The following is a 54,100-nucleotide window of genomic DNA, read 5'->3' on the forward strand; positions in this document are numbered from 1 at the left end:
TGATTACAATCGCACTCGCATCCATTCGTCAATTGGTTACCTCACCCCGCATTTATGCGAAAAAAGGTACTACGAGCAACAGCAGATCGCTTAAATTGTGTGTCTACTTTCTTGACAAAGGTACAGGGGGAGCCGATGGTGGTGCCGGAGTCAGGTGGGATCTGGTTGGATGGGGATTGATGTCTGAACCAGAGCAAAGCTGGACGGGGATGCCGAAATTGATGCCGAATCCAGGCGAGGTTGCTGAAGTTAGTGCCGGAGCCGGGTAGGAAGAGGTGAGCCGGATTACCGAAGTTGATGCGGGGCCGGGCAGGATGAGGCGGTCGAAGGATTGTCGAAGTTGATATTGAAGCCGGGCGGGACGTGGCTAGGCAAGGATTGCCAATGTTGATGTTTGGGCCGGTGGGACGAGGCAAAGTTACCGAAGTTAATACCGGAGCCGAGCGGACCGGGGCGGGTTACCGAAGTTGATGTTAACGTCGGGGCCGAGTGGGACGTACTCTTGGCAGAATCGTGTCTCCTGAGCGCTTCATCGCCCCGCAGCGGCCGGCCGGAGATAAAATAGGCCATAAAAAATGGCCTATTTGCCCCATTTCGCCGGTCTCGTCGGAAATAGCCAGCGAAAACACTGGTTATTTTCGCCAAATGGCTCCATTCCGGGCAAATGGAAGCAAATAGCCAGTGAAATCACTGGCTATTTCGTGGCGACTGCCCATTAATGGCGAAATAGGCCATAAAACATGGCCTATTTCCGCTGCGCTTATTCTCCTTGCAGCTGTGCGGCCGACAGCTCGTTCAGCAGCGGCTGGCCCTGCAGGTGGCGCTCCACATTGCCGACGAACACGTCCCACACCCGCGTGAGGAAAAAGGGGCTGAGCGACGAGCCCGAAATATGCGGCGTCATGATGACGTTCGGGAACCGCCACAGCGGATGATCGGCCGGCATCGGGTAATGGTAATGCGTATCGAGCGCCGCTCCGGCGATGCGCTGTTCCCGCAACGCCGCAAGCAGCGCTTCCTCGCGGATCAGCGGACCGCGCGCCGGGTTGAGCACGTACGCGTGCGGCTTCAGCGCCGCCAGCTCGCGCTCGCCGACGATGCCTTGCGTGCGCGGCGTAATCGGCAGCGCCATGATGAGAAAATCGAGCCCGCCGAGAAACTCCGGCTCCTCGCCGGCAGTGAAAACCCGATCCGGCAGCGTGCCGTCCGGATCGCCGGCGCCCGGCACGACATACTGCGCGTCGCGCCGCTTGACCGACTCGCGCACGAGCACGTGCACGCAAATGCCCATCAGCTTGAGCAGCCGCGCCGTTTCGCGCCCGATGCCGCCGTAGCCCCAGATGCCGGCGACGGAGCCGCGGATTTCCCGCTGGAAGCGGGCCGAACGATCCCAGATGCCGGCTTCCTGGTGGCGGATCATGCCGCGCATGTCGCGCGCCAAATTGATCATCATCGCCACGTTCCACTCGGCAATGGCGGTGTCGAACACGCCAAGCGCATTGCAGGCGCGAACGCCGCGCGCCGGCAAGCCGAGCGGCAGCAGCTGCGAATAGCCCGCCGAGCCGATCTGGATCCACTGCAGCGAACGCATCGCGGACAGATTGGTAGGCGCAAACGTGCAGAACAGGATATGTGTATCCGCCGCCAGTTCCTCCGGCAGTTCGTAAGCGTCCTGGCGTTCCGGGATCACCGTCACGTTTGCTCCCGGCAGCGCGCGCAGCCGCTCAAGCTGCTGCGGCTCCACCGCCATATTAACAACGATATTCAGCTTCATCGTGTATTTCCACCCCGCTTCCTTATGGCGTGTCTGACTTACCCCCGGTAAGCCTGCACAAAACTTCCTTGCATGGAACGAAAATTCGGCCCAATCTGCTTTCCCCGGAGTGTTCAGTCACGCCCTAGTCGACCAGAATTTTCCCCGGTACGCTGTTGAATTCCCCGCTGCCTGGAACGAACGGGTATTTGTTTTTGATCTCGTCCGTCAAAATAACGCCGAACCCCGGCTTGTCGCACGGATGCACGAAACCGTCCTTCAGGATGAACGAGTCGGTGACAATATCGCTGTGCAGCCCGGCATAGTCCGGCGGAATTTCGAGAATGCGCGTGTTGCCGGAAGCGAAGCCGCAGTGGATGTTCTGCATCAGGCAGCCGCCGGCTCCCCAAGCATGCGTCGCAAGCTGCCGCCCGTTCTGCTCCAGCATGGCGGCGACGCGCATGAACTCGCCGATGCCGCCGATGAACGCCGCGTCCGGCTGGCCGATATCGAAGCAGTTGCGGTCCAGGAACGTCTGCCATTCGCACACTCCCGCCAAACATTCGCCCGCCGCGACCGGTATGCTGGTCCGCTGACACAACGCCTCGTAGCCGGCAATGTCCGTGTAATGAAGCGGCTCCTCGAAGAAAATTAAATCGTACGGCTCCAGCGCCTTCAACACCGTTGCCGCCGTCTCCAGATCCCACGTTTTGGTTGGGCTGTTGCCCATATGGCCGTCCATCATGATGCCGACATCCCGGCCGACGTGCCCGCGGAGAAACGCCAGCTTGTCGGCTTCGAAGGCGGCGATTTCCTGCGGGTCGTCAGGCATGTGCCAACGGCCCAAGGTTGCATCAAGGCAACCGGCGCCGATCTTGAGCGCGCGGAAGCCGAGCGACAAGTAGTGGTCCGCTTTGGCGGCGAGCCGGTCCTTCGGGTAGTTGCTCGGGCCGCCGGTTGCGTAGCAAGCCAGCTTGTCGTGCTTGAGCCCGCCGAGCAGCTGATACACCGGCAATCCGACCGCCTTGCCGGCCAAATCCCACAGGGCGGCTTCGATGCCGCCGAGCACGGACAAGCCGAGACCGACGCGACACCAGAAATTGCCGCATTGGTACATACGGCGCCAGAGGACGTCGATATTGTCCGGCTCCACCGTCTGCCCGATCAGAATCGGCTTGAAGAAGTCGACGATCGTCGGCACCGATTCGGGAAAAAAGTAGCCGATATACGTTTCGCCGAGCCCGATCAGCTCCGTATCGGTATGGATTTCAATGAATGCCGCGCTGCGGCGTTTGCGCGCTTCCGACAGAAACGGGTCGTTCGTGCACGGTCCGGTCATCAGCACTGTTTTGACATCGGTAATTTTCACGTTTTCTCCTCCATGGGGCGATTTACCCCCATTATAGGATGGGAACCTCCGCGAACCTAGAGGAAAAAATCGCGGTTTCTAGCACTTTTGCACGGGGAGACAACTTGCAGGGAGCGGCCTGGATCGGGTACATACTGGCAACCTGATAGCTGATAGCCTTCGTAAGAAAGCACGTTGCCATTCCCGCGGTGATCGGCTATACTTTATTTATAGACTGGTCAGTCGGTTTATTAACGGAAAAGGAGTGAGATCGATGGCCAGACCTGCCGGACAAGGCGAGCATACCAAGAAACGGATCGCGCTGCGGGCGAAGGCGCTCTTCGAGCAGAAAGGCTATTCCGCCGCCACCATGGACGAGATCCGCGAGGCTGCCGGCGCCAGCAAAGGCAGCATCTATTACCATTTTAAAAGCAAAGACGAGCTCTTCCTGTACATCCTGGAGCTGACGATGCTGGAGTGGGTGAACAAGTGGGCCGCGATTGCCGCTCCCCTGCTCACGGCGACCGACAAACTGTACGCGCTAGCCGAACACTTCGCCTCCGACTTCCAGAACCCGCTCATCAAAGCGGCAGAGGAGTTCAGCGGCAGCGAAGCTGCCGATCCGGCCGTACTCGCCCGTTTGTTGGAAATTACCCGCATCCACTATCCGATCTTCCGGCAGCTGCTCGAGGACGGAATGGAAAGCGGCGAGTTCGCGCGCATGGACGTAGACGAATTGATGTACATCGTGCTCGGACTGATGGGCGGCCTCGGCGTCGCTTATTACGAGCTCGGAGCCGAGCGGATTGCCCCCCTGTATCGCAAGTCGATCGATGTTTTGCTTCGCGGCATTGGCACTTCCGGCGCAGGCAGCTAAGATAGGGTTTCCGGCGATCTCCGGTGCGACGACTGGGGAGCCGACCGCTCTTTGACAGGCATGGAGCCCGCGGAGCGGAGTTCGTCGGATTTTCGGAATGCGGGGCGGTTATTTTTTTGCCCGATTATCTGACCGACCAGTCGGATTATTAATAAGGAGGCGAGGGAGCCATGAAGGAATTATGGAAAAACAAAGTGTTTGTACTGGTGGCTTCGGCTGATCTGTTGCAGCAGATCGGCATCTGGGTGCGGAACATGGCCTTGCTGTTCTACATAGTCGAGCAGACGGGCAACGACCCCGTGGCGGTATCGCTGCTGACCGTGTTCGAATATGCGCCGATCTTCGTTTTTTCGATTGTCGGGGGTACGCTCGCCGACCGCTGGAATCCGAAACGGACGATGATCACCGGCGACGCGCTCAGCGCCGTCTCCATCGCGGTCATCCTTTCGTTCGTCGTGGCCGGCTGGTGGCAAGTCGTCTTTGCGGCGACGGCCGTGTCGGCTATCGTCAGCCAATTCTCCCAGCCCTCGTCCGCCGTCATGTTCAAGCGCCATGTGCCCGAAGATCTGATCCCGGCGGCGACCGGCGTCACGCAAAGCCTGATGGCCCTCTTCACCATCATCGGCCCGGTGCTCGGTACCGTCATTTATTCGTGGGCCGGCGTCAAGAGTTCCCTCGCCCTGCTGATCGCCCTGTTCACCTTGTCCGCGCTGATGCAACTGGCACTGCCGACTTACAAGAGAGCCTCCCGGCTCGCCGGAGGCTCCGTCTGGAAAGAGATGAAAGCCGGGTGGGCCTACATGCGCGGCCAGCGAAACCTGATGCTGATCACGCTCTCCTTCGCCCTGATTGGACTCGGAGCCGGCCTCATCCAACCGCTTGACGTCTTCCTCATCACGGAACGGCTTCACCTGGATAAAGAGGATCTGCAATGGTTTTACTCGCTGGCAGGCATCGGGATGCTGATCGGCGGGGCGGCAGCAGCGACGCTCGGCCGCAAAGCGAACCCGCGTCTCGTCGTCGCGGCCGGCTTCGCTTTCCTGGCGCTGTCGGTCGCAGTCGAAGCGCTGTCGGTCTGGACCGGATTGACCGCCTCCATGCGGTTTCTGGTCGGCGCGGCGATGGCCTTCCTGCAAGTCGTCCTTGGCGCGACGCTCATCTCGATGGTCGAAGAAGCTTACATCGGCCGCGTCAACGGCACCGCGACGCCCGTTATGATGGCCGCCATGCTAATCGGTACCGCCGCATCCGGCTTCCTGATGAAATCGATCTCGCTCGTGCCCACCTACCTGATCGCCGCGGCGATCATCCTCCTGTCGGTGCCGATTGCCCTGCGGCTTCGTTTTTCCGCTCGGGCGGAGGTGGAGGTGGGCTCCGGCGGCTGATAAATAGCTAACAGTACCGGATGGGGGAATTTTTTCTCTCGTTGGATCAACGATACGATCAGTTTCTGTCTTAGTGAGGGACAAACAAATGGTTGTTTGTCGCGAGAGAAGCCGCGATCATTAAAGAGTACAACAGTGGCGGATAGCCCAATACCGGCCAGGCTCTCTTTTCGAGCCTGGAGTGGCTGATTGCCTCGGCGACTCTAGGCGAGCCAGATTCCCTCGATTGCGATTTCAGTCCACTCCTCCGCGGAGGATGCGACAAACAGCACCTGAGCGTACAACTCTGTTGAGAATAACCGTTAGGGAAGATCACCCTGACGGTCCTTTGGGTTTGGCGTCTGAAAGGGCTGCTTTTTTGCCCCGCGGCCATCGGGGCAAGCGCAATGCCGCGTGGGCAATCTGGCTTGGCCGGCAACTGCCAAGCCTCCAGTGGAGCCGGGCCGATACAAGGGAAGGCAGGCCTTGTGATGGAGGATCGTCTATCATCGAGCAGACACTTTGCTTCATGCGCACCATTCCCCCATCCGCCAACTAGCACCTTGCCAAATAGGCCATTTTTTCTTGCCTATTTCGCCAAAAACGGGCAGCCTCTTCAAAATAACCAGCGAAATCACTGGCTATTTCGCTTGAAGTGTCGATATGAAGGCGATCTGGGGCAAATAACCAGTGTTTTCACTGGCTATTTCCGTCGAGCCGGGCAATAGGAGGCAAATAGGCCATTTTTAATGGGCTATTTTGGTTGCCAGCAATAATCGGGCCACTCAGGGGCCCTTTGTTTTCGGATGGTTACCTTGGCCCCATGGATTCCCGGCATCCGAAAACAACTAGCGATCGGAAGAGCGGCCTTCCACGCAGCGGCTGGCTGCAGCGTGAAGCTGGGTTACGCTTCCTAGCGCCAGCACGCCTGCAACATCCTACCCCCACCCCGAAACTTATGAATTCTTATATATGAACAAATGATTTCAATCCACTCATCCGTGAAAGATGTGGCGCGATCCGGTGCAGCTGCGCAGGCGGAATTGGGGCATTTCAATCCACACATCCGTGAAGGATGCGACAGCGAATTTCACCCAAAAACATACTACAAAACCCATTTTCGTGGTAAAATCCACACTTGCAAAAGAATATCAACACAAATAAGCTCCAATTGACGTCCACTTTCTAGTAAAATATGAAAATTATACAATGCGAGTCCTTCAGGAAAATCATGTTCGCTCCACATTCGCACCATCAATCCACATTTGTCGAAAAACCGTGCATTCATGATCCAATATAAACTAAATTAGGAACATATCATCAATCTTGCACAACCTTTTTCACAAGCGTCCGACCAGCGGTCATATCATCTTTTTCAACAAAATGATGCTTTCCGTCCCAATCATTGTCCGGGTAACTCAAATTACGGAAAGAAATAACCTACCAACGCCGCATACCGATCTTGGGCAGACAGGCAAGTGTCCGTTAAAAACCCTTTTTCAGAACGGTATTCCTTCAGGCCGCGATAGTAAAACAACTTGTGCTCATGGTCGATGATGAAGGGCATAATATCGTGATTCAAACATTCCTTGAACATAATGATCCTGCCCACCCGCCCATTGCCATCCTGAAAAGGATGGATACTTTCGAATTCATAATGAAATTCGACGATATCCTCCAGTGACACAGTTGCCTTGCGACCATACGCGGCCAGCAGTTTGGCCATGGCTTCTGCTACTTTGGCGGGGGCGGTCGTTTCCATATCACCTACCATATTAGGCCTGGCTTTGTAATCCCCAACCCGGAACCACTCTTTCCTCTCATCGGTAGTATTTCTTTTCAAAATGCGGTGATATTCCTTTATGATTTCTTCCGAAAGGTTGCTCCGCGCGTGTTTCAGCATATAGTCAAAGCAAGCAAAGTGATTGACGGCCTCTATAATATCGTCAACATTTGCCGGTTCTCCGGGATCCGTATGAAGCGTATTGGTTTCAAAAATATAGCGGGTCTGCTCCTCAGACAACCTGCTGCCTTCAATCCGATTCGAGTTGTAGGCAAGCTTAATTTGGGTCTGATGGTACAGTCCCCCTCTCAACCCCATCTTCATTTCTTCCTGCAAAAGTTGCCATAAAGTGGGTCGCGTCATTCCCTTTCTCCTCGCTCATAAAAAGATTCGTTCCCCTTGCTTCTGCTTGCTGTTACCATTATAGCATTTTAAAGGACATGATATGCAGCCGCCCGCCGCTCCCCATATTGATAGGAAGGGAGACCAGTGGATTCACTTCTTGCGTGCAACCTCCCATTACGTCGCGGGTGGCACTCACACAATGAATACTTGTTTTCGAAGTCGCGCTCCTGCTCCACGCATCCGTGAGGGAGGCGACGACCGTATCCAACCAGTTTGCGCTCTGCTGCTGGCTATTTCAATCCAAGCATCCGCGAGGGATGCGACGTTGGCGTAGGTTCACCGTCAAACTCAATGCTCATTTCAATCCACGCATCCGCTAGGGATGCGACTGGAACTTATTACTTTAACCAGCTTCGCCGTATCATTTCAATCCACGCAGCCCTTGCGGGATGCGACATGTAAATGCCCAATTCATGGTATATTGTGAATACATTTCAATTCACGCATCCCTTACGGGATGCGACGTGCTATCCTCGAGCGGTATGTTACGCAACTGGAATTTCAATCCACGCACCCCTTGCGGGATGCGACTCACGACGACGATCGCTGACGATCTTGTTGGTGCTATTTCAATCCACGCACCCCTTGCGGGATGCGACCCCCGAGATAATTCAAACAAAGGGTTTGATGTGATTTCAATCCACGCACCCCTTGCGGGATGCGACGACGGCTACGATAAATTCAATCGGGAACATAGGGATTTCAATCCACGCACCCCTTGCGGGATGCGACATGCAGGTGAGTGCGACCCACTCCCCTTTACCACATTTCAATCCACGCACCCCTTGCGGGATGCGACGCGGCAGCTTTTCATCGGGAGTGGTTACGTTTGATTTCAATCCACGCACCCCTTGCGGGATGCGACGAAAGCCGTCCTTCTCGCCCATTTGATCCAAATTATTTCAATCCACGCACCCCTTGCGGGATGCGACCAAGGCGAGCAGGGCATACAGGGCGAGCAAGGTCCATTTCAATCCACGCACCCCTTGCGGGATGCGACAAAGGTTCGAAAAACCTTGTACCGCTCCCCCTCATTTCAATCCACGCACCCCTTGCGGGATGCGACGAAGGCGTTACCCTGACGACGGCCGACAAAGCCATTTCAATCCACGCACCCCTTGCGGGATGCGACTTCCTCGATGAGATGATCGCCGAGCACATGATGGAGATTTCAATCCACGCACCCCTTGCGGGATGCGACAAGAGCAGATTCGCCGTTACCATTTCGCGAAATTATTTCAATCCACGCACCCCTTGCGGGATGCGACGTGGTAATACATATCGCATCCGAAAGGGAGTAGGATTTCAATCCACGCACCCCTTGCGGGATGCGACGCCTTGAATTGATCCTGAATTTCGAAAGTGCATAAGGTCAATGCAAAATGCTAAAGCAACGGTGATTTGAGATGTAAAAATGTAGGAGTTCCCCAGGACAAGTGAGAACGGGAGCTAGTAGCGGATGGTCTTTCCCCCTCCCCACAGAAGAGGCCTCCACTATTTCCATGTAAAATTATTGCTTCCATCATTCTAACTGTACCACTCGAGCCTCGATCCGTTTCCAGGCATAACGGCTGGCGAAGTCTTTTATAAGCTTCAATACGACAGAGCGGCTATGCCGGATGAGCGTCGCAGCACAATGAAAGAATTCTAGGCGGAACCTTGCAATCGTGTAACCCTGATGCACCGGTTCACAGCAGTCACGTTTGAAGCGCTCGAACAGATTGTAGGCAAGGAGCTTGATCAGCAAGTCCAGTTCATTGGCTTGAAAATCGCCTGTTGCAATACGGTCGATAGAGAAGCCGTTCTTGGCTTCTTTAATATAGTTCTCGATGCAGCAGCGCTGGTTGTAGAAACGCCATAAATCGATCGGCTCCCATGCCAGATTGGTCACGATCGCCTCATATTGCCAGTCGGTATCAAACACGATCCGGCCTTGACCATCGTCGAACACTTGCGCCTTGCGGATGATGGCCACCCGGCGCGCTTTGTTCCAAGAGGTTGCTTTATAAATCAAGGAAATGCCTTCGATGATCCAGTCTTCGTCGACGAAGCGGTTCCAAAAGCGGCAAGCCTGCACCTCCTTGGCCAGTCGCTGGGTCCATTTCAGCTTGCCGACATAGCCGATGTTTTTCTGCTCCCACAAGCTGTAGAAATCTTCGCCGCCGAAACCTTTGTCGAATCGGGCGTACTTCACTTTGCGTTCTCCGATCAGGTGAAACGTTTGTTTCAAAAAGTCGGCGGCATCGGTGGAAGAATGCGTATTACCCGGTCGAAGCACCGTGTTCAAGTGAAACCGGGACTGCCCTTCAAAAGCGAGCAGCGGATGATAGCTTTTACGCCCGGGCTTGTGCGGATTGGTGCCCTTGGCCGCGCCGGACTGGTCGCCGTACACCGTCTCCACCGTGGAATCCAGATCGAGAATCAGCTCAGACGGTAAGCAGGGCCGGATAATCTCCTGATTCAGCATTCGCAGTTCGTTCACCAGATTGGGGCAAGAACGACCGAGCCTGATCAATTCCTTGTACAGCAGGCTGTGGTGCGGACAGCGGCCGCCGAGAAAGCGCCTCAGCAGCGCATCGCCTTGCAACCGACGAAAATGGAAAATTCGTTCACAGCCGAGCATCCAACCGACGATGAGATAGAGCAGGATACGGTGAACGGGAAAGAGTGAGTTGCGCGCTTTGCCTCATGAGAAGCTGCGCATGGCGTCGGCCAACTTGATTTTTTCTAGAAAGACCAGAAAGATTTTGACGCCACCATAACTGGTTGCGTTTTGCAGGGAAAATTCAGACTTGATTTTGCCAATGGCTGTGGTAGACTTCACCTAATAGGTGCTCCTCTCTTTGGGTGATGTTGTTCTGGACAAACACCATTCTACCAAAGATTAGAGCCCTTTTTTTATTTTCTCAGAGAGCGGTACTTTCGAAATTCAGGTTGATATTTTGTCCCATCAGTAAATTATTTCAATCCACGCACCCCTTGCGGGATGCGACCATCGCACGTTTCAAGCGTGGCAACGTTTGTCGAATTTCAATCCACGCACCCCTTGCGGGATGCGACCAACTTCCATATCCGCAGCATGGGAAGTAGTGGAATTTCAATCCACGCACCCCTTGCGGGATGCGACAATGCTCCCGGGTTGCGTATACCGGGACAGGATGTATTTCAATCCACGCACCCCTTGCGGGATGCGACAAATCTGGGGAGACGGATACTTCGACGATATCGCTAATTTCAATCCACGCACCCCTTGCGGGATGCGACCTGTAATGCGCTCGACATCAAAATCGAAATCTCTTGTATTTCAATCCACGCACCCCTTGCGGGATGCGACACTTGCCGGTTTACGGTATCCTGCAATTTAAGCTATTTCAATCCACGCACCCCTTGCGGGATGCGACGCAAATCAAACGGCGAAAGGGAGTAGCGAAAATATTTCAATCCACGCACCCCTTGCGGGATGCGACTGATACCGACGCGGCCGAATTTGGTTTTATCGGGATTTCAATCCACGCACCCCTTGAGGGATGCGACGTTGTTACGATTTCCGTATCCATTGCTTTGTTGGGATTTCAATCCACGCACCCCTTGCGGGATGCGACGATAACATTCTACATCAGATTTACAATTAATTCGAGATTTCAATCCACGCACCCCTTGCGGGATGCGACAGCATCGGGGTCAGCAGGAAATGGCTTGGTTGACGATTTCAATCCACGCACCCTTGCGGGATGCGACGCAATTGACCGCGGAAGAGTTGATCGCGCTCATAATTTCAATCCACGCACCCCTTGCGGGATGCGACTGATGCGAGGTGGAGGATCTTGTCAAGCAATACAAATTTCAATCCACGCACCCCTTGCGGGATGCGACAAGAAAACTTGGAGCAAGGTTGGCGGACAGATGCAATTTCAATCCACGCACCCCTTGCGGGATGCGACGTACCGTACGAGCCACATATAGCGTTTTGGAAAGAATTTCAATCCACGCACCCCTTGCGGGATGCGACAAATTTGAGGTTCTGATGGGGAGGTTTTCTGGGTATTTCAATCCACGCACCCCTTGCGGGATGCGACAACTGTCGCAATGGCTGTCTGAGGAGCTGGAGGAAATTTCAATCCACGCACCCCTTGCGGGATGCGACGCCGGGCATACCATTGCACTCCGGGAACCGGCGTGATATTTCAATCCACGCACCCCTTGCGGGATGCGACAGATCAAAATCATATCGATAATACTCACCAGTTTATTTCAATCCACGCACCCCTTGCGGGATGCGACCCTCCCCGCGAGTGCGATAATCTTGTCGCTGTTGACATTTCAATCCACGCACCCCTTGCGGGATGCGACTAGCGCTTAAACGATTTTTCCTTGAATCGTGCCGTATTTCAATCCACGCACCCCTTGCGGGATGCGACATCGCGTTCTTCGCGAGCTGGATGACCTGGAGACGATTTCAATCCACGCACCCCTTGCGGGATGCGACATGCTTACCTTCGATGTAGCGGTTACGGTTGTTCTATTTCAATCCACGCACCCCTTGCGGGATGCGACGACAATGAGTCGGAAATGTACTACTATCGTAACATTTCAATCCACGCACCCCTTGCGGGATGCGACCATAGCGAGCGAATACGTGATGTCCTCGTTCTGCTATTTCAATCCACGCACCCCTTGCGGGATGCGACCAGATACGCGTCGGCCGGGTTGGCCGTGTCTGGTGCATTTCAATCCACGCACCCCTTGCGGGATGCGACAAATAGCGCCGTATACACGCGTGATTTTCGCATATTTCAATCCACGCACCCCTTGCGGGATGCGACGGTCGTCGGATTTACATTATCGATGTTGACGATGACATTTCAATCCACGCACCCCTTGCGGGATGCGACTGTGAGTGGTTCAGTGATTCGCTGCGGACGTTCGAATTTCAATCCACGCACCCCTTGCGGGATGCGACGGCGAATTCTACCCATAAACATCCTAATATATCCACGTAAGTGGTAGAATCCACAAGAACACAATCACTTCATAATGTTCAATATCCATTCAAAATCCATATACCGGATATTTGTGTAAATTCCCTGGTGCGAATCCCCCCGGAAAATCATGTTCGCTTCTCATTCGCACCACAGATTCGCACCGTCTTCCCGCCGACCGATCCCTTACCAAATGAGCGTCCCTTCCATATCCAGCGAAGTCTTCACACCCACATGCTCCACTTTGTTCTTGTAGTTATTGCCCAGTTGATAGAACCGCAAGCTGTCCTTCTCTTCATCGATCAAGTCAATCAGCTTCAACTTTAAAGCAGCCAACTGCGCCGCGTCCACGACGCATTCAAAAACAGAATGTTGCACCCGCTGCCCATAATTCTGGCACACTTTGGCAACTTGCCGCAACCGCTTTTGGCCCGCGCTGCTGACCGTGCTTACATCATACGTAATCAACACGAGCAGAGGAATCACCTACTTCCACAGAAATGGAGGGTACTCATCAAGATCATCGCGCAGATGGCGCGCCAGCAGCAACGCTTGCGCATGCGGCACAAGCCCCCAAGAGAGGCTCTCGCCAAGATAAGGATGCGTAATCTTCTCCTGCTTCTTCTCCTGCCACGCAGTCAAAAACTTCTTCCGCGCCTCATCCCGCAAAAGGACCGCCCCATTCTCTTTCTGAACAAAATCGTCCCCGCTCACCACCTTCTTGTTGATCAGCGACAACACAAACCGATCCGCATATACGCCGCGCAGTTCCTCCATCACATCAAGTGCAAGCGAAACCCGCCCCGGCCGGTCGCGATGCAGGAATCCAACATACGCATCCAGCCCAACTCCTTCCAACGCGGCAGCGACATCGTTAGCCAACAGCGAGTAAGCGAATGAAAGCATCGCATTGACGTTATCCCGCGGCGGACGACGCGAACGGGCACGAAAATAAAAGTGCTCCTTCTGCTGCAAAATCATCGCATCCACCAACTGGTTGTACCCCAGTGCCGCTTGCCCTTCCAACCCGCGCAGCCTCTCCAAATCCTCGCACTCACGAATGTCCGCCATCAGAGCAGACAGTTGTTGCGACACTGCTTTGAAACGGGCAACGTCCACACGAAGCGGATAATCTCTTGTCATTCGTTCGATCATCCACTTGTGATTGTACAACTTGCCAATGAGGAAATTCCGCGCAATCCGCGCCGATGCCGCTTCATCATCCGATACGCGGTATTGCTTTTTGCGCAGCGTCACGTTGCCGCGACTCTCGCCGATCACCCGCGCCAAGTAACGCCCGGTCATCGTAAAAAACACGATGGAAATATCCCGCTCCGCACAATACCCCATCAGCGCCGGACTCGCCCCCGTATACCCGAACGCTACTATCGATTCCAAATTGTGCATGGGCAGTCGCCCCAGCTTCTCCTGCTCCTTCAGCAGCACCAGATTGTCGCCGTCGAGCGAAAGGTACACATCCGGCTGGGTCACGTATACGGTATTGAGCAGCTTCCTCATTCCCGGATGCCCCCTTCCACATAGCTTCTTACACTTCGCTTGCTCATTAACTCCGGCATACACACATGCTGCAGCGAACAACTGCGACAATGAGCGCCCGTCTTTACCTTGGGGGTGTGCAAACGGCCGTAATAATCTTGCATTTCCGCCGCAATACGCCGTGCTTCCCGCTTCAACTCCGCCGTCAGCGGCACTTCGACCCGATGCTTGATTTCGTTATAAAACAAGTATCCGGTATCAACCTCGCACAGCAGCATCTCTTCCAAACAAATTGCTTGCGCGGTCAATTGCGCCACATCCTCGTCGCCTCGTTTCGGCCGGCCGCGTTTGTATTCCACCGGGTATGCGAGGTAGGTGCCTTCGGCGCCATGGATGGAGACGCCGCGATCGTCGCGGACGAACTCTACCACGTCGCACACCCCGGACAACCGCAGCGATGCCGACTGGACCGGCATAGCGCGAACGATCAGCTTGTCTCCCCGCTTCTCCCTGGTAAACGGCTGATCGGCGCGCTTATGAAGATGTTCGCCCTCTATCGTACGCACATTCTCTTCCCACTGCTGCTCCATATGAATCAATGCCCACTGCCGTTTGCAAAATTGAAAATGCTGGATCCCCGACAGCATCAAATAATCGTCTTCGTCCTTACCGGCCATCCAAAATCTCGACCTTCAATCCTTCCAAGGGCAGCGGAACGAATTCGTAATCGGAAAAGGTTTTCGGTTCCTCCGCCCGCTTCTCTACCTGCAGCGAACGATGCACCTTGGCCGTAGAATATTGCCCCAGCTTGGACGTGTGCGCCCACCAGTATACGCGATGCACCTCCATGCTTCCTTCCGGTCTGGCAGAAGAAGCGTCATTCTCGAACAAGGTCACCAACGCTTGCTTCAGCTTCTCTGCGTCCTCGTTGGTAAAGCCGGTTTTCTCCGCCAATTGTGTATTGATGCTGCCGTAGAACAGATACACGCCCGAATCGACACGGTGCTTCATGCCCATCGTGTCCGAACCGCGGGACGCACCCGGCTCGGAGTTGACGCTTTTCGTAATTTGCGTGCTTGTAATGTCAACCGGATCGAGGCTCGTCGCAGCGTGAATCGACACCGGGCCCCGTACGCCTACCGAAACGCCTCCGCCTTTGGTATCCGATTTGAAAGCAAACACCTGACCGAAGCCGCGTACGTCAAACCACTTCCGACAAGCCACGTTCGCAAATTCTTCGCCCGACCCCGTCTTTGACTTCAAAATTTTATCCAATTCGTCCACGGACTCGGCCCGCTCCCGCATGCTGTTGAACGAATCCGTCTTGCGATCGCTGGACTGCACGAAAATCGCTTCCCCCATATCCTGCAAACGGTTGCGGATTTTGCGCTTGATCGCCACATCCGACACTTCGCCCGATCCGTCGTAATTTTGCCGGGGCCGGTTGCCGTTAAGCGGATCGCCGTTGGGGTTTGCCTTGGTAACGGAAAACACTACCGCAAAATCAATTTTATGATCCAATGTAGACATATCGATCGCTCCTTAGTTCGATGCTTCTTCGGCATCGTTGGATTCTTTTTTCGGGATCAGTTCGTGCCGCTGGCTGTAGAAACCAAGTAAATACAAACCGGACAACGGTCGGTTGTTAAACTGGTCGGCCGGAATTTGTGATCCAATCTCATCAATGAGCTGGTTCAATTTGTTTGCATATGTCCCGAGCCTGGCCTGATGCGGTACCAATGCGGCTTGAATGGTAAGCCAAGTTCGTTCCGGATGTCTCGAGAACGCATTCATGTAACGAATGGCGTTACTTGCCCGTTTCTCTTCAAAACCCAACGAGCGCCGCTCCAATACATCCGCTACCGCCAGCAACCGGCCGAACAAATAATCGCGATGATCGTTCGATTCATCCAACGCCACTTCAAGTTCCTCCCTTTTGTTTATTAATGCACAGGCAATGCTGAGCGTCTTCTCCCAGTCCCAGCGTTCCATCGATTCGGGGCTGGACGCGCGGCGAAAGGCGCTGTTGACGATATCGAGCGGAATCGGCTTGCCGTCCACGATGCAGGGCAGCATGCGCTCCATCAAGCCTTTCACCACTTTGTCGCTCGCCCGCGGACCGTACGCGGCGAAAGCAATATCTTTCGTCGCAGGCGCCCCGTAAAACGCTATGAATTCGCCGTTGTCGTTCTTGCGATAGCGGTGCAGCCACATGCAAGTGGTATGCCATTCAACCAGCTTGTCCAAGTACAAATGCTTGTCCAGATTGCGGTAATACAGCACAGCCATACGCCCTGTGGTCGCGGAATCGAGCACCATGATATTGACGTTATACTCGCGATCGACGTACTTCGGATCTGCCAGCTGATTGCGGTAACCGCCCAATGCTTTGTTCACTTCGGCCGCAAATTCATGTTTGGTAAACACCTGGCTCGTATTAGCCGACTCTTGCGACGACTCCAACGCAAGGGTGAAAAAATCGTCCATTACCCCGGGAATATCGGGTTGCTTGTTCCCCCATACGAGAAACACGCGCTGGTCGATGATTTTGCCTTGCCTGTTGATCAGCCATTTGAGCGCATTGTGCGCTTTCTGTGACACCTCGTAACTGATGCTCGCCGCATCGCGGCTATCCCTGAACCTCCCGCGAAATGTAAAGCCGCTCGTATCGTTGGCGGAGATGAGCTTGGCCTTGTCGGCGGCGTTGCGGATTTTGTTCGCGTGCTTGTCGGTTGCCGGCATCTTGTCGCCCGTAACATAGCACCAATCCTCATCGCCCAGTTGCCCGCTGTAATACCTTACGAACGACTCGTACATCTCCGGGTCCTTCCATACTTTTGGCGTAACCGTTTCCTGGCTGACATTGAATCTGACGAAAGCGCTTTCCTGATCCCCGGCGACAACGGAGAAAATGGAAGGTCGGATCGTCGTCCCATGAAACGTCTCTGCTTTTTTGTCCCATTTGTCCAGCAAATGGTTGTTTTCATCCAGGTAGAGGATTTTCCAAGCCACCAGATCCTGAATCAGCCTGCCCTTGCGCAAATAGTGGTAAATGCTCTTTACCTTGGCCGTCGCATGCGGCGAATTCGCCCAACCGGCCAGTTGTTTGATGTATGCGTCGAAAGGCACTTCTTTTTTGATTTCGCCGCCATAAGCCACATAGTCCCCGGCCACATAACTGAGCTTGTCGTGCAGCGGATAGGGAGCGACCTTAGCGCCTGCACGGCTCGCAGAATCTTCGGTGCATGGGATAAGCGTGCTCGCATCGCCTTCGATTACAGATGCCGTCAGAAATTCGCCATCCTCGGTAATCTCGACCTCGATGTGCGCATTTTGCGTCGTATGCGAGACGGGCAACAGCGTAAATTCTTGCTCGTTCTGTTTTCGTTCGATTGTACCCACATGCCCCTCATGGGCTTTGTACGTTTCAAACAAGTTGAGCAACCAGCTCATGAAAACCTCCCCTCCTCCAGTCGCGCGAACAGTTCGTCCGCCGATTCGATGTTGTTCGCGTCGAACCGTTTCGGCTCCATTTCGCCAATCGTCCGCACCGACGGACATTCTTCGGGACGGATGAATGAAATGACGCCGTCTTTCATCACCGCTTGCCACAGACGGACTTCCAGCTGATTCCGCCCAGTTTCATCAGGATAGTTGATGCCATGGACCATGCTGCCCAAGTGGATTTCGCCATATTTATCGTAAAAGCCCTCGCCTTCGCCAAATTCGCACGGCTCCACGTATGCCTGGCACTCTCGTGTGCCAAGGAAAATATCTCTTCTGCCGCCTGCCTGCAGCGATCGTTTCATGATGTTATGATGCTTGTGCTCGTTGCGGTCATGCTCCAGGTCGGGACGATGGGGGTTGAACTCGAAGTGCGCCCTCACCTGGTAATGCACGTCTCGCAGATAAGTGTAGTTGGCCAGCGTATTGCCACCGCCATATTCCAATGGTCGTACGCCTTTCGATTCCATTCGGATTGGCTTCATTACGCGCACCTTATCAATGTAGATAATGATCGTCGGCTTCCAGTAAATACTTTCAGCTATACCTTTCAGCGCCTGGTACGTTGGCACTTGATAAGTCAGCTTCTCGCCGCCCAATTTCGTCAGCGGATCGGTAAAGAGCGCATACGGTCCGTACAGAGAAAATTCGATGGCATTCCTCATAAGAATCACCTCCTTTCCGGAATGGCATTTATTTCTATATGTAATTATAGAACACTAAAAAATATTAATCAACGATTCATATAATTTAATATATGAAAGTTAATAATCCATTTATATTACTATATGAATGTTAATTTTTTTTTTGCATGATATAATGAGTAGTCTCTGTTTCGGCGTAAGCAGATTCAGAGTGGATTGAAAAATATAGTAAATGAAATGGATCCTGTTCAGTAATTGAACAGGTTTCTTTTCATCCTCAATACATGCTGAGATCAAACTGACTGTCGTTGGCGAGATCAAGCCCGTATTTTTCGTTGTAAGCCGATTCCTTCAACGCCCATATCTTCCCGTCAAGCAAGCTGACGAGACCGCCGTTTCGCTCCAGCAGCGCCCGCTCATGGTAAAACAGGTTCACCGAAAATTGCTGCGCCCGCCGCAACAGCCGCGACAACTCTTCGATCGTTTCGTCGCCGGTGAGTCTGGCTATCAAATCCTTGCCTTCGCCGTAAGGAACGAGAACCGCCGTCGTCTTATCGCTAATCGCCTCGAAATACTCCGCTGCGGTACGATAGCTGTTGACGAGGAACAGCGGGAGGTCTTGTTTTTTTGTTTCGATGTAGGCAACGTAAAAGATATTCTGCTTCCGCTCGGCCAACAACAGTTTGGTCATCGTCATATCCGTGCTCAATTCGGGAAGCGGATAGTCCAGCTTGGACTTCATCTCCGTATAGAACGACTGGAAATATCGTTTCATCGCCTGAACGGATAAGGGGCTGCCGCCAAAAAGCCTATTATCCCGTTTCATCAAAGCGAGAATATTGCGCGCTTCCGTTTTGCCGACGCGTATCTCATGCAGATGCTTCAAGTTCTCCTCTTCATGATCGATCACGTACACCCGGCGGATGGCATCCTCGCCATGCCGGTTGCATCTGCCCGCCGCTTGCGCAATCGAATCCAATCCCGCCAGCGAACGAATGACGCATTCGAAGCTGACGTCCACCCCTGCTTCAATCAGCTGCGTGCTGACGCAAACGACAGGCTCGCGGCGGTCGAGATGCCCGCGCACCTTCTCCAGAATCGTGTTCCGATGCGCGGCGCACATTGAGGTACTCAAATGGTAAAGAGGAATGTCCTGGTCGGACAACCGCTCGTACAGGCGTTTTACCACCGCTTTCGTATTCAGCACGACAAGCACGCTGCGCACCTCGCACAGCCGCTCCTTAACGAAGGCGGTCAGCTTTTCGCTATCGAACGTTTCGCCTGTTGCTCTGTCAATGATGTCGACACGTTTGAATGCTTCGACTACCCTGTCCAGGTCGGCAATCATTTCGCCATCGGGAGTGACGCGCAGCTTCTGCTCGACATGATCGAGCGCCGGCTGGGTAGCTGTACACATCACGATGCTGGAATTCCCGTCATCTTTGAGAAAATTGACCGCCTGATTGAACAGCGAGACACAGGAGACAGGCACCTTCTGCACCTCGTCGAAAACGATTACGGCATCGCACAAATTATGAAGCCTCCGAATATTGCGCGTCCCCTTGGCGTAGAACACGTTCAGAAACTGCACCATCGTGGTAAAAATAATGGGCGCCTCCCAGTTGTCCTTGGCCAGCTTCAACTTTTGGCGCTTGTTCACGAGGCCGTCTTCGAACTCATCTTCGTCGTCGGCATCGTCCACCACATTCGAATGATGCTCAAGAATATGCTCGTCGTCCATCAGGATGCGACGCACTTCCGCAGCGTTTTGTTCAATTATAGTCGTGAACGGCACCACATAAATGATGCGCGACTTGTTGTGCTGTATCGCGTGGCTGAGCGCGTAGCGCAAACTGGCCAACGTTTTGCCGCCGCCGGTCGGGATCGACAGCATATAAATCCCCGACGGCCTGGCGGCAAACCGTTCGCATTGCGTTGACATTTCCTTGCGCAAGGCATTGATGGAGACGGCGTGGGGAGCGTTCGGAAATGCGTTGATCCGGACCATCAGCCGTTCGTAAAAGCGTGCAAACAAGGCCCGTTTGTCCGAGTATGAATCCGCAGGTTCTTCCCGGTTCTCTTCGAAAAGTCGCGTATTGGTACGGTCGGCATCAATCAAAGCGCTGAAGATGAATTTGTTCAAAAACAGCAGCTTGGCAGGCAATCTCGCCGCATCCGTTTGCCCCATGTAAGCCTTCATTTCATCAGCCGCGCACGCCACGTAACGTCTGAGTTCGGCTTCACTGATGACTCGTTCCAACAGTTCGGACCTGGATCGATTGAATTCCGGCGGTTCATCTTCCGGTCTCCGAACTCGATTCAGGAAAGGGGATTCCTGCGCCGCATTCAAGTAATCGTGCAAATACGAATGGTGCGAAATGATGGCATTGCCGACCACTTCCGCCACTAGAAAGAGAGTGGGAGAGGAGGTGGCTTTATCCGTATGGAACCAGTCATATAGCAGCTTCCCGCCAGCGGTAGAATGGTCGACGCTGCCTCTTCGCGGCGGAGCATCCGGGTTGGCCACAGCCGCCATAATATAATCGCGGAAACCGTGGGTGAATTTGCCCATATCGTGCAACAACCCGGCCAACCCGGCGATATGCTTCACGCCGAGCTTTTCCCCGTAGCGCTCTGCAAGCGCTTGTACGCCAAGCAGATGTTCCTCGACACTCTGGTGTTTGCCGTCGCTTTCCCGTATGTGGGCGATGTAGCTCATCGTGCTCTCCTTTCGGAACGAAATCGTATACCTGCAGGATACAAAAACACCCCGACAATGGATTGTCAGCGAATACACGTTTGGACTAGGAAAATATACCCAGATTATCATTTCGCCGCTATTCTCCATATTCCTCCCAGAGTCGACAATTAACATTGGAAATGGAAATCGAATGTGGACTATCGGCTGGAGAATGTCGAAAAGCGGTTTCTTTTCCATATGGTCATCTGATAGACGTAGACGATGATCTGGCCGAAGAACGCTTCTCGAACGCGGCGTAACACATCGCCAAGCGTCAGATCGGGTCTTGCCCCAGCCACTCCTGCCACTGAGACTCCAGAAAGTTTTGCGTCAGGAGCTGAATCACCCAAAAACGTTGGATGCCCGTAGTCGAAAGCAACTGGTAGTGGCCGAAGCCCAGCAGTTCCTTGAAGTAGCGATACCCCGTCTCGATGTTCCAGCGCACCTGATAATAGCGCCCAATCGTAACGAGATCCAGCGACACATCCGTACACAGGAGATAAACCTGCATCCGCCGGCGTTGCAAGCGATTGACGCACCAAGGCGCATGATTCAGGAAATACGTGGTGCTGCTCAGGTGGCGGGTACTCTTTGCGGCTTGCTGGATCGGGGGATATTTTTTCGCCCGGCACAGAGATTGATACCTTGGACGAGCGTAAACAGCTGGTTAATGTCGATTGATGCGATGAAGGAACTGGTCGGCAGGAGAAGAAGCAGGAGAAAGTGATGCTCCCTGTCTTGGCGAGAGCATTTTGGGCCAATTGTGCAACGAATTGGATGAATAGCTGCCATTCCCGTGAAAATAGAAGCCACGTCGGCCAAAAGCGGTTGCAGCAAGTTGCCAAGTGTGCCAAAATTATGGGTAATGGGTGCTTTTTGAGTGTGCGGTGGACGCGGCGTAACTGGTTTCGTTGAAATTGGAGCTGATTGACCTGATCGAAGAGAAAAAGGACAGCTTGCGATTCTGTCAGATGGAATAACTACAAGAACAAAGTGGAGCATGTGGGCGTAAAGACAGCGCTGGGTATGGAAGGAGTGCTTATTGGGTAAGGGGAGGGCGGTGAAACGCAGTGCGAATCTACGGTGCGAGTGGGAAGCGAACATGAATCCCCCGGGGGATTCGCACCACGAATTTTACATCAATCCCCTATTTAATGGAATACAATTGGATTTTGTCATTATGAAGTGGCTGCTTCTTCTGCGAGTTATACCATTTAAATGGATATTTTAGTAGATTTATGGATATAACTCGCTGTCGCATCCCGTACGGGGTGCGTGGATTGAAATTTGAATATTGCGCCCCAAAGACTGGTTCCACACGGTCGCATCCCGTACGGGGTGCGTGGATTGAAATTATACGCAATACTCACAAAAAGAACCGTCGTAAGTCGCATCCCGTACGGGGTGCGTGGATTGAAATCACACTCGCAGCGGACCGAGTCCCGGTGTTGGTCGCGTCGCATCCCGTACGGGGTGCGTGGATTGAAATCCGTTAGTATCGTTTTTGGCGGTCAGCTTGATATAGTCGCATCCCGTACGGGGTGCGTGGATTGAAATCTGCCACTCCCGCAGCGCCTGCCGCACCCGCCACGTCGCATCCCGTACGGGGTGCGTGGATTGAAATTTACCGTGCGGTTGAACGCGCCGTACCAACGACAAGTCGCATCCCGTACGGGGTGCGTGGATTGAAATCCAAGATTCGTTTCCACGATCTTCGACATTCGCAGTCGCATCCCGTACGGGGTGCGTGGATTGAAATAGGAAAGGTTTAATCTGACCAAGACGCAGGCAACAGTCGCATCCCGTACGGGGTGCGTGGATTGAAATCATTTTGACAGTTTTCAATCCAAAAAGCATTGAGTCGCATCCCGTACGGGGTGCGTGGATTGAAATCTCGGAGGAAAAGAAGCTACGGATCGGACGTCCGTGTCGCATCCCGTACGGGGTGCGTGGATTGAAATTCAGGTCGACCGAGGAAAAAGTCTCAACGTCGATCCGAGTCGCATCCCGTACGGGGTGCGTGGATTGAAATTCCCCTTGGTGGACAAATACCAGGTCACTGATGGCGTCGCATCCCGTACGGGGTGCGTGGATTGAAATTGCCATGCAAAAACCCCACCACCACTCGTTCCTGGTCGCATCCCGTACGGGGTGCGTGGATTGAAATACCAAACCTTTTGCAGTATCGGCACCAATAAAGTGTCGCATCCCGTACGGGGTGCGTGGATTGAAATCTTTCTGGATAGGCGCTTATAATTTGCTTTCCCTTGTCGCATCCCGTACGGGGTGCGTGGATTGAAATCCGACTTGGTGCGCCTTCGTTGCAGATGACCATTGCGTCGCATCCCGTACGGGGTGCGTGGATTGAAATGCCTACGATAATGTTGGTGTAATACTCGATTTTCTTGTCGCATCCCGTACGGGGTGCGTGGATTGAAATTTGTTTCGGGCCGACCACGGTTTGATATGGTTTCGTGTCGCATCCCGTACGGGGTGCGTGGATTGAAATTCATGCGGGCGCTTGAGTATTCGCCAGCCGGTTTCGTCGCATCCCGTACGGGGTGCGTGGATTGAAATCGTCATTCCACGGCAGTAGAGGACTGGCGCGGAGTCGCATCCCGTACGGGGTGCGTGGATTGAAATCAAGGACGGCCAGCGGTCCTACTACCCGGCCAGCCGTCGCATCCCGTACGGGGTGCGTGGATTGAAATACTTTGTTCGACGCGACGCCCAATTTGTCCATGGTCGCATCCCGTACGGGGTGCGTGGATTGAAATATCAAAAAACGTACGCTTGTACCGCGGCAAACTGGGTCGCATCCCGTACGGGGTGCGTGGATTGAAATAAACACTTCAAGTCCCCGTTTGACTGTCTGATGTGCTGTCGCATCCCGTACGGGGTGCGTGGATTGAAATGCCGGTTGCTTTAATCCGAACTCCTTCTCCATCTTCGTCGCATCCCGTACGGGGTGCGTGGATTGAAATTCCGAAAATTACCTTGACGCATCGCTGGCTGTGTCGCATCCCGTACGGGGTGCGTGGATTGAAATTCTAACTCGCTCTCGAATGCAAATGCGCCCGGGCGCGTCGCATCCCGTACGGGGTGCGTGGATTGAAATATATATGGAAACGGCCCATTTGTTGCTCGGTTTATGGTCGCATCCCGTACGGGGTGCGTGGATTGAAATTCAAAATAAGAAAACTGAACAACCCACCGTTTATGTCGCATCCCGTACGGGGTGCGTGGATTGAAATCGCCGCTAACATTTCCTCGCCCTTTGCGATCCGGTCGCATCCCGTACGGGGTGCGTGGATTGAAATGATAGGCGTAGATCGTGCCGAAAATTGCGGCTTTTGTCGCATCCCGTACGGGGTGCGTGGATTGAAATAGCATGGTGTCGCCGGTGTTTTTCATGGTCACGTGTCGCATCCCGTACGGGGTGCGTGGATTGAAATATGGTCGCCTATTACGGCAGCAGCGTCGGGCAAGACGTCGCATCCCGTACGGGGTGCGTGGATTGAAATGACAAGACGACGTTCGAGTGCACCGGCTGATGTAGTCGCATCCCGTACGGGGTGCGTGGATTGAAATATGGTCACGTACATTGATCCAGTGACCAATGCGCGTCGCATCCCGTACGGGGTGCGTGGATTGAAATCCCGTCGGATAACGTAACGTGGGGATCGTCGAGGTCGCATCCCGTACGGGGTGCGTGGATTGAAATCAACTGCTCAACTGGCAGCACGATGTGCTTTGGGAGTCGCATCCCGTACGGGGTGCGTGGATTGAAATATGCTCTCACCTCTTGCGCAATATGAGTCCACTGTCGCATCCCGTACGGGGTGCGTGGATTGAAATTCCAAATCATGCTCCAGCCGCGTTACGTAACGCGCAAGTCGCATCCCGTACGGGGTGCGTGGATTGAAATCCTCGAAGCGGATATCCGCGACGCCATCTCGGCGTGTCGCATCCCGTACGGGGTGCGTGGATTGAAATCTCACCAACGGGGACAAGACGGTTACGATCATCGAGTCGCATCCCGTACGGGGTGCGTGGATTGAAATGACCAGTCCAACCTATGAGAAGGTACGCACCGCAGGGTCGCATCCCGTACGGGGTGCGTGGATTGAAATGTTAATATCTCAATGATCGAGTCGACAAAAGCCTTCGTCGCATCCCGTACGGGGTGCGTGGATTGAAATCGCAAGCGCGGCAGGAAGCTTCGCAGCCGGCAGCACCGTCGCATCCCGTACGGGGTGCGTGGATTGAAATACCCACGACGGCCGCGTAACGTTTGTTGACGTTCGTCGCATCCCGTACGGGGTGCGTGGATTCAAATTCGACGTATTGGTGCATCTGCGACAGGCGATCAGTCGCATCCCGTACGGGGTGCGTGGATTGAAATGCTACATTGTTGGACCGGTTAATTTTATGCTTTTGTCGCATCCCGTACGGGGTGCGTGGATTGAAATGGAAGCGACGCGCATGAAGTTGTTTGCCGTCGATTGTCGCATCCCGTACGGGGTGCGTGGATTGAAATAATCCATGGACTTGGGTTATCCTCCCGCCTTTAAGTCGCATCCCGTACGGGGTGCGTGGATTGAAATTCCAGGATCGCCTTTATCTCCTTTGTCTCCTTTGGGTCGCATCCCGTACGGGGTGCGTGGATTGAAATATGACCCGATATGCCTCATCGTGTAATCGCGCGCGCCGGGTCGCATCCCGTACGGGGTGCGTGGATTGAAATAGGACGCCAACGGACGCGGCGCGGTGCATTTCCACGTCGCATCCCGTACGGGGTGAGTGGATTGAAATTTCCGGCGCGACTGGTGCAACAGGGCCGGCAGGGTCGCATCCCGTACGGGGTGCGTGGATTGAAATGCCGTCTGCTACTCCGACGCCCTATAAGATTCCACCGTCGCATCCCGTACGGGGTGCGTGGATTGAAATAAAGACGAGCCTTACACAGCGGCGCGTTGCTTCACGTCGCATCCCGTACGGGGTGCGTGGATTGAAATGACGCCGGACTGTGATATTTGCGCCTGCTTCGATGTCGCATCCCGTACGGGGGGCGTGGATTGAAATTTCGTGCGCCGCTTCGGATTGCCGAAGTAGATGCCGTCGCATCCCGTACGGGGTGCGTGGATTGAAATGATATAACCACGCCATTCCGTCTGCACATGCTTGGTCGCATCCCGTACGGGGTGCGTGGATTGAAATGATTCGACCGAATCTGCCCGGGCCGATGCGGGTTATTGTCGCATCCCGTACGGGGTGCGTGGATTGAAATATCAATTCGGCGAGGCGATCGGTTACGTTACGGAGTCGCATCCCGTACGGGGTGCGTGGATTGAAATCTGAATTAAGGACGGATTTCGAAGCACACCGTCGTCGCATCCCGTACGGGGTGCGTGGATTGAAATCCAAAACCTTAGAAACCAACAGCCCCATGATCTTGTCGCATCCCGTACGGGGTGCGTGGATTGAAATTCGATCGCTAGGGGCGTGAGCGGCTCGCGCACGTAGTCGCATCCCGTACGGGGTGCGTGGATTGAAATGCCATCGATCTGCGCCGACTTGACGCATACGGGGTCGCATCCCGTACGGGGTGCGTGGATTGAAATGCCGTACCCCGTCTGAACCATCGTCGCTGCTCCGTGTCGCATCCCGTACGGGGTGCGTGGATTGAAATAAAAACGCCTGTGCCCGTCCAGTTACGCCACGGGGGTCGCATCCCGTACGGGGTGCGTGGATTGAAATGAAAATATTGGCGCAGATTTAGCGCTGCGCCGCCGGTCGCATCCCGTACGGGGTGCGTGGATTGAAATAGCACAACAACCTCATATGTCACCGGCGATTTAGTCGCATCCCGTACGGGGTGCGTGGATTGAAATATTTACAGGAGGACGCCTATCCGGTCATGCAGGCTGTCGCATCCCGTACGGGGTGCGTGGATTGAAATAATGAGCTGCACATGAGCGAGCGCAAGTACTACCGCGTCGCATCTCGTACGGGGTGCGTGGATTGAAATCTGATGTTTCTTGTAGGCGATCACGCCGGCTGTCGTCGCATCCCGTACGGGGTGCGTGGATTGAAATAATTGTTGCGCGTAGTTCCGCTGTCGTGTCTGGCGTCGCATCCCGTACGGGGTGCGTGGATTGAAATGAAATGATCAATACCACTTATGCTGCATCCGCAGTCGCATCCCGTACGGGTGCGTGGATTGAAATCCTTCGGGGGCCGTGCCCTCAACCCCACAAGTCCGTCGCATCCCGTACGGGGTGCGTGGATTGAAATGAAAGAGGGTAGTCCGCTTTGCTCGGAATGTCTTGTCGCATCCCGTACAGGGTGCGTGGATTGAAATTGCTCGATCAGCGCCATTTGCTTGGCGTCGATGGTCGCACCCGTACGGGGTGCGTGGATTGAAATGATGGATTGAAACTGACGAACAAAGGTGCCGTGCGTCGCATCTCGTACGGGGTGATGGATTGAAATAAATGGGCCAAGGACAAGGGGATGACGCCGGAACGTCGCATCCCGTACGAAGTGCGTGGATTGAAATGTGGATATGCCGCCTGTGCAGCCAGGACAAATGATGTCGCATCCCGTATGGGGTGCGTGGATTGAAATTTGACCATGTTGAGTCCGTCGATAGTATCGTCAGGGAGGATCACCCTGATGGTTCTTTGGGTTTGGCATCTAAAAGGGGCTGCTTTTTGCCCCGCGGCCATCGGGGCAAGAACAATGCCGCGTTGGCAATCTGGCTTGGCTGGCAACTGCCAAGCCTCCATCAGAGCTGGACCGATGCAAGGGAAGGCTAGCCTTGTGATGGAGGATCGCCTATCATCGAGCAGACACTTTGCTTCATGCGCACCATTCCCCCATCCGCCAACTAGCACCTTGCCAAATAGGCCATGTTTTCTTGCCTATTTACCCAAAAACGGGCAGCCTCTTCAAAATAGCCAGCGAAATCACTGGCTATTTCGCTTGAAGTGTGGATTTGAAGGCGATCTGGGGCAAATAACCAGTGTTTTCACTGGCTATTTCGGGCGAGCCGGGCGATACGGGGCAAATAGGCCATTTTTCATGGGCTATTTGGGTTGCCGAGCAAGAAATCAGGCTACTCAAGAGCGGCTGGCTAGGATCTGCTTCCTGCAGCGGCGCGGGAGTGGCTCCATGGATTCCCGGCATCCGAAAACAACAAGCGATCGGAGGAGCAGCCCTTCCGCGCAGCGGCTGCAGCGTGAAGCTTGGTTGCGCTTCATTGCGCCAACACGCCCGCCCCCCCCCCTGTCCCCCCGCCCCGAAACTTATCCATTCTTTCCAGCCAAACAGCCCCGCAGAGCGGGGCTGTTTGCCTCTAAGCTTATTCAGCCACAAACGCGCTGCTCTCCAAAACCCCGCGCGCGCCGCCTAACCGCCGCCCTCCAACACAACCCCATCCGGCAGCTGCAGCCGGCTGTCGACAACCCCGTCAGCCCCCAGCGCCCACTCCGCGGCAATCGGCCCGAACGGCGTGACTACACGGCCGGAGCAAGCCGTCATGCCGCCAACCGGCTGCGGACGGAAGCGCACCGTCCGGTAACCCGGAGACGCCGGCTCGACGCCCAGCACGAAGCGGCTCAGCCATTGCACCGGCGTGCTCGACCACGCGTGACACAGGCTGGTACGGTAAGAACCGTAGCTGGTGTAAGTCGTCAGACTGTCGTGCACGTCCTCCCCAGCCGGTTCAAGCGTGACCGACTCCCAGAACGTCGTCGCGCCGCGCGCAAGCATGCCGCCCCATACGCGGGAGACGACCTCCCACGCCTTGTCCGGCAAGCCGTTCAACGAGCAGCACTCGGCCAGCCAGTAAGCCGAGATGGTCGTCAGCGGGTCGGCGACCGGCACCTCCCGCAGGAAGCGGCGCGCCTCCTCCGCGCCGACGCAGCCCGCCGCAATGCCGAGCAGCGGCGTAATCAGCGCTTGGCCGCGCAGCAGCTCGCCGCCGTCCGGAGCCGACGCCGGCCAGCCCGGCGGCAGCTCCAGCTGCGGCAATGCGGCCGCCAGCTTCTCCAGCGCGCGCCGCGCCAGGACGAGCGCCGCATGAAGCGCCAGCCGCGACTCGGCGGCGTCGATCGGCACCCACTCGATGAACGCGGCACGCTCCCCGTCCAAACGCAGCCGACCGTCAGCCGGGTCCACATTGTCGGCAATCCAGCGCACGTGCTTGCGAATATCCTCGCGGATCTCGTACAGGAAGGCCGCGTCTCCCGTGAACCAGTAGTATTCCCACAGACCAACCACCCACCAGAGCGTGTACGACTCGATCGAGTTCATCCAGCAGCCGTAAGGCGTTCCGGCGCCAAGCTCGCGAATCGAGCGGCGCAGTACGGTCAGGTCGTCCCACAGAACAAAATCCGCCTTGCCGGCCAGATAGAAGTCATACGCCCAGTTCAACCGGTCGCGCTTCACGCCGTCCCACAGCCCAAGCTGGTGGCAGATGCGGTTCGTATGCACGGATACGTCGTAAATCCGGTTGGCCAGCGCGTTGTCGCTGTCGAACCGCCCGGCCTGAACGAGCGGTACGCCGGCCGACTCGAACGCCAAGTCGAGCGCAACCGGCTCGCCGCGAGCCGCCACCAGATACAGGTCGACGTAACGCATGCCCTGCGGCAGCGTCACGAAGGTCTCCCCCGGCCCGACGCGGAACGACTCGGTGATGCAGGCGTCATAACGCGCCAGCTCCTCCGGCGACTCCGCCCCCTGCCAGACAACGGTCAACGGAACGGCACTGCCGCTGACCGCCCGAATGCGCGCATTGTATTCGCGCCCCAGATCGAAACGCGCGCGCCGCAGAAGCGCCGGGTCCGCCGCAGCCAGCAGCGCCCGCGCTTCCTTCCACTCCTGCTGTTTCCGCAAGTGGTAGAACTGGTGCAGCTCGCCGCTCTCCGGCAGCGCAAACGCCAGCGATCCTGCGCCGGTCCCCGCCAGACGAACGCCGCCGTCTCCGTTCGGCGTCACGCGCCAGTCGGAAGCGTAGGCTTCCGTCACGACCAGCGGCTCCACCGCAATGTCGCCGAAGCCGCCGCGAACGAACCAGTCCGGCGCCCCGTCCAGATCGCCGTACGGCTCCTCCCCGTACAAACAAACGACTGCCGCGGGTTCGTCGTCCGCCAGCCAATGTTCGTCCGACGCCAGCCAGAAGCCGTCGCCGACCGCATACACCGCGCAGCCGACCGTGCGCTGCCACAGATGAATGCTCACCGGCGACACCGGCATCGGTTCGGCGCACGCGATGCGCAGCCGGATCGTATGCTCGCCTTGCGGCAGCACGTCCGGCAAGCCTTCCACTGCCCGGAACGCCGTGACGTTGCGCGGGTGCTCGGGCAGTTCGGCGACAAGCCGGCCATTCCATTCCACCTGCATGCCCCCGGTCAAGGCAACAAACAGCCGGAACCCGGCAATATCCCGCGAAACCGCAAATGTGCGCGACAATACCGTAGCCAAACGGGCCTCCCGCCCGGCATGCCACAGCCAAACGGGCAAATGTTCTTCGGTTCTCCCAGTCATAATGCGGTCTCCTTCGCATGTCGTTTGCGCCGCAGGCTACGCTTTCACCGCTCCCGCAACCATACCGTCGATGTAATATTTCATGCCGAGCAGGATCACCGCAACGGTCGGCACGCTGCCGATCACATAACCGGCGAACGACAGCCCGATGTCCTGCCGCCCGGCCGTGTTCAGGCTGACCGCGGCCATAGTGAACGTACGGTGCTGCTCTTTCAGCACAATGGCCGGCCACAAATAATCGTTGTAGACGCTCAGGAACGTCACGATGCCGACCGTCACCAGGATCGGAACGGACAGCTGCACGGCGATGCGCGAATACAGATACAGTTCGCCGCCGCCGTCGATGCGCGCCGCTTCGAACAGCTCCTCCGGAAGCGACTCGAAGAACGTCCGGCACAGCAGAATGCCAAGCAGCTGCGTCCCCGATATGTAGGGCAGGATCAAGCCCCAATACGAATCGGTCAATCCCGCCTTGACGATGATCGAGTACAGCGGCACGATCGTCAGCAGCGACGGAATGGCCAGCACGCCGATCAGCAGCAGGAACAGCGTATTTTTGAGCGGAAAACGATGGCGGGCGAACGCATAGCCGGACAACGAGCCGAGCAGGACGGCGCCGATAACAGTCACGAAGCAGACGAAAAGCGAATGGAAAATACTCGTTCGCACCACTTCGAACGCCCGGCGGTAATTGGCCCATAACGGATCGATCGGCAGCTCCCAGAAATCGACGATGATGGACAAGTGGCTGCGCAGCGAAAACACGATCAACAGCGCGAACGGCGCCAGAGTGGCGACAAGCAGTGCGAACAGCGCCGCCCCCGCCGCCAAACGCGGCAATCTTGCGTTCATGAAGCTTCTCCTCCTCCCGTGCCGAGCCGAAGTTAATCGTCCGATCGCAGCACCCGCAAATTTACGATCGTGAGCAGGATGATCACGAGGCATAACGCGGTGCCGATCGCGGAACCGTAACCGTACTGGGAAGCCCCGAAAGCCGCATTATACATTACAAAAGCCGGATTCACCGTCGCATCGCCCGGCCCTCCGGACGTCATGACGACAATTTTGACAAAATCCTGCAAGCTTCCGATAATCGTCAAAATCAACACAACCCGGAACTGCGGCTTCAGCATCGGCAGATGCAGCCTGCGGAACACCTGCCAGCCGCTCGCTCCGTCGATCCGCGCCGCCTCCAGCTGCTCGCGGTTGAAGTTGCCGATCGCCGCATAGAAGATCAGGAACGGCAGCCCGGCAATAAACGGGAAGCCCATCATCACCAGCGCGCCGATGGCGCTTCGTTTGCCGCCGAGCCACGGCGTCGCCCACGAATCCAAGCCGATCGCACGAAGCAACTGGTTGATCAACCCGCTTGTCGGGTCGTACATGTTCTGCCAGAGCAGGATGGCGACGATGCCCGGCAGCAGCATCGGCAGGATGAAGCCGGTGCGGTACACGTATTTGCTGCGGTTGCCGCGCAGCATATGAATGAATTCCGCCGCAAGCAGCGGAATGACAATCGCCTTGAGCACGTCGGAGACGGTATAAATGACCTGGTTCCTCATGCCCTGCCGGAACATCCGGTTGCTCAGCATCGAGTGGAAGTTGTCCAGCCCGATCCACTTCGTCTGCACCAGATTCCACTCGGTGAACGAGTGAAGGAACGCCAGCAACACCGGATAGTACAGGAACGACGCGATGAACGCGAAGGAGGGCAGGATGAAGGCATACGGCAGCAGCAAGCGGCGCAAGCGGCTCGTTTCGATGGCGGTTCACCTCCGGTCGCTCGTAGTCGACATTCGTTTCACCGGGTCAAAAGCGGCAAGGGATGGCCGCCGCCACCCCTTCGCCGCTGCCGGCTACTCCTTCGTCTTCGGGTCGAGATCGTACTTCTTGTCGGCCATATATTTGGCCATTGTCCCGTCGACGATCACCTGTTTCTGCTTCAGGTACTCATCGACGGAGATATCGCCGTTGTAGTACTTGAGCTCCAGCGTCTTCAGCTCGGTCGTCACGTTCGGATCCGCCGTCGGGTTGCCCGCAGCCGCCCAGCCGAACGGATTGAGCCCGATGTTGCCGGCAATCTTGAATCCTTCCAGCGCGCTGTTGAATTCGTCCGTCAGCTTGACGCCTTCCACGAGGCTCGGCCCTTGCACGAATTGCCCCGCTTTCAGCGTCACGTCATATACCTTCTGCGACACCGCCGGCGAAAACAGATAGAACAGGAAGTCCTCCGCCCGCTTCACTTGCTCCGCATCCTTTTTGCCTGTTACGCTGAGCTGGTGGCCGACGGCGAGAATGCCGCGCGGCTTGCCCGGAAAGTTCGGGTCCGGCGTCTTGTATTCGGGAAACTTGAACACGCCGACCTTAAACGCCTTGTCGCCAAGCGCCTTCAAATCCGCCAGCATCGAGCCGAGCTTCCAGCTGCCGTTCAGCAGCACGGCTGCCTTGCCGCTGATGAACAGGTTGTAGGCATCGGCGTCGCCCATTGTCGCATAGCCGGGCTGATAAAATTGCGACATCTCCTTCATCGTCGTCCAGTACTTCTTTTCGGCCGGTGAAATCGCCGGTCCGTACACCTTGTTCTTCCACGCCGCGACCCGTTTCTCGTCGTCATACACGGCGCCCTGGTCAAACGCCGGATTGTTGTCGTCGTACTTGATCTTGCTGTTGAACTTCTCGATCTCCGGCGTGTTCCGGGCGTCGCCCGGCTGTACGAGCAGCGTCGGATTGAGCTTGCGCGTCGCCCAGTCGACGAATGAAGCGGTCAGCCAGCCTTCGTAATCGGCCTGCTGCGTGAACGACATCGCCAGCGGGATCGTACCGTAATCCTTCAGCTTCTTAAGCGCGGCCAGAAAATCCTCCCACGTTGTCGGCTCGGAAACGCCCGCTTTGGCGAATACATCCTTGTTGTAGTAAAAGCCGGTGCCAACCAGATCGAACGGCACCATCCCGATGTCGCCCGCATCCGAATACATCCACGACACGTAGTTCTTGTTGCTGATGCCGTCGAGAATCGACTTGTTGTTATTGTACGGATTCGGAGCGGCGGCAAAATCGTTCAGCTTGGCGACCCAGCCCTTCTTGATGTTGTTGCCCATGCTGTCGCCGAGCAGATTCAAGTGGACGATATCGGGCGCGTCGTTGCCGCCGGCCGCCATTTTGGCCTGGAACGACGTTTGGTACGCCTGGTTGTCGGAGCTGAAATCGATGCGGACCGTCGTTTCCGGATGCAGCTTCATGTAGTCGTCTGCGGCGGCCTTCAGGCCGTCGGCGTAAAATCCGGTGATCGTGGCGAAAACGACCGTTCGTTTCTCCTTGCTCGCAGTCGACGGCGGAGCCGAAGCTTGGGCGGAACCGCTGGCGGAAGGTGCGGCAGATGCCGAATCTTTGACCGATGACGACGGAGACGACGAGGAAGAGGGCGATGACTTCGTGCAGCTTGCGACAAGACTTGCCAGCAGAATAGTCGCGACGGCGAGAACAAACAATCTTTTCATGAACGGCAATCCCCCTTAACAAATGAGTGTTTGGAAAGGAATACATCCGACACAATGCGACAAAAAACGTTTTTACTCCAAAAAAACGAATCCCCCTCCTTCTGAACATCAGTCGTCTGAATAAAGGTCCGTCGGCCGCTTCGCCGCCAGTGCAACGCGTATGTCTGATTGAAAGTGCTTACAATGTGATCACGTTTTCATCATAGCACGAAAAAATTATTCCATTCAACGTTAAAATGTTTTTATAAATGGCCTGCGATAAATGCCCGCGCGTCAAGCTTTCATGCCCCATTTTCATAAAAACGGGCCGTTTTTTGCCGCATTCTCCGCCTCTTGACCGCAAAATCGGGGCTGTGCTACAGTCGAATTATAAAAACGTTTTTATCAGGGAGCGGCGCCAATGGTCACGATTAAAGACATCGCCCGGGAAGCCGGCGTTTCGATCTCCACCGTTTCGTTCGCCTTCAACGGCACGGCGCCGGTCGCGCCGGAAACGAAGGAACGCATCTTCGAGGTCATCAAGCGGCTCAACTACCAGCCGAATTCGGCCGCACGCGGGCTGGTGACCCGCAAGACGAACAACATCTGTCTGTTTACGCCGAATCCGGGGTCGAACTTCTTCACCTTCTCCGGCAACAGCACATTCACCGATCTGCTGCAGGGGATCGGCGAAGTAATCGACCAGAAGGATTACAACCTGCTGCTGTCGTGGGAAATGCACGGCAACAAGGCCAAGACGCCGAAGCTGCTCAAGCTGCTTCGCGAGCGGGCGATGGACGGCGTGCTGATCTGTTTGCCGGACCACGATTCGAACATCGTCGCCGAACTGCAGGAGCACGGCATGCCGGTTGTTATCGTTGGCAGCAAAGGACAGAACCAGCTGGTCAACGCCGTCGACGTCGACAACTACGAGCTGGCTTATCGCAACACCTCGCATCTGATCGGTCTCGGCCACAAGCGGATTGCCTTCATCGTGCCCGGCCCGCTTGAATACCTCGTCTGCGAGGACCGATACGAAGGCTATCTCGACGCGCTGACCGACAATGGCATCAAGATGCGCGAAGACTATGTACACATCGGCGATTTCGGCGAATCCAGCGGCTACCGCGCCGCCTCGCTGTTCTTCGCCCTGAAGGAGCCGCCGACGGCGGTCATTGCCGGACGCGACGTCCAGGCCGTCGGGGTGATCGAATACGCGCGTTCGACCGGGCTGGAGATTCCGCGCGATCTGGCGCTCGTCAGCTTCGAGAACACGGAGCTTGCCGCCAAGTACGACCTGACGTCCACCACGACGAACCTGCACGAGATCGGCAAGGAAGGGGCGCGGCTGCTGCTGAAGCTGCTTGGCCGCAAGAAGGAGCGTCCGGCGCAGAACATCGTCATCCCGTCGGAGCTCGTCGTGCGCGGCAGCTGCGGCGCGAAGCCGAAGTGAGGGCCTAAGCCTCCCACCAAGTGATATTGGCATAAACGGCAATCGTGCCGGCAACGGACAACGAACCGCTTACGGTAACCGTCAGCGACTGGTTGGGCGGCACGACAATGCCGCCATCGACCGCCAGTTGAAACAAGCCGGGATCGAGCGGAACGGTGGTAAACGCAGCGGCTCCCGAAGGCGCCGCCGTGGCGGAGCGAGCCGTAGCCCCGCTGGCCGTCGGGCTGGACAAGCGGGTATTGAACGGCGTGAGCGGCGAGGAGGAAACGAAGGTGCCGCCTTGCGCCATCGTCATCGTGCCCGTAAACGACGACAGCAGGCTAAGCGCAATGCCGATGCCGCCCAGAACGGAAGAGACGTAAAGATTGACGCCGCTGCCCGACGAGTTCGTGATCTGGAGGGAAGTGGTAACGGAGCCGCTCAGCACAACGAGCAATGAATTCGAGGAGTTCACGGCAAACATTCGTCCGGCCGATGCCGCTCCCGTTGCGGGCGGCGCCACAATGCCCGGGGCGACGAACGTGTTGATGCTTTGGCTATAGACGAAGTTGCCCTGCGAGTTGTAGACGGAATAGTTCGTCAACCTTCGTTCGACCTCCTTCCTTGGGTGTGGGGCGTATCTGCTAGACTTCCCACCAGATGATGGCGAGCGATGCCGTAGCCGCGCCGGGACCGATTGTTACGGAAAACGTCTGGTTGGCGGAAACGACAACGGAACCGCCCAGCGATATGGTATACTGCCCGGCCGTAACAGGCACCGTGAGGAAGCTGGCTGGCGTCCCCCCGAGCGTGCCGGTGTTTTGCCGGGCCGTCGCCGCGCTTGCGTTCGCGCTGCCAAGGCGCATATTGAAGGGCGTCGTCGTGCCGCCCGAGATCGTGCCGCCGGAATACAGCGTCACCGTCGCCGCCGCCGTCCCCCCGCCGCTTACGCTGGAAATATAAAATGTTTTCGTGCCGGCTGACGGGTTGGCGATCTGCTGCAGGATGCTCTGGCCGGCCGAAAGCGCAATGCTGCCGGAGTTCAGGACGAACAGGCTGCCGTTTTTGGCCGCGTCGCTTGCCGGAAGCGCCTCGACTCCGGGGGCGGCATACGTGTTCGTCAGCTGCGTGTAAAGAGGGTTGCCGATATTGTTGTAGACGCTGTAGTTCGTCATCGCGCAGCCGCCTTTCTTCGGTAATGGCTCGGCGCGCGAGGCAGTGCTCGTTCATGCCGGTACGCTATTTTATGTACGAGGCGCGGGAGATGACCGCAACGTTCGTCACGCTTGTTGCCGCAAGCGGCAGATCGGGCGAGCGCTGTTAGTTCCCTTTTCGACGAGGCGCCGGCGACGCTCCTTCCTGCAAATGGCCAGGGTGCCTACAAGATGCGATCGCGAACCGCTTTGTCCGCCGCTTCCTTGAACTTGCCCAGTGCATCGCGGTTCAATTCCACGCCGAGCCCCGGTTTCGTCGGAAGCGGAATTTGACCGTCCGCCATGCCGAAGTCTTCGATGACCAATTCCTTGCGCAACGCGGATTCGCACAGCTCCTTCGGCAGGAACTCGATGAAAGGCACATGCTCGTTGGCCGCAGCCAGATGAATGCCTGCCGAGATGGAGATGCCCGTTTTCCAGATGTGGGGGACAACTTTGCGGCCGCGCGCTTTGGCCATGTCGCATACTTTTTGCGCTTCGAGCAAACCGCCGACGCGTCCGGGATCCGGCTGGACGACGCTGGCCAGGCCGCGGTCCATCAAGTCTTCGAATTCGTAGCGGGTGGCCAGCCATTCGCCGGCGGAAATGGGGATCGGCTGCTCCCTGGCAAGACGCGCGTAACCGTCGAGGTCGTCGGACCAGATCGGGGTTTCGAGGAAATAGATGTCGTACGGCTCCCAGTTCCGAATCGTAGCCAGGCATGCATCGGCATTCGGGAATGCGTACTGCACGTCGACCATCAGCGTAAAGTCGGAACCGACAGCCTGTCGAACCGCTGCCACGACTTCGGTCGTCTGCTCGGGCGTACCGCTCAATCCCTTATGCGAGTAAGGGCCGAACAACGTACATTCCGCTTTCGCCGCGCGGAAGCCGAGTTGTTTGGCTTTGGTTGCCCAACCGGCGAGAGAATTGCGATAAGCGTTAAAGTCGGATACTTCCGGCTGCAGGGAGGCATATGGCGTAATGAAGGAACGGACCGCACCGCCCAGCAATTCGTATACCGGAACGCCGAGCAGCTTGCCTTTCAAGTCGTGCAAGGCCATATCGATGGCGCCCATTGCGTGCAAAACGACTCCACGCCGGCCGTTCATGGCCGAGCCGACGTACAGCTTGTTCCAGATCCGCTCGATGTTGCGCGGATCTTCGCCGATGAGCATGTCGGACAACCCTTGTCCCATGGTGTGCGTGCCGGGAGCCAGAATACAGGCGCGGGCCATCCAGGGGTTCACGTCGCATTCGCCGATTCCGCTGACTCCTTCGTCGGTGTGGATTTCCACCACAAGATTGTCCTGGGCCGAGCTAGTCGCGCTGACGTCGTAGGAAGGCTCGAGCAGGACGTGCACATCGATGCCGATGATACGCAAAATTTCACCACTCCTCGGTTCTAGTTCCAGCAAGCGCCACGTACTATTTCTCCGGATCGTACATATGAACGTCGCGGTCGGGCATCCGGATGCCAAGCAGCTGCAGCCGTTGCTCGGAAGCGTTCTCGTAAGCTTGCCAGGGGAACGACTGATTCATCTCGTAACGCTTCAGCCACCAGTAGCCGAAGTACAAATAAATGCCCCTGCGAAGCCCGGTTTCCGAACGGTTCCGCGCACCCGAATGCCATATGGCGCTATTGATGAAGATCGCGCTTCCTGCCGGCACCTCCACGGCTATTTCCCCTTCAAGCGGAACGTTCTTCCGGTCGGACGGGGGCAGTTGTTCGCCCATGTGGCTGCGGGGCACGACCCGTGTCGGTCCTTTCTCTTCCGTAATGTCGTCGATGAACAGAATCGTGTTGATGGACAAAGGCCGGTCGCCCGGGAACACAAAATCGCGATGCCACATTCGTTCGGGAAACTTGCTGCCCGGGGCTTGTCGCAACAAATCGTATTGCAACAACTGAACCTGATTGCCAAAAATCGCTTTGTGGCGGTCCAATATCGGCGGGTGCTCGATCAAGTCTCTGAACACGCCGTACTTGAGCAGCTTATGCTGATTGCACGGCGCCCCTTCGTTTGCCCATGCGGTATCGAACGCATCCTGCACCCGCTGCAAATGTTCCCCTTCGATAATGTTGGGAACGACGAGATAACCTTGTTCGAGGAAAAATCGTTTTTCTTCCGGGGTAAACAAATTTGCCGCCTCACTTTTTGTTATATTTTATAATTGTATACATTTATAATTTCTACATTTTTATTATAGACAGCCGCCTATGCCCTGTCAATGAACCCCCGGTTTTGCGCGAAAAAAATACGGCCAACGATGGGCCGTATGTTATCGGGTCGATTCGTCTGGCGCGGGAAGCACGATTTCGTCGATATGGGCAAGCAGCTTCTGCTCCGCCAATTCATAATCGCGGCTCCTCATGCAGCGCAGCAGTTCTTCGTGGGCCGCAACGACATGATCCAGCTTTCCTTCCAGCACCCGGGCCGAAGCAAAAAAGTACATGCGCATTCGGTTCGAAATGCTTGACCAGATGGAAGCCACGCTCTTCATATCGCCGCTGTCGAATAAACATTCGTGAAACTTGATGTCCGCATCGGCGTACTTCTCCAAATTGGTTTCCTTAATCGCCCATTCCATCGTTCGAATCTGATACTCCAGGTAAGCAAACTGCTCCTCGGTTGCCCGATCGATAAAATGCCGGAGAGCGTAAGTCTCCAGAATTCGGCGAATCGGCAAAAAGATATGCACGATTTCCCGATAGTCAAGCTCGGCCACAATATTGTTTTTATAAGGGCCGCTTTCGATAAATCCTTCCTGTTCCAACAAAAGCAGCGCTTCACGAACCGGAATTCTGCTGATGCCCATCGTTTCGGCAATTTCCACTTCTTTCAGCCGATCGCCGGGCTTCAGCTTGCCCGTAATGATCATTTTCATAATTTCATCCTTGGCAATGCCGCCAAGCGACGATTTTTGCAGTTTTTGCATCGGAACGACCACTTTCATCTGCGTAATATTGTATACATTTATACAATATCATAGAGCGATTCGCAATTTCAAGTTGTTCTTCAATGACAGACAAGCCCCGGGAGGGCCGCAACAGCCCGCAACACGATCGGGATCGGAAAAAAGCAGCCGTACCAAACAGGCCCCCTCCAAAATAAGCAACAAAAAATGGCCTATCCGTCGGTTGTGTAGCAGCACGACAAAAATAGCCAGTGAACACACTGGCTATTCCGATCAAATCGCCGCAAAATCGTCCATTCCGGCAAAATAGCCAGTGAAATCGCTGGCTATTTCCTTGCTGCCCGCCACAATGGGCCTAATAGGCAATAAAACACGGCCTATTTCCACAAACAAACGTTGCCGGCCTTCCCGTCCGCAGCAAGGCCGGACCGGCGCCGCTCTACGCACGGCATACTTGCTTCCGGCATGGAACGCCCAGCTTTAGCGCGATGTCGGTGTCGGTTCCTTGTCGTCCGGTCCCGGCCCCTTCGCCTGGCCGTTCCGCCAAGGGCACCCAGACGACCAAATCGCGGATCGCAACGCTGCCGCTTACCGCGGCTTCGCCGTGCTCATCGATGTCCGTTACGTTCGCCGAACGCCGCGCCCTCGTCCAGTCGTTGATTTCCGCCGCTGTCCAGAACGCGAAGCCGCGCGATTGAGCCGTCTCGATATATTGACAGAACAATTGTCTCACATGATCGTTGTAATGCAAATGGTACTGATGAAATAAGATGTGGGCAACACCCTCCACCCGCTCGACTCCGCTCAGAATCGGATTCGCGATGCTGGCGTCGGCCCACGTGCCGGTCCCCATGTCCGAAGAGAAAAAAGGCAGCTCCAGCACGCGGAACGTCCGGTTGCGGGCCGTATGCCAGGCGATGGGCACGAATGCATGGCAGGTGCCGAAGAGGAAGCCGACATTGCCCCGTTTGCTCGATCCTCTCGTCTGGTCCATCTCGATGCCGTTGTTGTCGCACCATTCGTACAGCTCGTTCCAGCCTTCCATCCGCGTGTAGTGGTTTTTGTTCGTCACGACCCGCTCCAGCCCCATCGCCTGCTTCATGACGGCCAGCTGCCGGCCGAATTCGCCCGCTCCCCATTTGCCGCCATCCTTCTCCAGCGCATTGTAATGGAAAGCCAGCTCGTGCCCGGCCTGCTTGACCTTGTCGTAGATCGCCGGACTGTAGCCCGGTTCGATCATGCACCAGGTCGTGCGGACACCGCACTCGGCCAGCACCCGAAGCGTCGTTTCCGCCTGTTCGTCCTCGTTCGTGTCGCTGTCGTGCGATACGGTCGCCACCTTCGCCACCCCGTCGGGCCAGAAGCCGACAACGGCAGCGCCAGCCCCCGCGAGTAGGCGCAGCGGACGAGATGACCGGCAAGCGCTTCTTTCCACAAATCCGCATACGGATAAGCAAAATACGGCATGTCCGTCTCCGTCGTCAACCGGTCGTATTTCCAGTCGAGCTCGCTGCTGTCATCCGCCTTGAGAATACCGTCGTCGACTTGCGCGGAGCCGTCCGGAGCCGGGATGCCGTCCTCCAATATCGGCTTGGTGCCTTGCTGCAGCCCAAGGATCGTGTACAGAATATCGACCGCCCACCGCTCCACGCTTCCGCCGCCGACGGCGAAGCGCAGCAGCGCCTCCGCTGCGATCGCGCCGCCCGGCTTCCTGTCGTGCAGCGCGCCGAAGCGCTCCGGACTCCCGCTTCCCGCCCCGGCCGGCGTCCACGGCACCGCACGCAAATAACGAAGCGGCGGCTCCTCCTCCAGACAAGGAAGCGAAGCGGCATAACCGCTGCCTGTCTCCGACGCTTCGGCGCATTGCAGCTTGCCGGCAAGTCCTCGCAAGCCGGCATAGGAGACGAGCACGCCGCCCGCTTCGGCGTATTTCCAGAGCAGCTCCGCCGTCTGCAGATCGTTGCCCGCATGCGGACAACCACGATATCGTATCCCCCCGCTGCCAGTGCGGCCGGATCGGCGACCGCTTCGAACGGAATGCCGTAATGCCGCAGGATTTCACCTGCATACGCGCCGAATACGTTCAAACCATAAGCCCAATGTTGTTGTGCCGACTGCTCATGCATCAGTACGGCGACTCGCGCCATTCGCATGTCGATTGCTCCTTTTCTTGATATGCCTCAGCACCATGCGGTTGCGCCGCTCAGCCATTCAGCCGTTCGAGCTCGACCACAGCTGCCCCGCAGCCAGCACGATGCGCACTGCCGCTTCGGCAGCGCCGGATGCGCCGGCAACTCCGCTCCCCGTGTCGACGCTCCCCATCGGCGCCGATAGGAAGCGCAGCCCCAGCGCAACCGGCCGGTCTGCACGGTTCGCTATATGGACAACGCCGGAACCGACGGTAATCGTTACATCCGTTTCCTCCGCACCGTCCAGTTCCAGCGTGCAGCGCACCGGCTTGTAACCGCTTTGGGCGCCGGGCAGCTCGCCGCTCCAGCGCAGGCAACCGCCTTCGATCCGATAATGCCCTTCGGCAAGCCGCACTTGCGTTCCGTAGCTTGCGCTGCGCCCGGACCATACCGCCAGCGGGATTCCAGTTGGCATAAACGAGATAATCCGGCAGTTCCATCAGCACAATACCGTCGGCAGCAACTTCATAATACTTGACAAGAGGCACCCACCTTGCCGTTTCCTCGCGGGAGCGATTCGGCTGCGTACATTCACCCGCGCGGAATGTCCGCGGCGTTCCGGCGTTCAGCGTGAGGATATCCTCCACGCCTTTCCACTTCTTGTACTCATGTTTGTTGCGGTAGACGATTCCTTGCGAGCCGGACAAAACGTAGCCGATCATGTCGTCGACATTGACGCCGGCGGCCGGCGTACAGCAGACAGTCCGGAATCGGCTCGCCCATCATCGCGAACAGAATGGCGGAAAACCCGCGCAAATGCATGCCGGCCTTAATATAGGTCGGATGCACAAAAGCGTGATTTTCGGTCGTATAGTCCGGATGGAACGTTGTTGTGCGGAAGATGTCGCCGCGATGGCGCTTGTCTTCCGGCAATGTCGCCGTGTTGCAGGCCCACTTCGTAAAGCCCGTGAGCCAGCGTTCGCGGTGCCGATGATCCGGCAGCAAGCAACAGGCGGCGCCGATGCCCGCCGACGTCCAGGCGTTCTCTTCGCACTGCGTGTCGACATACACGCCGTTGCGCGGTTCTTCCCCCGACCAGCGGTCCGCGTACCAGACCAGCACGCCCGCGACAAGCGACCGCGTCTCTTCGTCAAGCCGCTCCCACAGCAGCCATGCGGCCAGCGCATAATAAGCGATCGAAGCCCCTGTTTGGCTGGCCATCGTGCGTGAAGCCCAAATAGCGGATTGCCCCGATTGCACGCTCCCTGGCGACAGCGCGGGGGACGCCGGCAACCGTTTCGTCGTAATCGCCAAGCGTGGCGGCGATCGCCATAACGAGGCAAGCCGTCGACGTTTCCATGCCGTACCAGTATGCGCCGCCAAAAAAATGGCCGCAGTTCGGGCGCCCGTCCCACGGTTGATACGATTCGTTCGCAAACTTCATCTATTTCTGCATGACATGGAATAATCGACGGGAAGTTTCGCTCTCCTTCGCCCGCTCCCATTTGATTCCCGGTGCGTTCATTCTGCCATCTCCTTCTTCATCTTCAACTCCGCCCAGGCTTCCGTCCAGGCGTTCGTCAACACGAACGAATCGCCGGGCTTCACATCTACAAGCACCTCCACGCCTTCATGCAGGAGCGACGATTTGCCGGCAAGCTCGCGCTTCTTCACGGCAAACGGCGAATCCGCGTTCATGCAGATGAGCGTGACGTCCGTCTGAAACTGCAGCATACGACCGGAGAGGTGAGGGTCCCGGATATAATAGGCGGACGGTTTCGCGTAATCCGGCGAATCGATCAAGGCAACGCGCCCGGCGAACGCCGCTTCGGAAGCATCACGACCGAATGCGACATCTGCCGCAGCGGCGAGCTCGACGTCGATCGTCCGGGCGGCGATGTCCACCCGCCGCACCGTTCCCCGCAGCGCAGCCGCCTCGCGACGCTGCCGTACGCCCGGAGCGTCGATCGTCGTGAAACGAAGCGCCTCGGCATGAACGATAGTATCGCCGCGATAGCGCAGCAGCAGCGCCTTCGCATCGGTGCGGTACAGCCGGCCGCGGCTGTCGGCGAACGTAACCGGCGCCTCGTCCATGCCGTATACGGAGGCGACGATATCGACGTGGCCGTCGGCGAACACGATTTCCGCGCCGAACGGACGATAGCCGGTTCCTCCGTCGCCCGCGGACGCCGCAATCCGCAGCGGATAAACGCCGGCAAGAAACGGCTCCTGCGCGTAAGGCTCAAGCACCGCGCACAAGGCCGCGGCATGCGTTTCCGGCGAAGCGGCGCCCGCCGCCTCCCACGATTGCCGCCACATGACGAACGGCAGCCAATCCGCTTTGCCCATTTCCTGGAAGCCCATCTCGCCGAGACTGTGGACGATTTCTCGCGGAACTACGCCGTCGCCGGGCACCGTATGCGCCTTAAGTGCCGCATTGTCATCGTACCGGTACGTCCAGCCAACCGGGGCTGACGTCTTCGCCCTTCGCTGCGTACGCATCCAGCCGTAGCCGGGCTGTTCGTAAAGCGGCGCAGCCGCCTCGCCCATCGTGCCGCGCAACGTCCCCTCCAGCTCCTCCCAGCCGTCGTTCGATAAGCCATGAAACGCCAGCCGCTCCGGAGCGAGCATGCCGGCTGTATTGTAGTCGAACGTGCCGCCGCCCGTTGCGTAGTTGAGATCGACAACGTAAGCGTCGTCCCCGTTCGGCGCCGGAACGAGCCAGCACCAGCGCTCGATGCGCGAACCGGGATAAGCGAGCTCGTTCCCGATGCCGGCCGCTTGCAACAGCGTTCCTTCGTAATGGCCCTGCTGCCGCGAGTACGACGCCGCCTGGTTCCGTCCGTCGACAAGCACGACCATACAGGCGGCGGAATGGGTTTCCCAGGCCGATATTTTCGGGCTGATCCAGGTGAACGGATAAGCGCCGACCCCGGCAAGCAGATGGTACCCGTAAGCGCCGATCCACAGCCCAAGCTTGTCGCCGTGCGCGTGCGCCGCCGATGGCAGCCCGTACAGGACGACATGCTTGCGGCTGGCCGCCGATCGTCCCGCGCGCAGGATGCTTGTCTCCGAATCCTGCAGCAGGTACGGCCCGGGCAACGCTCCGCCGGCGGCGGGTGAACGGTATTCCGCGGCATCGCGGGCGGTGGCGAGCAGCAGGAAGGCGTGATTCAGCCCTCCTTCCCCGTGCGTCACCGCACGCAGCCTGCTGCGGGCCAATTCCTCCTCCGAATACAGCGCCAGCAGCGGGCCAATGAGCGGTCTGGCCGCCTCCATCCGGTCCAACGTCGCTTCCAGCGCGGCCGAATACGGCGCCAGCCCTCTTCTGCGCTCCTCGCCGATCGGCGTTTTGTTGTTGTAATACCAGTCGCCGAAAGCGGGAATGAGGCTGCCGCATTTGATCCGGAAGATCATGCGGATTATGGCTTCGATGCCGTACCGATTGTTGATCGCGTTGCCGTAACGGCTGCCGCTCGTCTCCGGACATGCCTGGCGATCGGTCAGCACCTGGCAATACGGCTGTCCCATCAGCATGCCGAACAGAAACTGCCGGTAGGCGCCGACGAGCATGTACCGGACCTGCGGATGCGGGAACCCCGGCGGCGCCAGAAAACCGCTGCCGTCGTCGTCGATCGTCGTCTCTTCGCCCGTCCCGGGATTGCGCACGGTCATGCCCGGCCGCCACCAGACGCCCGTTCGCGGATTGTAGAAGGAATAAGGCCGCTCCAGACATGCCTGCAGCGTGCGGTTGTTGCCGTCGTTCAGCGGATCGCCGAAATATTGCGCCACCGACAGCGCCCGCGGATTGCCGACCGGCACAAACTCGTACAGCTCGTTGTCGCTGCGAGCCGCCCAATAATCGGCTACCGCCACCATTTCCGCTTTCATCGCCCGGCCCCAATCCGTCGTCTCCGCATTGCGGCGGGCCCGCAAGGCGTCCTCCGACTTGATGCGGCCGCTCATGCCGTGCCGCTTGCGGCTTACCCATTCATCAAGCTCCGCGGGGTACGTGCGTTTCTCCCAGCGGGTCGGCAAGCTCCGGCTGTCCGCGTCCGCCGCCGTCACCGCATCGGCAATCGCCGCTTCGTCGAGGCCGCGCGCGAACAGCAGATCGCCCAGCCCCTGCTCGTATTGTACGGCGTCGTGCGGCAGCCCCGACCACTTGACGATGTCGGTATCGCTCAAGCCGGCCGTCTGGCGGTACAGGTTGAAGCCGATCCAGCGCCGTGCCGTCGCAAAGCTCGCATCCGATACGCCGATCGCGGCAAGAGGCAGCGCAAGCCGCAGCCGCAGCGTTCCGTCTGCCATGGACGCCTCCGCCAGCGAGCCAGGCGGAAACGGCTCCGGCTCGTATTCGTACCCGAACCGTTCGTATACGAACGCCCCGCCGGCCTCCGGCCGCCCGCTCCAACGGATGCGACGGAAATTGTGCGGCTTCCTGCCATGATGCGCCGGATCGAACAGCAGCACCGCCTGCTCGTCGCCGCGTTCGCCGAATGTGCCGCAATCGATTTCGAAGACGACGCTGCCGCCGTCGGTACAGACCGACAGCTTCGTGGGCACGGCAGCCGCATCAAACGAATGTGCGTATGTAAACGATTCTGTCGTTGCCGGCCAGCCGGCCTCTCCTCGCTCATGAACGCAGAAGACGGGATAAAGCGTCGATTTTGCCGTCATCGTGGTCCTCCCCCGAAACCAAAATTGTTTCTCTTTCCTCTCCGTCGCCAGGGCAACGTTTGCCGTCCGACGCGAGCCGATCATTTTCGATCATAAGGAACATTCCACCGCCGCGAAAGATCATAAAATAAACATTATATCGGTTTCTATACCAGTTTTGCCGCAGCGGCAGCGGGGGCGCCAGGCGCTATAGACAGCGGGAAAGCGGTGTCATATGATAGCCTTATCGCAAGCAAGATCAGACAGGGGCATCCGCCATCATGCGCAAAAACACCTTCTACAAAATGAACCTCGTCATTTTTTTGCTGCTCATTCCGATTAATGCCGTCTACTGGTACTCCAATCAAGTAAGCGTCAACGTCGTGTCGGAATCGATGCAAAGCGCCAATTTGAACAAGGTCGTTTTTTTTCAGGCGCAGTTGGAAAATAACGTGAATCAGATGGCCAAATTTTTGATTACGCTCAGTCGCGACCCCAATGTCAAATCGCTGCAAAACTTGCAGCAGATGTCCCCTTTCGAGCAGAGCGTGCTGCTCAAAACCGTGTCGGAGAAGCTTAGCCTGCAGAGCGTGGCGAGCAATTTCAACAACAGCCTCATGCTGTACTTGCCGCGCACCGGCGAGAAGATCGGCGCGGGCAACGACGGCGAGGAAAGCGATCCGCTCGCATACGTTCCTTCCGAAGACTGGTACTATCGCAAGACGGCGATCAACCGGAACGCTTACGAGTTCGTCAAATACATCTACGAGCCGTACCTGGCCGGAGACAAGAACGGCGTTCCCGAAATTGTGCTGGAAATGAGGTTCTCGCCGGACAATATCGTCAACATGCTGAACGACTACAAGCTTGGCGGCAAAGGCGATCCTTTCTTTTACCATCCCGACTATCCGCTGATTGTGAATCGGACGGCCGAACGGCCGATCATCGAGCCGATCGCCGCCGAACTGCGCGAGCTGCCGCTCGGTCCGACAGGGAACCGCATCATGACCTTGCAGGACGGCAAATATTTGGTCAACTACGCGGAATCCAAAAGCCTTGGCTGGTACCTGGTCGACTACACCCCGCTCGACGAGGTGCTTTCGCCGATTACGCGCAGCCGCAACCTGTTCTACGTCTCCATCCTGCTGCTGCTTATTACCGGCTTGTCCGCTTCCTTCCTGCTTTACCGCAATGTGCAGCTTCCGCTCAAGCATCTCATTCGCGGCGTGCAGCAGCTGAAGTACGGCAACTACGCGGCCCGCATTCGCTACAGAAGCAACAACGAATTCGATTATTTGAACAAGCAGTTTAACGAAATGGCCGGCGAAATCGAGGACCTGATCGAAAAAGTATACAAAGAGAAGCTGTATTCCCGGGAAGCGACGCTCAAGCAGCTGCAGTCGCAGATCAATCCCCATTTTCTGTACAACTGCTTGTTCTTCGTGCAAAATATGGCGCGTTCCGGCGACGTCGAAGCCGTGGAGGCGATGGCGCTCAACCTGGCCTCCTATTTCCGCTATACGACGAGGCTGGAAAATCAACTGGCGACCGTACGCGAGGAAATCGAGCTGGTCGGCCAATACTTGACGATCCAGAACTTGCGAAACAAGCGAATGCGCTTCGAGATTGCCGTTCCGGAAGCGATGATGACGCTTGCCGTTCCCCGGCTGCTGCTGCAGCCGATTGTCGAAAACTCGGTGCTGCACGGCATCGAGCCCAAACCGGGCCCGTCGCTCATTCGCATTTACGGCGAACAGGACGGAGACGAATGCCGCCTGATCGTCGAAGACGACGGCGTCGGCATATCGGATGCGAAGCTGACCGCACTAAGGCAGCAGCTGCTGCAGGCGACGCAGGATGGAATCGGCTGCGCGCTCTGGAACGTGCATTGGCGGCTCGTTCACCGTTTCGGCGGCGAGTCCGGCCTGGAGCTGGCACATGCCGAACCGCGGGGAGTACGCGTCTTGCTGCGTTGGATGAAGGGAGAGAACGAATGATGCAACTGTTGATCGTAGATGACGAGGAGTCGGTTGTCGATAGTTTGGCGGGCAACATCCCCTGGTCCGAGCATGGCTTCGAAACGGTGCACCGGGCGCTGTCCGGCGAAGAAGCGCTGCGCATCGTCGCCGCCGAGCCGATCGACGTCGTCGTCAGCGACATCCGCATGCCGGGCATGGACGGCGTGGCGCTGATCGGACGGATCCGGGAGCTGTCCCGGCGGACCAAATGCCTGCTGCTTACCGGGTATGCCGACTTCGCTTATGCGCAGGAAGCGATTCGGAGCGGCGCCTTCAACTATTTGCTCAAGCCGGTTCATTATGACGAGCTTGTCCAGGCCGTGGCGGGGGCACAGGAGGCGATCCGCAAGGAATGGGAGGAAATCAGCTCGCATCATCGCGCCGTACAGGCATTAAACGAACACCTGCCCACGCTCCGCGAGAAGCTGCTGCTGGATTTGCTGCGGGGGCGCAAGACGGCGGTCGCCAACCTGGATCGCAACACGCAGCTGCTGCACATTCCGTTCGCACCCGGCGACCGGTTCAGCATCATGCTGGTCCGGTTGGAGGAACCTTTTGCCCGCTACGATCCGGACCACCTGACACTGATCGAATACGCGGTCGCCAATATCGCGGAGGAGCTGCTGCAGGACCGTTTCTCCCTGTGGCATGCGAAGGACGACCACGATTACCTCGTGTTTGCGCTGAAATGGCAGGAGCCGCTGAGCGTAACGCAGCTGCAGCATGTCGAGCAGAAAGCCATGCAGCTGCAAACGTGCGTGCTGGACTATTTAAAAGGGGAAATTTCCGTGGCGCTCAGCTTGGGCGGCATGTTCCCGGACGACATCCTGACGCTGTACGGGACAGCGGTCGCCGGCTTAAGCCGGCGGGCAGGCAGTACGGGCGGCATGATCGTCATGACGGACGGCGGGGAGGCGGATCGCAACGAAATCGTTTATTTGCGCCAGCTGTACGAGCCGCCGACGCTGCTCCATCTGATCGAAGCCGGCCGGTTCGACGAAGCCAAACGGAAGCTCGAGCAAATAGGCGGGGAATTGCTTGCGGGCGGTCTGCAGCAATCGACCGAACACCTGTCGGAGGTGTTCTTCGTCTGCTCCGCTTCGTTCTTAAGCGGCGCTCATCGCCTCGGCTATCGTCTGTCCGACCTCGCCGACGGCGGCGAAGCGTTGCGGCCCGCCGGCAAAACGCCGTTCGTTCATCTGGGTCCGCTGCAGATTTGGGCGAACAAGATGCTGGAAACGATGCAGCTGCGCAACGATTCCGAAATCAAACATTCCCGCGCGTCGCTGGCCGACCGGGTGCGCGCATTCGTCGAGGACAATCTGTTCGCGGATGTGTCGCTGCAGGCGATTGCCGGGGCCATCTATTTGAACCCGGTTTACGTATCGAAGGTGTTCAAGCTGGAGACGGGGGAGAAGCTCGGGAACTACATTTATAAGCGGAAAATGGAGAAGGCGGCGCAGCTGATCCAGAGCAGCGACAAAAAAGTGTACGAGATCGCCGAATTGCTCGGTTACCATCACACGCCTCACTTCATCCAGCTGTTTCGCAAGCATTACGGCGTCACCCCGCAGGAGTACCGCAAGCTGTAGTGGGATATCCGGGCAAATCGGGCAAGGCAAGCGGCGCCGCAACGCGCGCTTGCCTTGTTATTCCTTTACGGCGCCGAGCACGATGCCCTTCACGAAGAAACGCTGCAGGAACGGGTAAACGAGCAGAATCGGCAGCGAGCCGATAAAAATTTGCGCCGCTTTCACCGTACGGTTGGACAGTTCCTCCATATCTTCCGGGCGGATGTTCGTTCGCGTAAAGTCCATCTGCACGATGATCGTCTGCAGGAAGGTGGCGAGCGGGTATTTGTCCGCTTTGGTCAAATAAATCAGCCCGTCGAACCAGGAGTTCCAGTGCCCCACCATCGTAAACAACGACATGGTGGCAATCGCCGGCAGCGACAGCGGCAGGAAAATTTGGAACAACGAACGGAAATAGCCCGCCCCGTCGATGAACGCCGCCTCCTCCAGCTCCTTCGGCACGCCGCGAAAAAAATTCAGCAGCAGCACCAGGTTCCATACACTGACGAGCCCGGGCAAAATAAGCACCCAGAACGAGTTGATCAACCCCAGCTTCTGGATGACCAGATAGGTCGGAATCAGCCCGCCGTTAAACAGCAGCGTAATGAGGAAGTACCACGTATATACATTGCGCCCGCGCAGGATATGGGATTCCTTGGACAAAGAAAACGCGGCGATCGTCGTAAAAAACATGCTGCACACCGTTCCGATGGCCGTACGCTTGACGGCGACAAGCACCGATTGCAGAAAATGGCTGTTCTCGATCGTCAGCTTGTAGGCGCTGGTCGTAAAGTCGATCGGCCATAAATTGACCAGATTCGCGGTAGCCGCGTCCTTGCCGCTCAAGGAGACGGCGAGAACGTGCACCAGCGGGAGCAAACAGGCCAATCCGATCGCAGCCAGAAACGTATAATTAAACAGCGAGAACAGCCGGTACGCGCTTGATCTGTGGTGCACGTTCTCTGTTCCCTCCCAAGTGGTCAAAATATGCGATAGTTGGCGAGCCGGTAAGCAAGCTGATAGGAGCATACGATCATCACCATGCCTACTACCGATTTAAATAGGCCGACGGCGGTGGCGAAGCTGAAATTGCCGCTGACGAGCCCCGTCCGGTAAACGAACGTGTCGATAATGTCGCCCTTGCTGTATACCAGCGGGTTGTACAGGTTGAAGATTTGGTCAAATCCGGCATTCAGGATGTTGCCCAGCTGCAGCGTGATCACAACGACGCAGATCGGCAGGATCGAAGGCAGCGTGATGTACAGCGTTTGTTTCCAGCGGGCGGCGCCGTCCACCTCGGCCGATTCGTACAGCGCCGGGTTGATGCCCGCCAGTGCGGCGAGAAACACAATCGTGCCGTAGCCGAATTCCTTCCAGATGTCGCTCAGGATGATCGTGAAGCGGAACCAATCGCCATTGGCAAGAAACAAGATCGGCTTGACGCCGAACAGGAAATGCAGCGTGCGATTGACCAAACCGCCTTCAATCGACAGCATGTCGATCAGGATGCCGCCGAGAATAACCCAGGACAGGAAGTGCGGCAAATAAACGAACGTTTGAATGCTGCGCTTGAACACCGCCTTGCGCACTTCGTTCAGCAGCAGCGAAAATACGATGCTGGCGAGCGTCGTAAACACGATTTTCATCGAGGCGATGAGAAACGTATTGACGATGACCTGTTTGCTGTCGCGGTACATGAACATGAAGCGGAAATGCTCGAGACCGACCCATTCCGACTTCGTCAATCCGAGCCACGGCTCGAAGTTCTGGAACGACATGACGATTCCGGCAATCGGAATGTAGTGAAAGACGAACGTGCAGACAACGGCCGGCAGGAGCAGGGCGTGAAGCGGCCATGTCCGTTTGAATTTGAAACCTCGGCTTGCAGCAGCCTTCACTTGTTGACCTCCCCCAACGCTTTGCTTCGGCTCGGCACAAAACCGCGGAATCCGGCGCTGAAGGAGCCGCCGGACCTCGCAGACCGATTATTTTGCGCCGGAAGATTTGTACCACTCGTTCACTTCGTTCGTGATTTCGTCGCCGCCCGTCGCTTTCCAGTCTTTGACGAACGCATCGAAAGAGTCGATCGACGCATCGCCGAACACAATTTTCAGCAGCGATTCCTGCTTCATCTTGTTCAGCAGCTCCAGCTTCGATTTCATCGTTTTCGTCGGCGCGCCGATAAATACGTTTACTTTGGAAAGCTCCTTCTGCTCGTCGATGATGCCGTACCCTCTTACCTGCGCTTCCGGATGATCCTTGTAGAGCAATTCGTTCGGCGTCGTCAGCGTTTCGCCTTTGTACCGCTTGATCATCGGATCGACGCTGGCGGACGGAATAAGCGGCATCTCCCAGGTAAGGAAATATTTCTTGACGTCGATTGCCCCGCCGGGGATTTTCGCCGCGTCGCGCGACGGTTTTCCGTCCACCATCGCCCAATCGTAGCCTTCGTACCAGCCGTTCTCGAACTCGCTGCCCTTCTGCGGCAGCGCGCCGTAATCGTACATATAGTTCTGGTAGACGAAGAAAGCGTCAAGCGCTTCCGGCTTGATGTTTTTGTTGAGCAGCAAGGCGGCTCCGGTGACGTCCGTGCCGTGCCGCGCGGCTTTGCCGTCCGGACCGATCGGAATTTTGTACGCCTTCATCTCCGCGCCCGGAACGTTTTTGAGCAAGCTGGGGAAAGGAGACCACGGCAGCCATTGCGGACCGGCGATGATGCCGATCCGGCCTTGCGTCAGCAGCTCATTAGTTTTGGCGTTGTCGATAAGCGTCGCTTCCAGCGGCATCCATCCTTTTTTAATCCATTGCTGCAGCTTGGCCAGGCCTTGCTTCATCTCCGGCTGGATCGAGCCGTAAGCGATTTTGCCATCCGCCATCTTGTTCCACTGGTCGGGCACAACGCCGAATGCGCCGAACAGCCAGCTGATGTCTCCTGCGCTGCCTTGGAAAGAACCTTTGATATTGGCGCCTAGTCCATACGTATCGTTCTTGCCGTTGCCGTCCGGGTCCTGGGTGGTGAACGCATCCATCACCTTCTCCAGCTCGTCGATCGTGGTCGGCGCCTTCAGGTTCAGCTTCTTCAGCCAGTCCTCGCGAATCCAGATCACCGGATCGCTGCCATAACCGTAGCCGAGCGTAGGAATGCCGTACCGTTTGCCGTCCTTGCTGAACGCATTCCACGCGTAAGGCACTTCCTGCATCGCTTTTTTCCACGAAGCGGAAGCCTTCTTCTCGAACACGTCGCCCACGTCCATGAACTGTCCCGACGAGATCAGATCCTGCACCAGCACGCGATCGGTTACCATCAGCACGTCAGGCATCGTTTCTTTCGCCGAAAGCGCGAGGCGCAGCTTCGTTTCGTACGCGTTATTCGCGCTGGGGACGACCCAGAGATGCTTGATGTCGATGCCCAATTTTTCTTTGGCCCACTTGGTGTGCACATTGTTCTCGATCGTTTCGCCGTCGCGGAACTTGACGACCGGCTCCAGGCCGCGCACCGTCGTCAGCGTGACCGGCGGGTCGAACTTGCCGTTCTTCATGCCGGGACTGCCGCTTGGCGCCATCGATGCCGCCGGCGTCGATGAAGGCGCTTTCGATGCCGCCGCCGAATCAGCCGGTTTGGCCGAACCGCTGTCCTTCGAGCTGCAGGCCGCTATCGTACCGACAGTCAGCAATGTCGCAAGCGTTGCGGCAAATCCTTTGGTAACCCTGCCCCTTTGCATATATTTCCTCCTCCACTTGAATCGCGCGATCTTGCGTCGACACTCTGATCATAATGGAGATCGGACAGCCGTTAAAGATCATAATATCAATTTCATATCAGTTTCTATACCAGTTTCATTTGGCGGTATTTTGGCAGATTAATCGGCGGCTTGGGGCCGGTAGGCATGGTGAAAACCGTCCCGCTCGTTGTTATACGAATCGGGACGGTTCTTTCGTGCTCCAGCTCCGTTGCCGAAACGTGAGCACTGGATTATCTTGAACAACAGCCTCGCAGCGGAGCTTTGGCGGGCGGATTCTCCTGCACGGCGCCCGTTCGCCATCGGGAGGGATCAAGAAGCTTCTTCCTTCCTACTACGGCGGCGTTCTAACGGTTCGTAATGAGCTTATTCGGTCATTTCGGACGATTTTCTGGCGCTAAACATTCCTGTAGGCGCCAAGATACGGCCTTGGACAAAAAACAGGAGCGCCTCGTATGATGGGGGTGTGACGGGTCAATAGCCCTAAAACCCACCAAGGAGGCGCTTACCCTGAATT

Annotated in this window: 34 protein-coding genes, 1 pseudogene and 4 CRISPR repeat arrays; of the genes and pseudogenes, 6 read left to right on the forward strand and 29 right to left on the reverse strand. The window is 56.8% G+C overall.

Annotated elements, in window-relative coordinates; genetic code table 11:
* Nucleotides 1–269: hypothetical protein (locus EXY20_RS39615; protein WP_207671396.1), on the forward strand; the 269-nt coding region annotated here is incomplete at its 5' end.
* Between the two features lie 491 nt (nt 270–760).
* Here EXY20_RS39615 and EXY20_RS36180 read toward each other — a convergent pair.
* Nucleotides 761–1,774 (reverse strand): D-2-hydroxyacid dehydrogenase, encoded by a 1,014-nt coding sequence (locus EXY20_RS36180; protein WP_135557306.1) that lies wholly within the window; start codon nt 1,772–1,774, stop codon nt 761–763.
* Between the two features lie 124 nt (nt 1,775–1,898).
* On the reverse strand, nt 1,899–3,122 hold the full coding sequence (locus EXY20_RS36185) for a mandelate racemase/muconate lactonizing enzyme family protein (RefSeq protein WP_135557307.1): 1,224 nt from the start codon (nt 3,120–3,122) through the stop codon (nt 1,899–1,901).
* A gap of 253 nt (nt 3,123–3,375) precedes the next feature.
* On the opposite strand from EXY20_RS36185, the gene EXY20_RS36190 reads away from it, so the two are divergent.
* Both EXY20_RS36190 and EXY20_RS36195 read left to right on the forward strand, forming a co-directional pair.
* Complete coding sequence (locus EXY20_RS36190; RefSeq protein WP_135557308.1) at nt 3,376–3,978, forward strand: TetR/AcrR family transcriptional regulator; 603 nt, start codon at nt 3,376–3,378, stop codon at nt 3,976–3,978.
* A 170-nt stretch (nt 3,979–4,148) separates the two neighbouring features.
* Nucleotides 4,149–5,363, forward strand: coding sequence for an MFS transporter (locus EXY20_RS36195; protein ID WP_135557309.1), 1,215 nt, complete (start codon nt 4,149–4,151; stop codon nt 5,361–5,363).
* A 1,402-nt stretch (nt 5,364–6,765) separates the two neighbouring features.
* On the opposite strand, the gene EXY20_RS36200 is transcribed toward EXY20_RS36195, so the two are convergent.
* From EXY20_RS36200 to EXY20_RS36270, 14 genes and pseudogenes are all read right to left on the reverse strand, one after another.
* Nucleotides 6,766–7,488 (reverse strand): Fic family protein, encoded by a 723-nt coding sequence (locus tag EXY20_RS36200; protein WP_207671397.1) that lies wholly within the window; start codon nt 7,486–7,488, stop codon nt 6,766–6,768.
* A gap of 405 nt (nt 7,489–7,893) precedes the next feature.
* Nucleotides 7,894–8,865: a CRISPR direct-repeat array (repeat unit 33 nt; unit sequence ATTTCAATCCACGCACCCCTTGCGGGATGCGAC).
* Between the two features lie 187 nt (nt 8,866–9,052).
* Nucleotides 9,053–10,354, reverse strand: a pseudogene (locus EXY20_RS36205) (IS1380 family transposase).
* Between the two features lie 136 nt (nt 10,355–10,490).
* Nucleotides 10,491–11,202: direct repeats of the CRISPR family, unit length 33 nt; unit sequence ATTTCAATCCACGCACCCCTTGCGGGATGCGAC.
* A 100-nt stretch (nt 11,203–11,302) separates the two neighbouring features.
* Nucleotides 11,303–12,490: direct repeats of the CRISPR family, unit length 33 nt; unit sequence ATTTCAATCCACGCACCCCTTGCGGGATGCGAC.
* A 205-nt stretch (nt 12,491–12,695) separates the two neighbouring features.
* Complete coding sequence (gene cas2 / locus EXY20_RS36210) at nt 12,696–12,986, reverse strand: CRISPR-associated endonuclease Cas2 (RefSeq protein WP_135557337.1); 291 nt, start codon at nt 12,984–12,986, stop codon at nt 12,696–12,698.
* A gap of 9 nt (nt 12,987–12,995) precedes the next feature.
* Nucleotides 12,996–14,027 (reverse strand): type I-C CRISPR-associated endonuclease Cas1c, encoded by a 1,032-nt coding sequence (gene cas1c / locus EXY20_RS36215; RefSeq protein ID WP_135557310.1) that lies wholly within the window; start codon nt 14,025–14,027, stop codon nt 12,996–12,998.
* Nucleotides 14,024–14,683 carry a CRISPR-associated protein Cas4 gene (gene cas4, locus EXY20_RS36220; protein ID WP_135557311.1) on the reverse strand — a complete coding sequence of 220 codons (660 nt, stop codon included), beginning with the start codon at nt 14,681–14,683 and terminating at the stop codon, nt 14,024–14,026. Before cas4 ends, cas1c begins: the two co-directional genes overlap by 4 nt.
* Complete coding sequence (cas7c, locus tag EXY20_RS36225; RefSeq protein WP_135557312.1) at nt 14,673–15,536, reverse strand: type I-C CRISPR-associated protein Cas7/Csd2; 864 nt, start codon at nt 15,534–15,536, stop codon at nt 14,673–14,675. The genes cas4 and cas7c overlap by 11 nt, the downstream gene beginning before the upstream one ends.
* 12 nt (nt 15,537–15,548) lie before the next feature.
* Nucleotides 15,549–17,459, reverse strand: coding sequence for a type I-C CRISPR-associated protein Cas8c/Csd1 (gene cas8c / locus EXY20_RS36230; protein ID WP_135557313.1), 1,911 nt, complete (start codon nt 17,457–17,459; stop codon nt 15,549–15,551).
* Nucleotides 17,456–18,175: a type I-C CRISPR-associated protein Cas5c gene (cas5c, locus tag EXY20_RS36235; protein WP_135557314.1), complete on the reverse strand. Its 720-nt coding sequence runs from the start codon at nt 18,173–18,175 to the stop codon at nt 17,456–17,458. Before cas5c ends, cas8c begins: the two co-directional genes overlap by 4 nt.
* A gap of 256 nt (nt 18,176–18,431) precedes the next feature.
* Nucleotides 18,432–20,873, reverse strand: a complete 2,442-nt coding sequence (gene cas3 / locus EXY20_RS36240; protein WP_135557315.1) for a CRISPR-associated helicase Cas3' — start codon at nt 20,871–20,873, stop codon at nt 18,432–18,434.
* A 295-nt stretch (nt 20,874–21,168) separates the two neighbouring features.
* On the reverse strand, nt 21,169–21,528 hold the full coding sequence (locus EXY20_RS36245) for a transposase (protein ID WP_328592621.1): 360 nt from the start codon (nt 21,526–21,528) through the stop codon (nt 21,169–21,171).
* 620 nt (nt 21,529–22,148) lie between these two features.
* Nucleotides 22,149–27,060: a CRISPR direct-repeat array (repeat unit 33 nt; unit sequence GTCGCATCCCGTACGGGGTGCGTGGATTGAAAT).
* A 1,247-nt stretch (nt 27,061–28,307) separates the two neighbouring features.
* A complete protein-coding gene (locus EXY20_RS36255) occupies nt 28,308–30,446 on the reverse strand; it encodes an alpha-L-rhamnosidase C-terminal domain-containing protein (RefSeq protein ID WP_135557317.1) in 2,139 nt (712 codons plus the stop codon).
* 36 nt (nt 30,447–30,482) lie between these two features.
* Nucleotides 30,483–31,298: a carbohydrate ABC transporter permease gene (locus tag EXY20_RS36260; protein WP_167859767.1), complete on the reverse strand. Its 816-nt coding sequence runs from the start codon at nt 31,296–31,298 to the stop codon at nt 30,483–30,485.
* A 32-nt stretch (nt 31,299–31,330) separates the two neighbouring features.
* Complete coding sequence (locus EXY20_RS36265) at nt 31,331–32,185, reverse strand: carbohydrate ABC transporter permease (protein ID WP_135557319.1); 855 nt, start codon at nt 32,183–32,185, stop codon at nt 31,331–31,333.
* Between the two features lie 117 nt (nt 32,186–32,302).
* Nucleotides 32,303–33,943: an ABC transporter substrate-binding protein gene (locus EXY20_RS36270; RefSeq protein WP_135557320.1), complete on the reverse strand. Its 1,641-nt coding sequence runs from the start codon at nt 33,941–33,943 to the stop codon at nt 32,303–32,305.
* Nucleotides 33,944–34,343: 400 nt separating this feature from the next.
* Between EXY20_RS36270 and EXY20_RS36275 the strand changes: the two genes are divergently transcribed.
* On the forward strand, nt 34,344–35,375 hold the full coding sequence (locus tag EXY20_RS36275) for a LacI family DNA-binding transcriptional regulator (RefSeq protein WP_135557321.1): 1,032 nt from the start codon (nt 34,344–34,346) through the stop codon (nt 35,373–35,375).
* A 4-nt stretch (nt 35,376–35,379) separates the two neighbouring features.
* Here the strand turns inward: EXY20_RS36275 and EXY20_RS36280 are convergent, their stop codons facing one another.
* The 10 genes from EXY20_RS36280 to EXY20_RS36325 form a co-directional block, all read right to left on the reverse strand.
* The gene (locus tag EXY20_RS36280; protein ID WP_135557322.1) at nt 35,380–35,958 is read right to left on the reverse strand and encodes a hypothetical protein; all 579 of its coding nucleotides are present in this window, start codon (nt 35,956–35,958) and stop codon (nt 35,380–35,382) included.
* A gap of 40 nt (nt 35,959–35,998) precedes the next feature.
* Nucleotides 35,999–36,529: a hypothetical protein gene (locus EXY20_RS36285; protein WP_135557323.1), complete on the reverse strand. Its 531-nt coding sequence runs from the start codon at nt 36,527–36,529 to the stop codon at nt 35,999–36,001.
* 203 nt (nt 36,530–36,732) lie between these two features.
* The gene (locus EXY20_RS36290) at nt 36,733–37,932 is read right to left on the reverse strand and encodes a mandelate racemase/muconate lactonizing enzyme family protein (RefSeq protein WP_135557324.1); all 1,200 of its coding nucleotides are present in this window, start codon (nt 37,930–37,932) and stop codon (nt 36,733–36,735) included.
* Between the two features lie 43 nt (nt 37,933–37,975).
* Nucleotides 37,976–38,689 (reverse strand): phytanoyl-CoA dioxygenase family protein, encoded by a 714-nt coding sequence (locus EXY20_RS36295; protein WP_167859768.1) that lies wholly within the window; start codon nt 38,687–38,689, stop codon nt 37,976–37,978.
* Between the two features lie 141 nt (nt 38,690–38,830).
* Nucleotides 38,831–39,487 carry a GntR family transcriptional regulator gene (locus EXY20_RS36300; protein ID WP_167859769.1) on the reverse strand — a complete coding sequence of 219 codons (657 nt, stop codon included), beginning with the start codon at nt 39,485–39,487 and terminating at the stop codon, nt 38,831–38,833.
* A 418-nt stretch (nt 39,488–39,905) separates the two neighbouring features.
* Nucleotides 39,906–40,805 carry a polysaccharide deacetylase family protein gene (locus EXY20_RS36305; RefSeq protein ID WP_135557327.1) on the reverse strand — a complete coding sequence of 300 codons (900 nt, stop codon included), beginning with the start codon at nt 40,803–40,805 and terminating at the stop codon, nt 39,906–39,908.
* Nucleotides 40,703–41,377: a hypothetical protein gene (locus EXY20_RS36310; RefSeq protein ID WP_135557328.1), complete on the reverse strand. Its 675-nt coding sequence runs from the start codon at nt 41,375–41,377 to the stop codon at nt 40,703–40,705. The genes EXY20_RS36305 and EXY20_RS36310 overlap by 103 nt, the downstream gene beginning before the upstream one ends.
* A 300-nt stretch (nt 41,378–41,677) precedes the next feature.
* On the reverse strand, nt 41,678–42,070 hold the full coding sequence (locus EXY20_RS36315; RefSeq protein WP_135557329.1) for a hypothetical protein: 393 nt from the start codon (nt 42,068–42,070) through the stop codon (nt 41,678–41,680).
* 191 nt (nt 42,071–42,261) lie between these two features.
* Nucleotides 42,262–42,816, reverse strand: coding sequence for a hypothetical protein (locus EXY20_RS36320; RefSeq protein WP_135557330.1), 555 nt, complete (start codon nt 42,814–42,816; stop codon nt 42,262–42,264).
* Between the two features lie 300 nt (nt 42,817–43,116).
* Nucleotides 43,117–46,275, reverse strand: coding sequence for a hypothetical protein (locus EXY20_RS36325; protein ID WP_135557331.1), 3,159 nt, complete (start codon nt 46,273–46,275; stop codon nt 43,117–43,119).
* Nucleotides 46,276–46,535: 260 nt separating this feature from the next.
* On the opposite strand from EXY20_RS36325, the gene EXY20_RS36330 reads away from it, so the two are divergent.
* Entirely contained in the window at nt 46,536–48,251 is a 1,716-nt protein-coding gene (locus EXY20_RS36330) for a sensor histidine kinase (protein WP_135557332.1), read from the forward strand.
* A complete protein-coding gene (locus EXY20_RS36335; RefSeq protein ID WP_167859770.1) occupies nt 48,248–49,864 on the forward strand; it encodes a response regulator in 1,617 nt (538 codons plus the stop codon). The genes EXY20_RS36330 and EXY20_RS36335 overlap by 4 nt, the downstream gene beginning before the upstream one ends.
* Nucleotides 49,865–49,921: 57 nt before the next feature.
* On the opposite strand, the gene EXY20_RS36340 is transcribed toward EXY20_RS36335, so the two are convergent.
* The 3 genes from EXY20_RS36340 to EXY20_RS36350 all read right to left on the reverse strand — a co-directional run bounded on the left by EXY20_RS36340 (nt 49,922) and on the right by EXY20_RS36350 (nt 53,565).
* A complete protein-coding gene (locus tag EXY20_RS36340; RefSeq protein WP_135557334.1) occupies nt 49,922–50,800 on the reverse strand; it encodes a carbohydrate ABC transporter permease in 879 nt (292 codons plus the stop codon).
* Nucleotides 50,801–50,823: 23 nt separating this feature from the next.
* Entirely contained in the window at nt 50,824–51,741 is a 918-nt protein-coding gene (locus tag EXY20_RS36345; RefSeq protein WP_235886373.1) for an ABC transporter permease, read from the reverse strand.
* Between the two features lie 87 nt (nt 51,742–51,828).
* Entirely contained in the window at nt 51,829–53,565 is a 1,737-nt protein-coding gene (locus EXY20_RS36350; RefSeq protein ID WP_135557335.1) for an extracellular solute-binding protein, read from the reverse strand.
* Nucleotides 53,566–54,100: the final 535 nt, after the last annotated feature.

It is taken from the genome of Paenibacillus cymbidii (assembly GCF_004764705.1).
Classification (GTDB): domain Bacteria; phylum Bacillota; class Bacilli; order Paenibacillales; family NBRC-103111; genus Paenibacillus_AN; species Paenibacillus_AN cymbidii.

Bases quoted from the DNA above. Each gene is read 5' to 3' on its own strand.
- EXY20_RS36180 (WP_135557306.1), bottom strand. From the start codon at position 1,774: ATGAAGCTGAATATCGTTGTTAATATGGCGGTGGAGCCGCAGCAGCTT.
- EXY20_RS36190 (WP_135557308.1), top strand. From the start codon at position 3,376: ATGGCCAGACCTGCCGGACAAGGCGAGCATACCAAGAAACGGATCGCG.
- EXY20_RS36195 (WP_135557309.1), top strand. From the start codon at position 4,149: ATGAAGGAATTATGGAAAAACAAAGTGTTTGTACTGGTGGCTTCGGCT.
- EXY20_RS36200 (WP_207671397.1), bottom strand. From the start codon at position 7,488: ATGACGCGACCCACTTTATGGCAACTTTTGCAGGAAGAAATGAAGATG.
- cas1c (WP_135557310.1), bottom strand. From the start codon at position 14,027: ATGAGGAAGCTGCTCAATACCGTATACGTGACCCAGCCGGATGTGTAC.
- cas4 (WP_135557311.1), bottom strand. From the start codon at position 14,683: ATGGCCGGTAAGGACGAAGACGATTATTTGATGCTGTCGGGGATCCAG.
- cas7c (WP_135557312.1), bottom strand. From the start codon at position 15,536: ATGTCTACATTGGATCATAAAATTGATTTTGCGGTAGTGTTTTCCGTT.
- cas8c (WP_135557313.1), bottom strand. From the start codon at position 17,459: ATGAGCTGGTTGCTCAACTTGTTTGAAACGTACAAAGCCCATGAGGGG.
- cas5c (WP_135557314.1), bottom strand. From the start codon at position 18,175: ATGAGGAATGCCATCGAATTTTCTCTGTACGGACCGTATGCGCTCTTT.
- cas3 (WP_135557315.1), bottom strand. From the start codon at position 20,873: ATGAGCTACATCGCCCACATACGGGAAAGCGACGGCAAACACCAGAGT.
- EXY20_RS36255 (WP_135557317.1), bottom strand. From the start codon at position 30,446: ATGACTGGGAGAACCGAAGAACATTTGCCCGTTTGGCTGTGGCATGCC.
- EXY20_RS36260 (WP_167859767.1), bottom strand. From the start codon at position 31,298: ATGAACGCAAGATTGCCGCGTTTGGCGGCGGGGGCGGCGCTGTTCGCA.
- EXY20_RS36270 (WP_135557320.1), bottom strand. From the start codon at position 33,943: ATGAAAAGATTGTTTGTTCTCGCCGTCGCGACTATTCTGCTGGCAAGT.
- EXY20_RS36275 (WP_135557321.1), top strand. From the start codon at position 34,344: ATGGTCACGATTAAAGACATCGCCCGGGAAGCCGGCGTTTCGATCTCC.
- EXY20_RS36285 (WP_135557323.1), bottom strand. From the start codon at position 36,529: ATGACGAACTACAGCGTCTACAACAATATCGGCAACCCTCTTTACACG.
- EXY20_RS36300 (WP_167859769.1), bottom strand. From the start codon at position 39,487: ATGCAAAAACTGCAAAAATCGTCGCTTGGCGGCATTGCCAAGGATGAA.
- EXY20_RS36315 (WP_135557329.1), bottom strand. From the start codon at position 42,070: ATGCCAACTGGAATCCCGCTGGCGGTATGGTCCGGGCGCAGCGCAAGC.
- EXY20_RS36320 (WP_135557330.1), bottom strand. From the start codon at position 42,816: ATGGCCAGCCAAACAGGGGCTTCGATCGCTTATTATGCGCTGGCCGCA.
- EXY20_RS36325 (WP_135557331.1), bottom strand. From the start codon at position 46,275: ATGACGGCAAAATCGACGCTTTATCCCGTCTTCTGCGTTCATGAGCGA.
- EXY20_RS36330 (WP_135557332.1), top strand. From the start codon at position 46,536: ATGCGCAAAAACACCTTCTACAAAATGAACCTCGTCATTTTTTTGCTG.
- EXY20_RS36335 (WP_167859770.1), top strand. From the start codon at position 48,248: ATGATGCAACTGTTGATCGTAGATGACGAGGAGTCGGTTGTCGATAGT.
- EXY20_RS36350 (WP_135557335.1), bottom strand. From the start codon at position 53,565: ATGCAAAGGGGCAGGGTTACCAAAGGATTTGCCGCAACGCTTGCGACA.